General features: G+C 40.4%; 50 protein-coding genes. 26 read left to right on the top strand and 24 right to left on the bottom strand.

The window, feature by feature from the left end; translation table 11 throughout:
• Nucleotides 1-117: 117 nt before the first annotated feature.
• Both I6E78_RS16855 and I6E78_RS16850 read right to left on the bottom strand, forming a co-directional pair.
• Complete coding sequence (locus I6E78_RS16855; protein WP_197182949.1) at nucleotides 118-522, bottom strand: hypothetical protein; 405 nt, start codon at nucleotides 520-522, stop codon at nucleotides 118-120.
• 266 nt (nucleotides 523-788) lie between these two features.
• Nucleotides 789-1,097 carry a helix-turn-helix domain-containing protein gene (locus I6E78_RS16850; RefSeq protein ID WP_197182948.1) on the bottom strand — a complete coding sequence of 103 codons (309 nt, stop codon included), beginning with the start codon at nucleotides 1,095-1,097 and terminating at the stop codon, nucleotides 789-791.
• A gap of 195 nt (nucleotides 1,098-1,292) precedes the next feature.
• On the opposite strand from I6E78_RS16850, the gene I6E78_RS16845 reads away from it, so the two are divergent.
• Both I6E78_RS16845 and I6E78_RS16840 read left to right on the top strand, forming a co-directional pair.
• Nucleotides 1,293-1,841 carry a hypothetical protein gene (locus I6E78_RS16845; protein ID WP_197182947.1) on the top strand — a complete coding sequence of 183 codons (549 nt, stop codon included), beginning with the start codon at nucleotides 1,293-1,295 and terminating at the stop codon, nucleotides 1,839-1,841.
• On the top strand, nucleotides 1,835-3,214 hold the full coding sequence (locus I6E78_RS16840) for a DEAD/DEAH box helicase (protein WP_145238656.1): 1,380 nt from the start codon (nucleotides 1,835-1,837) through the stop codon (nucleotides 3,212-3,214). The genes I6E78_RS16845 and I6E78_RS16840 overlap by 7 nt, the downstream gene beginning before the upstream one ends.
• A 170-nt stretch (nucleotides 3,215-3,384) precedes the next feature.
• On the opposite strand, the gene I6E78_RS16835 is transcribed toward I6E78_RS16840, so the two are convergent.
• Nucleotides 3,385-3,738 carry a DUF3147 family protein gene (locus I6E78_RS16835; RefSeq protein WP_145238658.1) on the bottom strand — a complete coding sequence of 118 codons (354 nt, stop codon included), beginning with the start codon at nucleotides 3,736-3,738 and terminating at the stop codon, nucleotides 3,385-3,387.
• A 95-nt stretch (nucleotides 3,739-3,833) separates the two neighbouring features.
• Between I6E78_RS16835 and I6E78_RS16830 the strand changes: the two genes are divergently transcribed.
• From I6E78_RS16830 to I6E78_RS16795, 8 genes are all read left to right on the top strand, one after another.
• Nucleotides 3,834-4,217, top strand: coding sequence for a BlaI/MecI/CopY family transcriptional regulator (locus I6E78_RS16830; protein ID WP_145238661.1), 384 nt, complete (start codon nucleotides 3,834-3,836; stop codon nucleotides 4,215-4,217).
• A 380-nt stretch (nucleotides 4,218-4,597) separates the two neighbouring features.
• Nucleotides 4,598-5,194: a M56 family metallopeptidase gene (locus I6E78_RS18735; RefSeq protein WP_231618027.1), complete on the top strand. Its 597-nt coding sequence runs from the start codon at nucleotides 4,598-4,600 to the stop codon at nucleotides 5,192-5,194.
• A gap of 12 nt (nucleotides 5,195-5,206) precedes the next feature.
• Entirely contained in the window at nucleotides 5,207-6,487 is a 1,281-nt protein-coding gene (locus tag I6E78_RS16820; protein ID WP_145238667.1) for a TolC family protein, read from the top strand.
• Nucleotides 6,488-6,495: 8 nt separating this feature from the next.
• Nucleotides 6,496-7,737, top strand: coding sequence for an efflux RND transporter periplasmic adaptor subunit (locus tag I6E78_RS16815; RefSeq protein WP_145238670.1), 1,242 nt, complete (start codon nucleotides 6,496-6,498; stop codon nucleotides 7,735-7,737).
• A gap of 9 nt (nucleotides 7,738-7,746) precedes the next feature.
• Nucleotides 7,747-10,890, top strand: a complete 3,144-nt coding sequence (locus I6E78_RS16810; RefSeq protein ID WP_145238673.1) for an efflux RND transporter permease subunit — start codon at nucleotides 7,747-7,749, stop codon at nucleotides 10,888-10,890.
• A complete protein-coding gene (locus I6E78_RS16805) occupies nucleotides 10,880-11,575 on the top strand; it encodes a HupE/UreJ family protein (RefSeq protein ID WP_145238766.1) in 696 nt (231 codons plus the stop codon). Before I6E78_RS16810 ends, I6E78_RS16805 begins: the two co-directional genes overlap by 11 nt.
• A 13-nt stretch (nucleotides 11,576-11,588) precedes the next feature.
• Complete coding sequence (locus I6E78_RS16800; RefSeq protein WP_145238676.1) at nucleotides 11,589-12,119, top strand: hypothetical protein; 531 nt, start codon at nucleotides 11,589-11,591, stop codon at nucleotides 12,117-12,119.
• Between the two features lie 25 nt (nucleotides 12,120-12,144).
• Nucleotides 12,145-12,483 (top strand): DUF6488 family protein, encoded by a 339-nt coding sequence (locus I6E78_RS16795; protein ID WP_008467207.1) that lies wholly within the window; start codon nucleotides 12,145-12,147, stop codon nucleotides 12,481-12,483.
• A gap of 360 nt (nucleotides 12,484-12,843) precedes the next feature.
• Here I6E78_RS16795 and I6E78_RS16790 read toward each other — a convergent pair whose 3' ends face one another.
• From I6E78_RS16790 to gorA, 5 genes are all read right to left on the bottom strand, one after another.
• Nucleotides 12,844-13,266 (bottom strand): hypothetical protein, encoded by a 423-nt coding sequence (locus I6E78_RS16790; RefSeq protein ID WP_145238679.1) that lies wholly within the window; start codon nucleotides 13,264-13,266, stop codon nucleotides 12,844-12,846.
• Entirely contained in the window at nucleotides 13,263-15,350 is a 2,088-nt protein-coding gene (locus I6E78_RS16785; protein ID WP_197182945.1) for an integrase, read from the bottom strand. Before I6E78_RS16785 ends, I6E78_RS16790 begins: the two co-directional genes overlap by 4 nt.
• Before the next feature lie 9 nt (nucleotides 15,351-15,359).
• Nucleotides 15,360-17,063 (bottom strand): hypothetical protein, encoded by a 1,704-nt coding sequence (locus I6E78_RS16780; RefSeq protein WP_197182944.1) that lies wholly within the window; start codon nucleotides 17,061-17,063, stop codon nucleotides 15,360-15,362.
• Entirely contained in the window at nucleotides 17,060-18,286 is a 1,227-nt protein-coding gene (locus I6E78_RS16775) for a tyrosine-type recombinase/integrase (RefSeq protein ID WP_197182943.1), read from the bottom strand. The genes I6E78_RS16780 and I6E78_RS16775 overlap by 4 nt, the downstream gene beginning before the upstream one ends.
• Before the next feature lie 92 nt (nucleotides 18,287-18,378).
• Nucleotides 18,379-19,737, bottom strand: coding sequence for a glutathione-disulfide reductase (gene gorA, locus I6E78_RS16770; RefSeq protein WP_197182942.1), 1,359 nt, complete (start codon nucleotides 19,735-19,737; stop codon nucleotides 18,379-18,381).
• A 205-nt stretch (nucleotides 19,738-19,942) separates the two neighbouring features.
• Here gorA and prlC point away from each other — a divergent pair, with 205 nt between their 5' ends.
• Nucleotides 19,943-21,994 (top strand): oligopeptidase A, encoded by a 2,052-nt coding sequence (gene prlC, locus I6E78_RS16765; RefSeq protein ID WP_197182941.1) that lies wholly within the window; start codon nucleotides 19,943-19,945, stop codon nucleotides 21,992-21,994.
• A 208-nt stretch (nucleotides 21,995-22,202) separates the two neighbouring features.
• Entirely contained in the window at nucleotides 22,203-22,961 is a 759-nt protein-coding gene (locus I6E78_RS16760; RefSeq protein WP_197182940.1) for a class I SAM-dependent methyltransferase, read from the top strand.
• Nucleotides 22,962-23,160: 199 nt separating this feature from the next.
• Here the strand turns inward: I6E78_RS16760 and I6E78_RS16755 are convergent, their stop codons facing one another.
• The 4 genes from I6E78_RS16755 to gpmM form a co-directional block, all read right to left on the bottom strand.
• A complete protein-coding gene (locus I6E78_RS16755; protein ID WP_197182939.1) occupies nucleotides 23,161-23,901 on the bottom strand; it encodes a divergent polysaccharide deacetylase family protein in 741 nt (246 codons plus the stop codon).
• Nucleotides 23,902-23,971: 70 nt separating this feature from the next.
• Nucleotides 23,972-25,237 carry a S41 family peptidase gene (locus I6E78_RS16750; protein ID WP_197182938.1) on the bottom strand — a complete coding sequence of 422 codons (1,266 nt, stop codon included), beginning with the start codon at nucleotides 25,235-25,237 and terminating at the stop codon, nucleotides 23,972-23,974.
• A 68-nt stretch (nucleotides 25,238-25,305) separates the two neighbouring features.
• Nucleotides 25,306-26,448: a murein hydrolase activator EnvC family protein gene (locus I6E78_RS16745; RefSeq protein WP_197182937.1), complete on the bottom strand. Its 1,143-nt coding sequence runs from the start codon at nucleotides 26,446-26,448 to the stop codon at nucleotides 25,306-25,308.
• Between the two features lie 3 nt (nucleotides 26,449-26,451).
• On the bottom strand, nucleotides 26,452-27,996 hold the full coding sequence (gene gpmM / locus I6E78_RS16740; protein ID WP_089367686.1) for a 2,3-bisphosphoglycerate-independent phosphoglycerate mutase: 1,545 nt from the start codon (nucleotides 27,994-27,996) through the stop codon (nucleotides 26,452-26,454).
• 628 nt (nucleotides 27,997-28,624) lie between these two features.
• Between gpmM and I6E78_RS16735 the strand changes: the two genes are divergently transcribed.
• The 4 genes from I6E78_RS16735 to gpsA are packed head-to-tail and all read left to right on the top strand — an operon-like array spanning nucleotide 28,625 to nucleotide 30,885.
• Nucleotides 28,625-29,056 carry a rhodanese-like domain-containing protein gene (locus I6E78_RS16735; RefSeq protein ID WP_058372459.1) on the top strand — a complete coding sequence of 144 codons (432 nt, stop codon included), beginning with the start codon at nucleotides 28,625-28,627 and terminating at the stop codon, nucleotides 29,054-29,056.
• Between the two features lie 31 nt (nucleotides 29,057-29,087).
• Complete coding sequence (gene grxC / locus I6E78_RS16730; RefSeq protein ID WP_086996610.1) at nucleotides 29,088-29,345, top strand: glutaredoxin 3; 258 nt, start codon at nucleotides 29,088-29,090, stop codon at nucleotides 29,343-29,345.
• 40 nt (nucleotides 29,346-29,385) lie between these two features.
• On the top strand, nucleotides 29,386-29,874 hold the full coding sequence (gene secB, locus I6E78_RS16725; protein ID WP_011327080.1) for a protein-export chaperone SecB: 489 nt from the start codon (nucleotides 29,386-29,388) through the stop codon (nucleotides 29,872-29,874).
• Between the two features lie 3 nt (nucleotides 29,875-29,877).
• Nucleotides 29,878-30,885 (top strand): NAD(P)H-dependent glycerol-3-phosphate dehydrogenase, encoded by a 1,008-nt coding sequence (gene gpsA, locus I6E78_RS16720; protein ID WP_197182936.1) that lies wholly within the window; start codon nucleotides 29,878-29,880, stop codon nucleotides 30,883-30,885.
• Nucleotides 30,886-31,088: 203 nt separating this feature from the next.
• On the opposite strand, the gene trmL is transcribed toward gpsA, so the two are convergent.
• Complete coding sequence (trmL, locus tag I6E78_RS16715; RefSeq protein WP_197182935.1) at nucleotides 31,089-31,553, bottom strand: tRNA (uridine(34)/cytosine(34)/5-carboxymethylaminomethyluridine(34)-2'-O)-methyltransferase TrmL; 465 nt, start codon at nucleotides 31,551-31,553, stop codon at nucleotides 31,089-31,091.
• Between the two features lie 110 nt (nucleotides 31,554-31,663).
• On the opposite strand from trmL, the gene I6E78_RS16710 reads away from it, so the two are divergent.
• A complete protein-coding gene (locus tag I6E78_RS16710; protein ID WP_179807184.1) occupies nucleotides 31,664-32,581 on the top strand; it encodes a cation diffusion facilitator family transporter in 918 nt (305 codons plus the stop codon).
• 360 nt (nucleotides 32,582-32,941) lie between these two features.
• On the opposite strand, the gene I6E78_RS16705 is transcribed toward I6E78_RS16710, so the two are convergent.
• The 3 genes from I6E78_RS16705 to I6E78_RS16695 are packed head-to-tail and all read right to left on the bottom strand — an operon-like array spanning nucleotide 32,942 to nucleotide 35,960.
• On the bottom strand, nucleotides 32,942-33,874 hold the full coding sequence (locus tag I6E78_RS16705) for an alpha/beta fold hydrolase (RefSeq protein ID WP_197182934.1): 933 nt from the start codon (nucleotides 33,872-33,874) through the stop codon (nucleotides 32,942-32,944).
• Nucleotides 33,875-33,877: 3 nt separating this feature from the next.
• Entirely contained in the window at nucleotides 33,878-35,293 is a 1,416-nt protein-coding gene (locus I6E78_RS16700; RefSeq protein ID WP_197182933.1) for an ATP-binding protein, read from the bottom strand.
• Nucleotides 35,271-35,960 carry a response regulator transcription factor gene (locus I6E78_RS16695; RefSeq protein ID WP_197182932.1) on the bottom strand — a complete coding sequence of 230 codons (690 nt, stop codon included), beginning with the start codon at nucleotides 35,958-35,960 and terminating at the stop codon, nucleotides 35,271-35,273. Before I6E78_RS16695 ends, I6E78_RS16700 begins: the two co-directional genes overlap by 23 nt.
• Before the next feature lie 164 nt (nucleotides 35,961-36,124).
• On the opposite strand from I6E78_RS16695, the gene I6E78_RS16690 reads away from it, so the two are divergent.
• The gene (locus I6E78_RS16690; protein ID WP_086996570.1) at nucleotides 36,125-36,610 is read left to right on the top strand and encodes a Spy/CpxP family protein refolding chaperone; all 486 of its coding nucleotides are present in this window, start codon (nucleotides 36,125-36,127) and stop codon (nucleotides 36,608-36,610) included.
• A 236-nt stretch (nucleotides 36,611-36,846) separates the two neighbouring features.
• On the opposite strand, the gene yacG is transcribed toward I6E78_RS16690, so the two are convergent.
• The 7 genes from yacG to nadC all read right to left on the bottom strand — a co-directional run bounded on the left by yacG (nucleotide 36,847) and on the right by nadC (nucleotide 43,772).
• On the bottom strand, nucleotides 36,847-37,077 hold the full coding sequence (gene yacG, locus I6E78_RS16685; protein WP_011327088.1) for a DNA gyrase inhibitor YacG: 231 nt from the start codon (nucleotides 37,075-37,077) through the stop codon (nucleotides 36,847-36,849).
• 155 nt (nucleotides 37,078-37,232) lie between these two features.
• The gene (gene pilB, locus I6E78_RS16680) at nucleotides 37,233-38,906 is read right to left on the bottom strand and encodes a type IV-A pilus assembly ATPase PilB (RefSeq protein ID WP_197182931.1); all 1,674 of its coding nucleotides are present in this window, start codon (nucleotides 38,904-38,906) and stop codon (nucleotides 37,233-37,235) included.
• Nucleotides 38,907-39,026: 120 nt separating this feature from the next.
• Nucleotides 39,027-39,659 (bottom strand): dephospho-CoA kinase, encoded by a 633-nt coding sequence (gene coaE / locus I6E78_RS16675; RefSeq protein WP_197182930.1) that lies wholly within the window; start codon nucleotides 39,657-39,659, stop codon nucleotides 39,027-39,029.
• A gap of 1 nt (nucleotide 39,660) precedes the next feature.
• The gene (locus I6E78_RS16670) at nucleotides 39,661-40,569 is read right to left on the bottom strand and encodes a prepilin peptidase (RefSeq protein ID WP_197182950.1); all 909 of its coding nucleotides are present in this window, start codon (nucleotides 40,567-40,569) and stop codon (nucleotides 39,661-39,663) included.
• Nucleotides 40,570-40,716: 147 nt separating this feature from the next.
• A complete protein-coding gene (locus I6E78_RS16665; protein WP_197182929.1) occupies nucleotides 40,717-41,943 on the bottom strand; it encodes a type II secretion system F family protein in 1,227 nt (408 codons plus the stop codon).
• 69 nt (nucleotides 41,944-42,012) lie between these two features.
• Nucleotides 42,013-42,441, bottom strand: a complete 429-nt coding sequence (locus tag I6E78_RS18855; RefSeq protein WP_197182928.1) for a pilin — start codon at nucleotides 42,439-42,441, stop codon at nucleotides 42,013-42,015.
• A 479-nt stretch (nucleotides 42,442-42,920) separates the two neighbouring features.
• Nucleotides 42,921-43,772 carry a carboxylating nicotinate-nucleotide diphosphorylase gene (gene nadC, locus I6E78_RS16655; RefSeq protein ID WP_197182927.1) on the bottom strand — a complete coding sequence of 284 codons (852 nt, stop codon included), beginning with the start codon at nucleotides 43,770-43,772 and terminating at the stop codon, nucleotides 42,921-42,923.
• 557 nt (nucleotides 43,773-44,329) lie between these two features.
• On the opposite strand from nadC, the gene ampD reads away from it, so the two are divergent.
• From ampD to lpdA, 6 genes are all read left to right on the top strand, one after another.
• The gene (gene ampD, locus I6E78_RS16650) at nucleotides 44,330-44,884 is read left to right on the top strand and encodes a 1,6-anhydro-N-acetylmuramyl-L-alanine amidase AmpD (protein WP_197182926.1); all 555 of its coding nucleotides are present in this window, start codon (nucleotides 44,330-44,332) and stop codon (nucleotides 44,882-44,884) included.
• 13 nt (nucleotides 44,885-44,897) lie between these two features.
• Complete coding sequence (ampE, locus tag I6E78_RS16645; RefSeq protein ID WP_197182925.1) at nucleotides 44,898-45,749, top strand: beta-lactamase regulator AmpE; 852 nt, start codon at nucleotides 44,898-44,900, stop codon at nucleotides 45,747-45,749.
• A 706-nt stretch (nucleotides 45,750-46,455) separates the two neighbouring features.
• On the top strand, nucleotides 46,456-47,205 hold the full coding sequence (pdhR, locus tag I6E78_RS16640; protein WP_011327101.1) for a pyruvate dehydrogenase complex transcriptional repressor PdhR: 750 nt from the start codon (nucleotides 46,456-46,458) through the stop codon (nucleotides 47,203-47,205).
• A gap of 83 nt (nucleotides 47,206-47,288) precedes the next feature.
• A complete protein-coding gene (gene aceE / locus I6E78_RS16635; protein ID WP_197182924.1) occupies nucleotides 47,289-49,955 on the top strand; it encodes a pyruvate dehydrogenase (acetyl-transferring), homodimeric type in 2,667 nt (888 codons plus the stop codon).
• A gap of 10 nt (nucleotides 49,956-49,965) precedes the next feature.
• Complete coding sequence (gene aceF, locus I6E78_RS16630) at nucleotides 49,966-51,912, top strand: pyruvate dehydrogenase complex dihydrolipoyllysine-residue acetyltransferase (RefSeq protein WP_197182923.1); 1,947 nt, start codon at nucleotides 49,966-49,968, stop codon at nucleotides 51,910-51,912.
• A gap of 157 nt (nucleotides 51,913-52,069) precedes the next feature.
• Nucleotides 52,070-53,497, top strand: coding sequence for a dihydrolipoyl dehydrogenase (lpdA, locus tag I6E78_RS16625; RefSeq protein WP_192532804.1), 1,428 nt, complete (start codon nucleotides 52,070-52,072; stop codon nucleotides 53,495-53,497).
• Nucleotides 53,498-54,228: 731 nt separating this feature from the next.
• Here lpdA and I6E78_RS16620 read toward each other — a convergent pair.
• Nucleotides 54,229-54,681, bottom strand: coding sequence for an REP-associated tyrosine transposase (locus tag I6E78_RS16620; RefSeq protein WP_197182922.1), 453 nt, complete (start codon nucleotides 54,679-54,681; stop codon nucleotides 54,229-54,231).
• A gap of 223 nt (nucleotides 54,682-54,904) precedes the next feature.
• Between I6E78_RS16620 and I6E78_RS16615 the strand changes: the two genes are divergently transcribed.
• Nucleotides 54,905-55,579: a tRNA-uridine aminocarboxypropyltransferase gene (locus I6E78_RS16615; protein ID WP_197182921.1), complete on the top strand. Its 675-nt coding sequence runs from the start codon at nucleotides 54,905-54,907 to the stop codon at nucleotides 55,577-55,579.
• Nucleotides 55,580-55,914: 335 nt separating this feature from the next.
• The coding region (locus I6E78_RS16610) for a helix-turn-helix domain-containing protein (RefSeq protein ID WP_193039197.1) at nucleotides 55,915-56,044 on the top strand (130 nt) is incomplete at its 3' end.

Here is a 56,044-nt window from a genome sequence, read left to right as displayed (position 1 = left end):
TTGCTGAGAAGCTATTTATCGACTTGCAGAAAACAATATGTATCTGCAAGCCTAGCCCTTGAGTTATTATTCAAAAATCAGCTGCCTGATATATTCATTTCAGATGAGGCTGAATAGTTACCTTTTTTTTAACAGTGGCTCTAAAACTTTTGCCAGCCAGCGAGTTGAAGGCTTCCTATCTATTTGTAAATAGTTTTGAATCTGATTGCTAGATTTAATAGTGATATTATTAAAAAGTCGCCAATAAAAGTAAAAGGTAAACCACATTAATGCAATAAATAAGATTGGTAGTAACAGCTTTATACACAGTAAATGCGTATTGTTGATGTATAAAAAAGAATGCTCATTGGAGGCAAAGCCTAAGTAATATAAGCTTAAAGCTATGTATATAAAAGACAAAACCAATATAGACTTAGGGTTTACCCATTTTCCTCGCGTCAATCGAGTTGATAATAAGGCATTGTCGTGTTTATCTGAGTATTGAGCAGAGAATTGAATAGAAAGCGGAATACCAATAGCCACAAAACCTGCGATTATTGTGTATGTATGGCCGATAATAGAATGAAATTCTGATATAAAGTTTATTAGATAGGACAAACTAAGGCCTTGTTCATAAATTACTCCTTTAAATTACTAATTCTATTAAATTTTAATACTATGTATTAAAAGTTTATAAACTTTAAGTCGCAAACCTCAAATTTTTTGAGGAGCATCGATCTAAAAATCTGCGATGATCTGACCATTCGGATTCATTTTATTTATGTAACTATCCTTCTTTGTCTTATTGGTTAGTTTGATGAGCTTTTAAGCTTTTTGATTAATTCAAGCTTCTTATCTGTATCTAATTTTGATATTTCAATTGCTAGCTCTGCTGTTGTTTCATCTTCACAGAAAAAATAGTTCAATGGAACATTTAGTTCATCGGCGATCTTTTTTAGGGTTGCTAAGTCTGGAATGTGGCGGCCCTTTTCATAGTGGTTCATGCGACCACTCGCTGAGTTTTCATCCATACCGATAAGTATCCCCAGCTGCTTTTGAGTAATACCTGAATTAGCACGGGCCTGTTTGAGTCTAATTGGAATTGGATTTTGGAACACAGAAGCATCATTTTTCAGTCTCTAATAGCTTAGATTGTCTAAGTTTTACAATAGTTTGTACACTTAGGAATCCTAAGTCTGATTTTGGGTATGTTCTTAAAATCACTCTTAAACATAAAACTTAGTATTTCTAAGTTTTGCATTGTTCTATATACTTAGCAACCCTAAGTTTTCTTAATTGTTGTAGTATAAGAAATGCCCCACGTTATCAAATTAAACCAACACATTTATTCCCTTTTGATCGAAAAAGAGTGCAATGGCTTTACAATTGTCGAGCTCAGGGATGAGTTATTAACCGTAACTGATACATATCAAGATATAGATGAGGCACGTAAATTCATTTATAGACAAACGACAGCTCTTGAGCGGAAGGAACTCCTAAATTCAAAAGGAAGTGGCCGCCATAAAAAATATTTTAAAACTGAGCTGTTTAATAACGTTACGTTTGTGGCGAAACAGGTTGTAATTGAACAAGAAAAATCAATTAGCAGTAATACTGATAATCAAGCATCACCGCTTGTTGAAACCTTATTAAATGAAAAGAAACAGTTTGAGGCTGAGCTTGCAATTTTATTAGGGGAAGTTGATGAATATAAAGCTCTACAAAAGCGATTCCCTGAGCACCTTAGCTTGTTCTACTCTGCATTAGATGATGCTAAAAATAATTCAGCTAAGTTATTAGGAAAAGTTAACGCTTTAACTACTGTATTGGCCTCTTTGGATAATGGTGCACGGCAATGTTGAGAAGTTGGCAAAAAGAATGTGTTGAATTAGCGGTAAAGAAATACGCTGTTAGTGATAAGCACTTTCTATGTCAGGCTACTCCTGGTGCTGGTAAAACAATAATGGCAGCATCATTGGCCAAAACGTTATTTGATAAAAAAATGATAGACAGAGTGATCTGCTTTTCACCATCGGTTGAAGTGGCTAATAATATCAAAAGAACATTTGGAAAAATAATTGGGTGTTCGTTTGATGGCTCATTTACGGCTATAGGTGCCTCGATGACTTATCAAAGTTTATGCTCCATTCCTCAAAGTACCTGGGATGGGCTAAGTAAATACCGTACATTTTTTATTTTTGATGAAATACACCATTGCTCGTTCTCGCAAGATAAATCTAAAATCAATACGTGGGGTGAGAGAGTTGTTTTTCATTTACAGGATATTGCAACATATACACTTGCGCTATCAGGCACTCCTTGGCGCTCAGACGCTCTTCCTATTGCTTTAGTTAACTATTCTGACCCAGAAGGTGAGTTGATATGCGACTATCAATACAGCTTGAGTCAAGCTATTAGAGATAACGTGTGTAGGGAGCCAAAAATAGTCTTAGTTGATAGCAATAGTATTTCGGATGGTCACGAAACATATGGATCTATAGCTGAATTTGTTAAGCAAACTCACTCAACGTACCAAGAGGTGCTTAATAATGACTCTGCACTTAGATATTTATTGAAGTTAGCCGTATTAAAATTGTCGGAAATAAGAGCTTCAAACTCGGCTGCCGGCGGTCTAGTTGTCGCGTCTTCAGTTAAGCACGCTGAAATGATAAACAGTCTATTAATTGAAGAATTTAATCAAACGTCAACCATAGTTACTTACTTACACGATAATTCAACACAAAAGATCAACACATTTAAGTCATCTACTGAACAGTGGATAGTTAGTGTTGGTATGATTAGTGAAGGAACCGATATACCTAGGTTACAAGTTTGTTGTCATTTAAGTTCTATAAAAACAGAGTTGTACTTTAGGCAAGTTCTAGGGCGCATCCTTAGGTCTGGTAAAGGTAAAATTGAATTCGCTTGGTTATTCACATTTGCAGAAACAAGCTTAGTTGAGTTTGCTGAGCGTATTAATATTGATATACCAGATAGTTGCTCTTATGTTGAGATGGAATGTGAGACAATTTTGGTGAGAGAAGATATATTTAGACCTGTGACATCGGCAAAGATAAACAGGGATAATAAGTCAAAAGAGAGCCTTGATAAACTCGTTCTTGGGGGCCTAACTTCAGAACGCGGTATAGCTTATGATGAGCTGCTTTCAGGTTGTTCATTGAGCAGTATACAAATTAAATCACTTAGAACTCGAGTTATAGAAGCATTTTTATAGTTCCATAAATGAGTCATATTCTGTTTATATTATCTACTCTTAGTACATAAATAAGACCAGCATTTATTCGATTCTACTAAGTAATAGGAAATTTTTTAGAGATAAGTATCGAAGTTATTGCTTCTGCTACATCCTTAATTTCACCATATCATTAATTTCAGTAACAACTTTCAGGGTATTAAATTTATTCCAAATTTGTTAACGATGAATGCAAATATTCCAAAGAGAAAACAAGTTATTAAGGCGCTAAGGCCGAGTGACGGCCAAAAACCAAATCGATGCAGTAATGATGGAAATATTAAAAACATCGGTAAGGTAGGCACGACATACCAAAAGGTGTACCAAGCATGGTTCGCAATTTTCTCCATTGGTTGTTTTTCAACGTACAACCAAATCATTGCTAGAATAGTCACTAATGGAAGTGCCACAATTAAAGCGCCAAGTTTATCGCTGCGTTTTGCGAGCTCTGAAGCCGCCACTATAATTGCTGCAGTCACTAAGTATTTAAAAATTATCCAACCCATATTTTACTCTCTTTTATAAATAAAAAATAAAAACCGATTGCCAGTCGGTTTTTATTCTGCCACTATATCTTTACGTTGTTAAGAGGTATTTAACTATGCAGTTAGGTGAATTAGAAAAATTAGTACTTCAATACTTGTGGTCTTATAAAGAAGCTGATGCAAAGCATGTACACAGTCGTTTAGGTGAAACACGTGGTTGCTCCCTTAATACTATTCAAAGCACCCTTGAGAGACTTTATAAAAAAGGCCTTCTTAGCAGAGCTAAGCAGGGTCATGCTTATAATTACCGCACTAAAGTTGATCGTAACTCGCTTATAGCTACTTTAATAAATGATATTACGGCTGACTTTGTTGAAGAAGGTGAAAACAGTTTAATTGCTGCATTTTCTTCTACTTCGACTAACTTTAATGATACACAGTTAGATGAGCTCGAAAAGCTTATAGAGCAACAGCGAAAACTACGAAGCGGAAAAGTGTAACTATGATTGTTGGAAATTGGGCCTTTTTTTTAAATTTAACAAGTGCAGCGGTAACCGCTTTTATCTGTGTGGTCGTATTGATTTCTTTCTTTCACACATCGCTTTGTAAAAAACTCGCCGTTTTCCAACTTACTACACGTAAGTATATACTTTGGTTAACTATTAGCAGCCCTTGGTGGATCTCATTATTGTCTACGCTTGTCTTTTTTCTGGCGCAGCAAAATCCAATGTCTAATTGGTGGCAAGGAGTAGCTCACTGGCATCACCTTGAGGTTTTCTCTGTATATAGTTGGCATTCTGTATTGCTTATAACGACTGTTTGTTTGATGGTAAGCGCTAGCGTACATACATTTTTTAGCCTTAATAGGCATCGTACAGCAATGAGCAGCCTATTCGCTTTATCAAACACTCAACCTCACAGGGATTATCCAAACCAGTCCGTGTACGTTATTGAACATCACTTACCTGAGGCGTTTACTGTAGGTTTTTTCAATCCAAAAGTTTATATAACCAGTGGTTTAGAAGCACTCGATGAAAAAACAGTACAAATAGTGGTACAGCATGAATTAGCACATTTAAAAGCCCGAGATCCGCTTTTTAAAACTTTGTTTAGTTTATTTAGTTGGTGTTTTCCTTCGCCAACGCGCGCGGCGTTACAGCAATCTTATACGGCTTTAACTGAGCAAATTGCTGATGTCGGTGCCACACAGTATTTTGATGGTTTAGATGTGGCTCAAGCGCTTATTAATGTTGCTCGATTTCAACGACAACAACGTATCACTAATGACAATATTTTTACGAGTCATTTTAGTAATGAGCAAATAACTCAGCGTATACAAACATTGTTAACGCCAATTCCTACTACGCCTAAACCACTTTTAATTGTCACGTTGTTTAGCTTTATGGCTATCGCTTTATTCACACTGTCGACTGTCGATAGTGTTCATCACCTTATAGAAACTTTTTTCATCCACTAAGTAAGGATTAAAATGAAATTTTTCAGTCGTCATTTCACCCACAAAAAACCGATCGCCAGTCGGTTTTTTGTGGGCTTATTTATATCTTTCTCAGCACTACCATGTTTTGCAAGTTCTGAGACTTATCAAACATTAAACCTAAAGCAAGCAATCTCATTCACACTTGCTAACAACCCGCAACTACAGGGCTACTTTTACCGAGACAAAGCGCAGCAAGGTAAGATAAAACAAGCAAATATAGGCCAAAGAGCGCAAGTAGGCTTAATGGTTGAAGATGCTTTTGGGACAGGTGAGCATAGCGGTTTGCAAAATATGCAATCAACCTTAACTTTTTCTTGGCTGATGCAACAAGAGCAAATTGATAGTCGCGTAAAAGCAAGCCAGTCTGAACTTGAGCAGATACGTATAGAGAAACAAATTCTTGCACTTGATTTAGCTGCGATGACCGCGAAGCTATTTATTCAACTACTGGTGAAAGAAGAGGCGCTAAAGCTCAATAAAATGGCTGTAAGGCAAGCTAATGAGGTTATAAATGCAATTGATGAACGGGTTCGTATAGGTAAGTCATTATCAATTGATAAATACTTAGCCGAGGCTGAATTAATTAATCAAGAATTACTCCTCGAAGATCTTGAGCATGAAATAGCCAGTGGAAAATATCAGCTTTCTGCCTTGTGGGCAGAGCCTCGCACTGACTTTACACTTGCAGGTAACTTATTGCAGTTACCTAAAGTTGTAGATTTTCAGTCACAGTTCGAGCGCTTTAAAAATGCGCCCCGTTTGATGCAATTAGCAAGCAAAAAGCGTATTGCACAATCACACATTGAATTAGCTCTAATTGAAGCAAAACCACAATGGCAATTTACAACAGGCTTACGTCGTTATGAATCAACGGATGACTATGGGCTCGTAGCTGGTGTTTCTATTCCGTGGGGTGCATCTGACAGCAATGCAGGAACGGTCGCAAAGTTACGTGCCGAGCAGGATATATTAACAGCGCAAGCAAAGAGCTTAACTCAACAAGCCAATAGTCAGCTTTATGTTCTACTTCAAGAAATTAAACATTCCGGTCATGTTATCACTACCTCGAAAAACAAAATTATACCCACTCTTGAAACCGCGCTTACGCAAGCCAAGCAAGCATTCAACGTTGGAAAGTTGAACTACAACCAATGGAACAGCGTGCGTCAGGCGCAACTAACCGCGCAATCAGAACTACTTAGTGCTTATGAAAGCTTACATTTACAGCATATTGAAATTCAGCGTCTTACTGGCGCATCGATAGAACAATGAGACTATTTATGAAAACGACAAACTTGATTTCCTCAGTAACTGTTGCCGTGTTGCTCGGCCTCAGTGTTGGAGTACAATTACCTGCTACTGCAGTATCAGCGGCTACAACTGAACAAGCCGAGCCAGAAAAAGGGCCACATAATGGTCGCATGCTTCGTGAAGAAAGTTTTGCATTGGAGTTGGCGATATTCGAAACAGGCGTACCACCTGAATTTAGAGTGTGGTTAACGGATAATAAAGAACCCATTAACCCCGAAGATGTTGAATTAACAGTTACATTAACCCGATTAGGTAATGTGATTGATGATATTAAGTTTACTCCTCAAAGTGATTTTTTGCGTGGAAATATGGAAATTTACGAACCGCACTCTTTTATTGTCACAGTAAACGCTAACTACCAAGGCAAAACATATCGTTGGCAATACGATAACCTAGAGGGGCGAACAAAAATCGAACCCGCAGTGGCAGATGCCATGGCGATTGAAACCGCTATTGCGGGGTCTCAAGAGCTTCATCAAACTATCCCTGCTTATGGGCAGGTTTGGTTACCGCCGAGTGCGCACCGTACTATTTTTGCTCGTTTTGAAGGAGTAATCACAAACTTAAATGTAAAGCTCGGTGATAAAGTGAATAAAGGTCAGGTATTAATGACGATTGAAAGTAATGAAAGTTTAAAACCTTATGATATTAAATCGCCTATTTCTGGCTTTATCACACAACAAATAGCCAATTCAGGGGAACAAACAAATAGCCGTGAACTACTTACTATTAAAGATATAAACCAAACGATCGTCAAGTTAGCAGTTTACCCCAGCGATTACAGCAAAGTATCACTAGGCACACCTGTAATCATTGAGTCACATGACAACCTGCCTCCGATCGCTGGTAAAGTATCATTAATAGAGCCCGAAGTTAGAAGCGATCAAGCACGAATGGCATGGGTTACATTGCCACAACACCAGTCTGAACGTTTCCTTGAGGGAAGTTTTGTTAAAGCAAGTATTGAAACTGCTTCCTTTGACGTTCCTTTAGCGGTAAAGAAAATAGGTTTACAGAGCTTTCGTGATTTTACGGTCGTGTATGCAAAAGTAGGCGATGAATATGAAGTTCGAATGCTTGAGCTAGGTCGCTCAAATGCAACATGGGTAGAGGTACTAGGTGGACTGCCTGTTGGTACTGAGTATGTTACTGAAAATAGCTACATCATCAAAGCCGATATTGAAAAATCTGGCGCGTCCCACGACCACTAGGAGAGCGTAATGTTAGAATCGATTTTACGCTTTGCTATAAAGCGAAATATCCTCGTTCTTGTCATGGTATTAGCCATTGCGGGATTAGGCTTATGGAATTTTACTAAACTGCCTATTGATGCAGTACCTGATATAACTAATGTTCAGGTTATGATCAACACGGAAGCGCCTGGCTTCACGCCGTTAGAAGTTGAACAACGTGTTACTTTTCCCCTCGAAAACGCACTAGCTGGGCTACCAGGGCTTGTAAACACTCGTTCAGTGTCTCGTTATGGTTTATCGCAAGTTATTGCTATTTTTTCTGATGATACCGATGTTTACTTTGCTCGCCAGTTGGTTAATGAGCGGCTGTCTAGTGCACGTTCCGAGTTGCCGATAAACCTTTTACCTGAGCTTGGCCCTATTGCTACAGGGTTAGGTGAGATTTTTATGTTTACGGTTGATGCTGTTCCTGGTGCTAAGAATCCAGACGGTAGTGAGGTAACCCCTATTGATTTACGTACAGTACATGACTGGACAATTCGCCCACAATTAATGCGGGTGCCAGGAGTTGTTGAAGTAAATCCTATTGGTGGTTACGAACGAGAGATTCTCATTGCATTTAAACCGGAAAAACTACTAGCTTATAATCTAACATCAGCAGATGTTGTTGATGCTATTGGTCAAAATAACCAGAACCAAGGCACTGGGTTTATTGAAAAAAGCGGTGCGCAATGGCTAATTCGCGTTCCAGGTCAGGTTGCAGATTTAACTGAAATCACAAATTTACCTATCAAAACTATAAGCGGTAGCGCAGTGTTTATTAAAGATGTTGCCACTATAAGTGATGGTAAAGGATTACGTACTGGGGCTGCTACTCAAAATGGCCGCGAAGTGGTGATGAGTACAGTGTTCATGTTAATAGGTGAAAACAGTCGCACAGTAGCACAAGGAGTTGGTGAAAAGTTAAAAGAAATTAATGCCAGTTTACCTGAAGGCATTGTCGCACAAGCGGTGTATGATCGTACTAAACTTGTAGATAAAACACTGTCAACTGTTCAAACTAACCTCCTCGAAGGGGCCATTTTAGTAATTGTTGTACTATTTGTACTACTGGGTAATTTTAGAGCTGCATTTTTAACGGCCTTGGTTATCCCTTTTGCAATGTTAATGACAATAACAGGCATGGTACACACGCGAGTCAGTGCAAACTTGATGAGTTTAGGGGCATTAGATTTTGGTCTATTGGTTGATGGTACGATAATTATCGTCGAAAACTGCTTACGTCGCTTAAGTATGAGAGGTGATACGCCTCTTTCTTTAAAAGCACGTTTAAACATTGTTTTTACGGCAACACGAGAAGTTATTCGACCCGCTTTATTCGGTGTATTTATCATCACTGTTGTTTATTTACCTATCTTCGCGCTTGAAGGCGTTGAAGGAAAAATGTTCCATCCAATGGCATTAACTGTTGTGATCGCTTTGCTTTGTTCAATGGCGCTTTCAATCACATTTGTGCCTGCAATGGTAGCCTTATTATTTAAAAAGCCAATTAAAGAAAAACCTAATCGTATTATGCTGGGGTTGAGCCGTGTTTATCAACCAGTACTCGCATTAGCATTAAAAGGCCGCTGGGCTGTGGTACTAATAGCTTGTTTGCTTGTGACATTTTTTGGTTATCAAGCAACACGCTTAGGGAGCGAATTTGCACCGAACCTTGATGAAGGTGATATCGCCATGCACGCGCTTCGTATTCCAGGTACTTCCTTAAGTCAAGCGATTGAGCTACAAAAAGTCTTGGAAGAAAAAATTACGCAGATGCCTGAAGTAGAGCGCGTATTTTCAAAAATTGGCACCGCGGATGTAGCAACAGATGCAGTACCACCTAGCGTAGCTGATAATTTTATTATTCTAAAACCACGAGACCAGTGGCCAAACCCTAATAAACCCAAAGCTCAAATAGTAGAAGAGTTAGCTGCGCTAGTCGAGTCTATTCCAGGTAACAGATATGAGTTCTTACAGCCAATTCAAATGCGTTTTAATGAATTGCTGGCCGGCGTTCGTGCAGAGTTAGCGATTAAAGTATTTGGTGATGACTTTGAAACACTCGCTACGTTAGGAAAAGAAATTGAATCTGCGATTGCAAATGTTGATGGAGTAGCTGATTTAATGGTTGAGCAGACAACGGGGTTGCCAATGCTTGAAATTATGCCCAATATTGAAAAACTAACCCAGTTCGGTATAAGCAAAGCACAAATTCAGTCACAGTTAGCTACCGCATTAGGAGGAACTATCGCAGGTAAATATTATCAAGGCGATATTCGCTCTGATATTGTTGTTCGCTTAGACGAGACACAGAGAAATAATGTTGAAAAGTTGGGTTATTTACCTATTAGCCTACCTAGTGGAAGCTCTATCCCATTGCAAGAATTAGCTACCATCAAGCTAACTAATGGTGCAAATCAAATAAATCGTGAGAATGCCAAACGTCGTATTGTAGTAACCACCAATGTGAGGGGGCGAGACTTAGGAAGTTTTGTAGCTGAGATTCAGAAAGTGGTTAAAAGTAAGGTAGATATTCCTACTGGCTACTGGGTTGAATACGGTGGTACCTACCAAAAGCTACAATCAGCCTCTGAGCGTTTAACTATTGTAGTACCCGTGACACTATTAATGATTATAGGCTTGCTTATTTTAGCGTTAAATTCACTCAAAGATGCCGCTATTATTTTTACCGGTGTGCCTTTAGCGCTTACGGGCGGAATCGCAGCACTGCTGTTACGTGATATACCATTTTCAATATCTGCAGCGGTCGGTTTTATTGCTTTATCTGGCATTGCAATATTAAACGGCTTGGTGATGGTATCGTTCATTCGCGAATTACGCAGCTCAGGAATAGGGATTAATCAAGCGATAACAGAAGGAGCGTTAACACGTCTCCGTCCTGTTATAACCACTGCATTGGTTGCATCATTAGGGTTTATTCCTATGGCGCTTAATACAGGGATTGGTTCAGAAGTGCAGCGACCTTTAGCAACTGTGGTGATTGGCGGTATTATTTCAGCGACCTTACTAACGTTATTAGTGATCCCCGCACTGTATCGAATTTTACATAATGAAAAGGAGTCTATTTTGACTGAAAGTGAAACGTTGGAGCAACATGATGCCAACTAAAATAATAAACGTTAGCATAATGATTACGGTGCTTGTTTTGGCTTTTCTGAGCTTTGGGACAATGGCACATGGAGTTGATGACAGTACTCGCGCTTTTTTAGAGCAAAACCAAGGTGTGCAGTTTGTACCATTTATTTATATTGGGGCAAAACACATGATCACTGGTTACGACCATATATTGTTTTTAATCGGTGTGATCTTCTTTTTATATCGCAGTAAAGATGTATTGCTGTATGTCACTATGTTTACCATCGGACACAGTACCACCCTGTTATTGGGGGTACTGAGCGACATTCAAATAAATGCTTACGTGATCGATGCGATTATCGGTTTTTCGGTGATTTATAAAGGCTTTGATAATTTAGGTGGCTTTAAACGCTGCTTTAACTATCAGCCGAATACGCAATGGGCGGTATTAATTTTTGGTCTATTTCATGGTTTTGGACTAGCAACCAAGCTGCAAGAGTTTCAATTACCCGAAGATGGATTACTGACAAATCTGATTGCCTTTAATATTGGCGTGGAGCTTGGTCAATTTTTAGCGCTCGCGGTTATATTAATTGCTATTAATGCGTGGCGTAAACTACCGTCATTTCAACGTTTTTCAACATTTACCAACGGAGCATTGATAAGTGCCGGTTTAATGCTGGTCGGCTTTCAATTAACCGGTTATATAATCAATTAATTAAGAGAAGTATATGCAACATACAGTTAGTTCAAAAACACTTATAAAAGCCAGTATCACCGCTTTATTCGTCGCGATAATCGCCCTTGTGTTATTTATTCTGCCCGCAGAATATAACATTGATCCAACCGGAATAGGTAAGCAATTAGGCGTTACCAAAATAGCCCAAGCATCAGAGCAAAAATCAGTTAAAGCACCAGATTCACTGCAAATGGGCAGTGATGAGTTTCAAACAATTGAAGTTACCATCCCGGCAAATCGCGGAATTGAATATAAATTTGAGATGCAACAATATGAAAAAATGACCTACGAATGGATGACCGATGGCGATTCTTTATATTTTGATTTACACGGAGAGCCTGTAGGTGACACAACCGGTTACTTCGAAAGCTATGCAATTGCCAATTTAAACGAAATGAAGGGCAGCTTTACCGCCCCATTTGCGGGCTCGCATGGCTGGTATTGGAAAAACAACTCAGACAGCCCCGTGGCTATACAACTTTTAGTAAAAGGTCAATTTAAAGTGATTGGCTTAAAAAAGTAAACTTAAAATTTAACCGGAGAAAACAATGAATAAATTAATTTCAATCGTCTTAGTTTGTATTACGTTAATGAGTACTGGTGTTTTAGCACATAGTGATCATGCCCATGGCTACATTAATGATCAACAAGCGATTAGTATCGCAGCTAAATCAATAAAAAAATTGACCTTTAAAGACTATGGTTTTGAAGTTGGAAAATTAAATGATTCTTGGCAAGATATTTCTTCAGAAGCGTTTTCAGTCATAAGCAAGAACGGTGACTATTATGTTGTTCAAGCATCAAATAATAACGGTAGTGATCACGTTTATTTCAAAATAGCTAAAAATGGTCAGCTACTAGATGTAAAACCGAAGAACGATTTCTAAGCTTAAAGGTAAATTGGCACTGTGAGCTTTTACAGTGTCAATTTTCAATTTGTATTTTTGACACTAATTAAATTAGAAGGTAAGGCTTAGTAGGTAATAACTAAAATGGGTGTCGCATTTGTTTTTTATAAAATATTTTTGTATTAGCTGGTCTTTAAGCCGCTTTACTAATGAAAGTTGGCTCTTTTTCGAGAAAAGGAAGGCTTTAGTTGTACATAATATTGAAGAGGGCTTTTTATTCTCACCTAAGCGTCAGTACTTTTGTCGTTTTCTCATTATGAAATTTAAGCTTATGATATAAAAATATATAGCTGTAAGTTCAAGTCTAAACTAATACATGCTATAAATTGGTACATTCTGCTAGTTACTTCCCTTAAGCAGAAATAACTCAGATTCGAGGTCATTAATCTTTTTTAAGTGCTGGTGATTTGAAAGCGCTAGCGCATTGTGAGTAGAAGCCATTTGTGCCATTTGCTCTTTTAAGCCAGCTATTTCCGCTCGATATTTTTCCTTTAACCGCTTTTCGTTGGCAAGCTTTTCACGTAACTTAGTTACATCAGAGCTTTGTTGTGCTTGCTTTTTTGTAATGGCTTTTGATTTTAGTAGTTTGATTCTTTCAATGACATCTGTGTAATAGTAGGCTGAGCCATTACCAAGATTAGCTTCTTCCTCGACAGCAATGGCACTTAAACCTCGTTTGGCATCAATACGTACTGTATCGCCAGAAAGTATCCTGTCAATTGCGCTTAGAAGCTCTAACCTTGTATTCTCTGACTTACTCAAAGCTGTCTAATCTCAATTTCGGGTTTATATGGAGTGTAGCTTATTTCAAAGTAGTCCATAACCTTTTCAGCTGCACGTAATTGCGTAATAAAATGGCTTAGCTGCGATTGAGATAGTTTAGTATGCTGCTCCATTTCAGTTATAGTCTCAACAATCCATTGATGTCGTTTTTGCCAGGCTTGTGCTTTTTTTTCGTCTATAACAACGTTCTCGCAGTTAAAACAGTTGGTTGGTGATACGACTTTTTCCATTCTGCACTCATAACCAGCCATGCAGTATGAGTGAAGTGTACCAGCAATAGATATTCTACCAGCAGATACTTGAGCATATAGAGCATCCCAAGATGAGTATTTAACGGCGGTATTTTCTCTATCTTTAACAACATCTATACCTTTCTTACCATATAGCTTGTCATCTGAGTTATACCACTGATGCAGCAGTTGTGTAGTGACTTCTCTATCGACTTCTTGAAGTAAGTTATTTAGTTCTGAGTCTACTTTTACATGTTTTATTTTGGCTGCGACACCGCCTTCGGAGTACCACTGTGCCATTGGTAAATAAAGGTGTTTGTATTGCTGCTTAATTGCGACATCAGACAGTAAATTATAACGCTTGCCAAACACCGCAAAAGTTCGTCTGAGTTGATGGGTTGTAAAAGCCCAAGGCTTACCTATAACTATCTTTTGCTTGTAAGCGTGTATGTTTAGGTTTGGATTTAGAAGTTTAAACTCATCATAATCTTGCTCATTTACAATAGCACCAGCTTCTTCAACTAAGCGCTTATGATGCAAAGCAAAAGGTGGGCCTGTAAGTATGTTTGGTTTTCTGCTCTTGATCATTTGAACTAACCAAATACTTGATGCTCTCTCATTTTCAACTCTATCATCAGAGAGCATGAGCTGAGTTCTCATATTTTGCGTCAGTAAAGATGCTAGTTCTATTGCTTTTCCAGTTATTGGAGATGTCAACCATTCTGCTTTTTCCGGCACTGCGGGGGTCATTTTACTATGATAGGACTGTAGTGAATAAAACACTTGGTCTTTTAGTTTTAACTTCTTGAAACTATCAGGGTGTAAGCTATAAATCTCGCTTCTTCTCATACCTGAGAAGGCTCCACAAATTATAAAACAGCAAGTAAGAATGTGGGAGTATAACCAATTGAATCTTTGAACATCACTAGGAATTAACTTTTCTGAATCGGCGTTGGAAATATAGCTTTTAAGTATATTGGTAGAAGTTTGGGGTTTAGCCTTAGTTATCTCAGCTTTGTAGTGAGGGGAATCAGATGTTAACCAGTTCCATTGACCTGATTTTATCTTGTTATCTACAGCCGCTTTGCCAATTTCATAGTTTTCTTGCTGCTCGGTATGGATATCTAATAATGTATCTCGAATAGGATAGTAAGTATCTATATACTCGATAGCCTTTGTGTATATGAGTTGCATCAAGCGTGATGGTATAGCGTAATACTGCTCACTTTCTAGTTTGGTTGGGCAACCTAATTGACGGCCTAATTCTGTAATTGATGTCGTCAAAGGTAATGATAGTTTTATGGGGGTTTGGTCCTTAACCGCTTCGATCCAGTTTAATGCGAAAATAAGTTTTGAAGTATATGGCCCACTCATTTTAAGTGACTTTAAATATTCGCAAAACCTAGAAAACTGTATGGGATGGTTAAGGACACAAATCGAATCTGCTTTGATGGATTCTATGTATTTATATACTTGGGTTAAATTGATATTTCTCTCTAAAAATGTTGTGGTTTTTATCATTGCCCCTTGCCTTAAGGTGCCGACAGCAAATAAACCAAGGAATGCGAGTAACTTTTGTTCTTGTAATAGCGAAGTGGTTGTTAAATGTGTAAATGAAGCGCGTTTTTTAGAAACAATTTTTGCATCTACATAGTGTGTTAAATCCCATGTGTTATCGCCAAAGTAACTTATGGTTTTACCATTTTGGTCAATCATTACTGGGATTTTGTTTAAATTGTCCCAATCCTTATTTTCAAAATACTGTATTGCCTGTTCAACAAAAACAGTATTCTCTTTTATAACTTGTTCTGGTGCAGCAAGTAACGGTTTCATAGCATCTCCTTATAAAACCAAATTAAGCGTATCGGGCCAAAAAGGGTGACGGCCAATGGTATGTAGCTTCCGCTCAGCTTGCCTACGCACTTTTAAGTCGATACTAAAAAGCACTTGCTTTATTTTTCTTAGTACTCGATCAAAATTGTTTTTAAAGTGTGACATGTTGAGGTGATCTTCTTTGGCATCCTCTAACGCTTCATAAAAACTCAATAAACACCAAATATCATCAACTTCTTCAACCAGCACTTGATTTGGGCAGGAAAAGCAATTCAATAAGTCTGCACAAGCAAGGTGACTCATATCTACGCTATCGATAGAGGCCTTACGACGAAAACGATCACCAAGGTTGTCAAAAGGGTCTTTACATCCTGTACCTAAGGGCGTTTTTTGACCATTTCCAGATTTAGCATAACGGTTTACGAATTCATCATAGGGTAGTATTTCTAGATTCATTTGCTCAAGAGTTTGTTCTCGTGCTCTACTAATATCACCACATTTAATTGCATTTTCTAAGGTGTTAGCTGTGGCTTGAAGTTGGGCGTTATTTTCTGACTCGTTACCTCTGCTATAGTGCTTTCGAACTACATCAGGTGTATTATTGAGCAACATGGATGTTTCGAGTGAGTTTCCTGTGAGCGCTAAGTAATTAGATGCACCTGTAGCTCTAAAGCGTTTAGCTTCAGGCCTAAGTTGTTGACCATTGTCATCAGTCAAATCGAATATATTAATTAGCCAATTCATATTGGAACGAATATGCGTTGGGCACAAGGGCTTATTTATCCCGTTAAGACATTGATGAAGTAGTCTATTGGCATCTGGAAACAAAACGTGTGTAAGGGTGATCAGGTCATTAATAAAGTTTAGCGCATGCTTTGGAATGTCTGTGCTATGGTTATCGCCGAGCTCGATGGTAACAAATTTATTAGCTCTCTTCTTTAACGCTGTTTGCACAAACCATTTACCTTGCTGTCCCTTCTTTTGTGAAGCTTTGGGAATATCCATATCTCTTATCGTACTAGCGTTTGCCCATGTGTAATAGGCAAGTAAGAAATATGCAGCACAGTAACACTTGGTAATAGCACCACTTACAGGCACTTCGATTTTATTAAAAGAAAAGCTCGCGTATTGGTCGCTTCTCCTTGCTTGAATGTATTCTTTAGGTGAGGTTTGAATTTGCTTGGAAAGCTGAAAATATAGTTCTTTTAGTATTTTAATTAACTTTTTCAATTCAGATTCTGAGTATGCTTGAGTTGGATTTATTTGGCTGCGAAATAGTTTGAATTTAGAAAACCACTCATCAACAGGGTGATCTAGCATCTTCATTATTGTTCTTATACTACTTAACTCACCTTTTGCTGTGTTTGAACTTTTGCTGCCAATTCTAACGCTGTGAACTAGAGCTGTTTCAAATGCATTGATACCCTCTTTTGAATCTGGATTTACGGGAATACTGTCACAAATATTCACATACCGTGTAAATGTTCTAAAAAGGGTATTCATTGTTGTGTCAGTATACTCTGTATTAGTTTTGAATGCTTGATACCACTTAATAACTTGGTTATCTCGGCTAAGTAAAGTACCCCGGCGCATTTCAAAAAGTTTAGGCACTCCTTTGTATTTAAATCTTTGAAAGTCAGGGTATACAAATTGATCACCATAAATATTTAATTTAAGTTTAAGGTCGATATTTAAATTTGATTTGTTAATCACGAGAGATCCTCATGCTCATTGATAACTGACTCCATAACTTGATCTAAAAAGCAAACTGCACGTATCGATGCCTTGCTTCGGTTTATAAAGTTCAGGTATCGCCAAGTTGTTTTCTCATCTTTATGTCCCATCCACCCCATGATTAATGACATAGCATCGAATGGTGACAAGCCAACTTTTTCGTCTAAAAGGGACGCAAGGCGAAATGTACCGTAAGTTGCACGTAAATCATGAGTTCTATGCTGAAAGTGGGTATTTAGCTCATTGCGTATGTAATTACGAGTTAAACTAAAGTGACGCTGTATTGCATTGGTAGTATATGGTTTACCTCGATTGGTGATGAGTAATTCAGCAATAGGCTCATCGGCTTTTGCTTCTCTTTTTAGGCGACGTTCACTAATCAAGTAGCGATACATCCTGTTCATTAATAGTGTTGGAATTTCAATGGTTCTGACTGAGCCAAATTTAGTGAGTACACCGTTATGAGGTCCTATGCTAACTTGAATATGATATTTATTCGGGTCACATCTTTTCACTAGTTTAGCAGGGAAGGTACAGGCTTCTTCTATACGAAGGCCGCACATGAGTTGTAATAGTTGATGTATTTGGAACTCAATTGACTGTTCTTTGAGTGCTCGCGAATATAATTTTACTTCATCTTCTGTAAGAGGATTCAAGCTTTGTTCTGGTGTTCGCTTTGGCACTCGGATCCTCAAGTCTGAACTTCTAACAACATAATTACGATTGATATGCGCAAGCATCCCAGTCGTTTTGATGCTAACAAACTCTACTTCAAATGGTTTATTTTCCTTAGAGAAGTTAATTAACCTCTCGTAATATGCCCACTCGTAGAATTTAATTATATGGTTCATATATACAGCTGCTGTTGAACTATTAAGCTCACCGGCTTTCACTGAGGCCAAAAGATCTTGGTTTCGGAAAATATATGTGGGCTTATTTGATTTGATAGTTGGAAAGTCTTTCCAAGAGAGTTCATGGCTTTTTAAAAAGCGCCAATATCGACTTATGGCACGAACGTTTGAATTAATGTTTTTCGCGCGCTTAACGTTAACGAGGTGATTCATCCAAAGGTTTATTGGCATGACGTATTCACCATCTTCATAAAAGGTAGGAAAGCCTTTTAGCTGAATGCTTGATTTTGTTTTGCAAAAAGGAGTTTGGATCTCAGTTTTAAAATCATCTGATTGAACTATTGTGAGCATAAAAAGCTGACCAATAATTGTACGTTAATTGGTCAGCTTAGTTCGTTTTCCAGAGTTAGCAAATGTAAAGTTTCACTTTTCCAGAGAAAAATTTACATAGTAACAAACTCTTCTGAGCCAGTCGGGTGTATAGCAACCACAGCATCAAAGTCAGCTTTAGTTGCGCCCATTTTCATGGCGACAGCAAAACCTTGAATCATTTCGTCTACAGCAAAACCTATACCATGCAAGCCGACCACTTTTTCATCTGGACCTGCGCACACTAGCTTCATTTTACAAGGCTGGCGATGTTGCGTAACCGCGGTATACATAGCGGCAAAAGCTGATTGGTATACTTTTACGTTTTCTGCACCGTATTGCGATATAGCTTCTTGCTCTGTTAAGCCAATAGTACCAATGGGTGGGTGACTAAATACTACTGTAGGAACTAAGCTGTAATCCATTTTTAAATCATCTGGCAGTTCTTTATTAAATAAGCGCTCAGATAAAGTACGCCCAGCTTTAACTGCTACTGGGGTAAGCTCAATGCCGTTTTCGATAATGTCGCCCACAGCGTATACGTTTTCAGCTGTGGTATTTTGGTACTCGTCTACTTTAACAAAACCTTTGCTGTTAACTTCTACGCCTGCTGCAGCAATATTAATTGCATTTGTGGTTGGCTCGCGGCCAATAGCCCAAATTACTTGGTCTACGTTATGGCTTTTACCATTATCTAAATGCAAGGTTACTGAGCCGTCGTCTTCTTTAACCAATTTATGTGGTACAGATTCGGTATGCAGCGTAGGGCCTTCTTTTGCCATTACTTCAACTAGCGTATCGATTATATATGGGTCAAAGTTACGCAGTGGTGCGTGTTTACGCACAAATAAATGCGTGTCAGTGCCCAAGCTATGTAGTACGCCTGCAAGCTCTACAGCAATGTAACCTGCGCCAATAACAGCAACGCGTTTAGGTTGCTCTTTAAGCTCAAAAAAGCCATTAGAGTCAATGCCGTGCTCAGCACCTTCAATGTTTGGAATGCTTGGACGACCGCCAACAGCAATTAAAATATGATCAGCAGTATAATACTCACCATCTACTTCAACTGTTTTATTATCTACAAATTTAGCAAAACCTTTAATTACGGTAACGCCGTTGTTTGCAAGGCCATTATCGTAACCTTTATGGATTCGGCCAATGTAGGCTTCGCGGCTTTCTACTAATTTGCCCCAATCAAAACCTTTTACTTCAACATTAAAGCCGTAATCAGGCGCATATAAATTAATTGCTTCAGCAACTTGAGCACCATGCCACATTACTTTTTTAGGCACACACCCTACGTTTACACATGTGCCACCCATATGTTTTGCTTCAATAAGTGCTACTTTAGCGCCACGCATTGCCGCACGGTTCGCCGACGCAATACCGCCGCTACCACCGCCAATTGCAATATAATCAAAATGCTGAGCCATGTTTAATCCTCAAAGTTTATTTAACTGTATTGTGCCGATGATAGCATATGCTCAAGGCAAATCACTTAATCAGCATAGGTAAAATTACCATACACCCTGTATAAACGAAAAAGATCTTATTGCGATCAGCATAAGCTTAAATGCTCTTGTATTTAGTCACTTTGCCCCAACTTTAATGCTTATAATGCACAAATTTGAGAAAAATATGACCAATGCAAACACTAACCCATTAATTGGGCTTGAAGGCCTACCGCCATTTTCAAAAATAAAGCCAGAGCACGTAGTGCCAGCACTAAAGCACGGGATTGAGCAGTGCCGCCAAGCCATTGAAGATGTGCTTGCTAAAAAATCATACACTTGGAACGATTTAGTACTGCCACTAGAAGAAGCTGATGATAAATTATCACGGATGTTTTCGCCGGTATCGCATTTAAATTCGGTAATGAATAACGACGAACTACGTGAGCAATACGAGCAATGTTTGCCACTTATTTCTGAGTACTCAACTTTTGTAGGACAGCATCAAGGCTTGTTTGCAGCTTACAACGCGTTATATAACAGTGATGAATTTAAAATTCTCACTACTGCTCAGCAAAAGTCGATTACGAATGCACTACGCGATTTTAAATTATCGGGTATTGCACTAGAGCCCGCGCAGCAAAAACGTTATGGCGAAATTAGCGCGCGTTTATCAGAGCTTGCCTCTAAATTTGGCAACAATGTTATGGATGCCACATTGGCTTGGCATAAACACATTACCGATGAAAGTGAACTGGCTGGTTTACCAGAGTCGGCGTTGGCTTTAGCTGCCGATACCGCAAAAAGTAAAGAATTAGACGGCTGGGTATTTACGCTCGATTTTCCATCGTACTTACCTATTATGACCTACGCCGATAATCGCGAATTACGCGAAGAAACATACACAGCGTTTTCTACACGTGCGTCTGATCAAGGCCCTAATGCGGGTGAATTTGATAACTCAGCAATTATGAGCGAAGAGCTAGCGCTACGTCATGAACTAGCACAGCTGCTTGGCTTTAATAGCTACGCTGAAAAGTCACTTGCCACTAAAATGGCTGAGACGCCTGCACAAGTATTCTCATTTTTAGAAGACCTAGCGGCTAAATCAAAACCACAAGCAGAGCAAGAACTTGCAGAGCTACAAGCCTATGCAGAGCAAAAACACGGTATTACCGAACTAGCAGCGTGGGATTTTGGTTATTACGGCGAAAAGCTTAAGCAAGACAAATACGCCATTTCAGACGAAGTACTCCGCCCGTATTTTCCAGCTAATAAAGTATTAAGTGGTTTGTTTGAAACAGTTAACCGTTTATTTGGCATTAGCGTAAAAGAAGTCAGTGATTTTGACAGCTACCACAAAGATGTACGCTTTTTTGAAATATACGACAGCAGTAATACGTTACGTGGCCGTTTTTATCTCGACTTATATGCTCGCGATCATAAACGTGGTGGCGCATGGATGGACGACTGTATGGGGCGCAAAGTACGCGCTAGCGGCGAATTGCAAACACCAGTGGCGTATTTAGTTTGTAACTTTAACAAGGCAATAGGCGATAAACCGGCCTTGTTTACTCATAACGAAGTAACTACATTATTCCATGAATTTGGCCATGGTATTCATCATATGCTAACTCAGGTAGATGCAGCGCCTGTTGCAGGTATTAACGGCGTTGCATGGGATGCGGTAGAGCTACCAAGTCAGTTTTTAGAAAACTGGTGCTACGAAGAGCAAGCACTTAGCTTTATTTCAGGGCATTACGAAACCGGCGAGCCACTACCAAAAGAGCTACTAGATAAGTTACTAGCGGCTAAAAACTATAACTCGGGCATGCAAATGCTGCGTCAGTTAGAGTTTTCGTTATTCGACTTTAAAATACATAACGACTACGTAGCCGGTGAGCCATGTAATATTCAAGCTGTGCTTAACGACGTACGTAGCCGCACCTCGGTGATTAAAGCGCCAGAATTTAACCGCTTTCAGCATGGCTTTAGCCATATTTTTGCCGGTGGTTATAGCGCAGGTTATTACTCGTATAAATGGGCAGAAGTACTCTCTGCCGATGCTTATTCTAAATTTGAAGAAGAGGGCATTTTTAACCCAGAAACAGGGCGAGCATTTATGCAGCACATCCTAGAAAAAGGCGGCAGCGAAGAGCCAATGGAATTATTTAAAAACTTCCGTGGCCGCGAGCCAAATGTTGACGCACTTCTTCGCCACAGCGGTATTGCTGCCTAAAGTATAAAGTTAACTCTATATACTTTGAGTTACTCACCAATATATAGCGGTCAGTTTTCATTATGAAACTGACCGCTTTATTTTTTACAGTATCTGAACTTTAATTACTCTCAAATTCAAGACTATTGTTTTCCTTTCATTGCTAATTTAATGCTTTAAACTAAGGCGCTTGATATACTGAAAAAGTATTTTATCGTCGGAGTGTAGAGTGGTTATTAAGTGTGCCTTTAAAGAATGCCGTCCTTATTTAAATGAGTTAGAAACACGTTTTGGCTTAGCCCATTGGGCAGATCAAAGCAGTGGTTTTAGCCTGCATTACGACGATACAGGCCTGAGCTTATATAAAACCGATGAGCCTAAACTAGGCGCAATAAGCGTTGACTTTGTTACGGGCGCTGCAGCGCACAGACGAAAGTTTGGCGGCGGTAAAGGCCAAGCAATTGCTAAAGCAGTAGGCTTAAATAAAGGAGCGACTCCTATAGTCCTCGACGCTACAGCAGGGCTAGGGCGTGATGGTTTTGTATTAGCGTCGCTTGGTTGTAAAGTTATATTGCACGAACGCCACCCCGTAGTTGCAGCACTTTTATACGATGGCCTACAGCGCGCATACAACGACATTGAAATTGGTCCGTGGATGCAGCAAAACATGAGCCTCATATTTGGCTCAAGCCATACCTTACTTGCTCAATGCGAAAGCATGCCAGATGTAGTTTACTTAGATCCTATGTTTCCGCATCGCGAAAAATCAGCCTTAGTTAAAAAAGAAATGCGCGTATTTCAAGACTTAGTAGGCGCCGACACCGACGCCGACGATTTACTCGAATTTGCCTACCCACTTGCCAGTAAACGCGTGGTAGTAAAGCGCCCCGACTATGCCCCGTTTTTAAACGACAAAACCCCAAGCATGCAAATTAAAACGAAAAAAAACCGCTTCGACGTATATGTAAAAGCTGCGATGAACAAGTGAATTTCATTCTAATTCATTGTTAAGTATGTACTTTTTTTAGCTGAAACCATAGTTTGACATAATGTGGATATATCCTGGGATTAGCTACATTAGGACTAGGTCGAAATTAGCCACGGTCAGTGTTTAAGTTGTGCGTAGGCAGGGCTTTATGCCGCGCTTATTAAAGAGCTGGCTTTTACTAACCGCTGCAATTTACTCTTTAGTACTTCTCTGCCAGTTGTATATATTTACGCTCTACCAGCTTAGATACGGGTACTAATTCAAAACCTTGTTTGCTGAGCTGTGGTAAAACGTGGCGTAAAAATGCGATTGTTTCAGGGTAGGGGTGGGCAATTGCAATGGTAAACTTATGCTCAATAGCATGTTGTTTTAGCTCATCTAGGCGCAGTTGCAACTGTTCTGGTGTGGTTATGTTATCTAAAAAAATATGACGGCCAATATTTTCAACACCTAAAAAGTTAGCGGCATTTTGTGCCTGGCTTAATTCAGTGGTGCGGCTATCTAAAAAATATAAATGTCGCTTTTTAAGCACTTCCATTATCCACCGCATAGCTTGGCTTTGCTGGGTGAGCGCCGAACCCATGTGATTATTAACCCCTTTAACTTGCGGTAAACTGGCCAAAGCAGTGCCAAGTATTTGCTGTATCTGCTCTTTATTCATATTTAAAGTAAGTGCGCCTGGGCCAAGCTCCTTGCCGTTAAGCGCTTGCATGGGAATATGCAGTAATAACTCTTTATTTGTTTTACTGGCTAAAGTGGCAAAAGCTTGTGCATAAGGCGTATGAGGCAAAATTGAATACGACACTTGGCCGGGCAAAGTTAACAGTTCTAAATCTCTCTGGTGATAGCCTATGTCGTCTATTACTATCGCTATTTGCTTGGCTTTAGCATTGAGTGACACAAAACCAAGCATCAATATCAGCCCTATAATTACTTTCATCTTTATCGCTTTTTAATTTATAGTTTTTATTATTTTGAGAGCTTATTAACTTAACCTCAGTAAGGCTAAGTTATTGCAGGTTAAGTAACTGTTTAGCTTTTACTAATTGTAAATCAGCTGCCTTGCTGGCTAGTTGAGTTTGTTTACCTTTAGCTTGCTGGTTTTTGATTATAACGGCTTTATCACTTTGTGAAAGGGGTGTTTGATTAATCGCCACGTCGGGCGTAATACCAACACCCTCGATTGATTTCCCCAAAGGGGTAAAGTACTTAGCTGTAGTGAGTTTTAATGCAGTGCTGCCATCACCAAGTGGAATAAGCGATTGCACTGAGCCTTTACCAAAAGATTGGCTGCCAACAACCTTGGCGCGGTTATTATCTTTTAATGCAGCCGCTAAAATTTCGGCTGCTGATGCCGAGTTTTCATTAATAAGCACTACAATAGGAGCGCCTTTTAAAATGTCTCCGTGTTTGGCATAAAAAGCTTTATTTGCCTCGTTATAGCGCCCTTTGGTTGTAACAATAGTACCGTTTTGTAAAAACAGATCCGATACCGCAACAGCGCTTCTAAGTGTACCGCCGGGGTTGTCACGTAAATCAATAACTAGGCCTTTAAGTGGGTCCCCAAAGTGATTTTGCATGGCTGCTATTTGCAAAGCCACTTCATGTAAAGTGTGGTTAGAAAAACTATTGATAGCTAAATAACCGCTGCCTAAATCTAAGCGCTGACTAGTAACGCTTTCAAGCTTTATTTTACGGCGACTCACATTAAAATTAAGTGGTTGCGGTTGGTTATCACGCTTTATGGTTAAACTAATATTACTAAGTTTGCTTGCTGTTATTAGTTGAGCAACATGCTCTACGGAGCTGTTTTGTGTTGTTTGATTATTAACGCTAATGATAATGTCACCGGCCATAACCCCAGCACTTTTAGCAGGTGAGTTATTCACTACATTTACAATGGTTACACTGTTATTTATTTGTTTAACCTCAATACCTAAACCGGTATAGCGGCCATTAGTGTTATCAAATAAAGTATTTAATTCGTGTTCATCAAGGTATTTAGAATAGGGATCGAGCTGGGCATATAAATGCGCAAATTGTTGGTTGTTATAGCTAGTATGTGTGGTGTTTTGGAGTGCAAGATCTTCAACGTAGTAGGTATGAATATTAAATAGGATTTCGGTTATTTGTTGGTTTTTTAATTCTTTAATCGAACTAGAAAACACATTAGCTGAAAAGCTAATAAAAACAAATAGGGCAAGTAAATACAGGCTTAAGCTAAGCGTAAAGCCTGTATTTTTAAACCATTTTGCTACGGTGCTTTTTTTGTCCATCGGCTGCTCCAATGCGGCGCAGCGGTTAATTTATACCAATGGTATGTTTTAAATAAGATTGGTATTTGCTAAATGCGTTTGCACCATTTTTCAGGATTTACTGCACGCCCTTTATGGCGCATTTCAAAGTATAGACCAGAACTTGCTTGCCCGCCGCTTTGGCCAACTAGCGCTACAGTTTCGCCTTCTCTTACCATGTCGCCAACATCTTTCAATAAGGTTTGTGCATGGCCGTAAAGGCTCATAAAGCCCTCACCATGGTCAACTACAATTACCCAGCCGTAGCCTTTTAACCAATCGGCAAATACCACTTGGCCGTTATGAACACTGTTAATATTGCTGCCTTCTTTTGCGCCAATTAATACGCCTTTCCAGTCAATACCACCGTGTTTTCGTTGTCCAAAAGTGTGCTCTAACTTACCTCGGCTTGGCCAGTTAAGTTTGCCTTTGCTATTATTGAGGCCGAGTAATTCAACTTTTTTATTTTTTTCTTTCTCTAGCTCTTCAATAGTTGTGATCAGCGTTTGTTGGTTTTCTTTTAAATAGTTAATTGAGCTTTTAGTGTTATTTAGCTGTGCCTGTAAATTTTTTAAATTGGCTTGGCGTTCACTTTGGGCGTTAACTAATGCAGTTTGGCGTCTTTTTTGTTCATCATGCAGGTTTACTAGTTTTTGCTTTGTTTTAGCCAGTTCAGCCTGGTTTTTCGCTATTTGTAACTGCAGCGCTTTTAGCTCTTCGAGTTGTTCAATACGGGCTTTATTTAAATAATTATAATAGCTTAGGGTGCGCTCAAATTTAGCCGTGTCTTCTTGGTTGAGCAGCATTTTTGCATAATCATCGTCGCCACCGGCCATATAAGCACTTTTAAGTTGCGCAGCTAATGCGTGTTGAAACTGTGCATGTTGTTGTTCAAGCTGATCGGCTTTTTGTTGTTGCAGTTGTTGCTGTTGTTCGGTTTTTTTAACCGACTGCTCAGCCATATTTAAGGCTTTGGCGTTTTTAGCTATGTCGAGTTCGTGCTGTTGTAGATTTTTTTGTAGGTTGGCAATTTTTTTGCGTTGCGCGTTGTATTCAGATTGGCTTTGCTTTAGTGCCGTTTGTACTTCGCTGAGATCTTTTTTGGTACGATCTTCATTAGCGACTGCAGTTGCAGTCGCTAAAAAAGTCAGTATTAAAATTAGCTTAGTAACGCTATTAATACGTGTATGCATAGATTATTTCAACGTCATGATAGGTTTGCCTGTCATTTCAGTTGGCTGCTCCATGCCCATTAAGTGCAGCATAGTAGGCGCTACATCGCTAAGAGCTTTACCCTCAGAAGGTGTTGCATCGCGCCCAACGTAAATAAATGGCACCGGCTCGCTAGTATGTGCAGTATGGGCTTGGCCTGTTTTAAGGTTGGCCATTTGCTCAGCATTACCATGGTCGGCAGTAATAAGCGCTTCACCGCCATATTCGTTAAGTGCTGCTACTACGCGGCCAATACAGTGATCAACTGCTTCGCAGGCTTTAACTGCTGCTGCAAATACACCTGAGTGACCCACCATATCGCCGTTAGGGTAGTTACAAATAATAGCGTCGTATTTACCACTTTTAATTGCCGCAACGAGTTTGTCGGTAAGCATTTCTGAGTTCATTTCGGGCTGCAAATCGTAGGTTGCAACTTGTGGTGAAGGGATAAGCTCGCGGGTTTCACCGTTAAATTCGTCTTCGCGGCCACCACTAAAGAAAAACGTAACGTGGGCGTATTTTTCGGTTTCAGAAATACGTAGTTGAGTTTTACCGTGTTTTTCAAACCATTCGCCAAGTACGTTTACCAGTGGCGTCGGGCCAAATGCAACCGGGGCGTCTATATCTGCAGCGTATTCGGTCATCATTACAAAGGCGCTAAGGGCAGGTGACTTTTGTTTGGCAAAACCGTCAAAGTTAGGCTCAACAAATGCACGTGTAATTTCACGGGCGCGATCGGCTCTAAAGTTAGCAAATATAACCGTGTCGCCATCGTTAATTTGTACAGGCTCTGCGCCTGCAGGAGTAATGGTGCTTGCGGCTACAAACTCGTCGTTTTCGTCGCGCTCATAAGCTGCTTCAAGTGCGCTCACGCCAGTCGGGTAGCTAAAGTCGCCTTGTGCTAACGTAAGTAAGTTATAGGCTTTTTCTACGCGGTTCCAGCGGTTGTCTCTGTCCATTGCGTAATAACGGCCAATTAGCGATGCTAAGCGGCCACATTGTAGCTTTGCAAATACCGCTTCAATGCGCTCAATAGAAGCTTTAGCACTGCGTGGAGGTGTGTCGCGGCCATCTAAAAAGCCATGAAAGTACACCTCTTTTGCGCCGCGTTTTGCAGCAAGTTCAATACTTGCCACAATGTGATCTTCGTGACTGTGTACGCCGCCTGGGCTTAATAACCCCATAATGTGCACGGCTTTATCGGCACTTACGGCTTTATCTATGTTATCGACTAGTGCAGGAGTGGAGTCAAACTCGCCATCGTTTATCGCTTTTGTTATACGAGTAAAGTCTTGATAAACAACGCGTCCTGCGCCTAAATTAACGTGGCCAACTTCAGAGTTACCCATTTGACCATCAGGAAGGCCTACATCAAAACCCGAAGCTGAAATTAATGTGCGCGGGCGGGTGGCCCATAATTCGTCTAATACAGGGGTATTTGCAGCAAGAATCGCATTACTTTGCTCATCTTCGCGGTATCCCCAGCCATCTAAAATCATTAATACCAGTGGTTTTTTATGTTCTGACATAGTCACTCCTCAAGGTTAACGTTGCGATAAAACACGCTAACATTACCGCTAACATGCTGATGCTAAGCATACCGTGTTTTATAGCTAGGATCAGCAATCAAAACAAGATATTAAAACTTTTTAATATCTTGCTAAAAATTAACAGCAAGCTATTACTTTGTTCTTACTAAAAGCACCTCGTAAAAGCGTATTATGCTTTGCCTTAACTCGCATTTTTAGCTGATTTGGGTATACTTGCGCAGCTAATACCAATTTTATTAAAAACATGCACATTTTAGCGGATTAAATAGCTCACTAACTGCGTTAAAAATAACTCATATAGAACAACTATATATCATCATTTTTTACTTGTTATTGACCCATTATATTGACGCTTTAATAGCCCATTAATTTAATGCAATTGGTATAATACCAACTTTATTAAAGCGCTGTGTATGCGAGTAAGGTAAATTAGGTATATATTGTGTTTAAAATCTTTACAGAAGTGAGTACTCCTGTTTAAATTTTATGTTGTTTGTGAGTAGCTTACCTCTTGTTATACTTGCTTATAGAGTTAATGCAATTGGTATTGAACGAAAAAATAGCTAAAACATCACGTTTTAGGATGTAATTTTATAGTGGATGTCGAATGGATCAATATATTGAATTTATCACCAATCACCCAATCTTAAGTGCAGCTTGGGTGGGTATTGTGTTTCTTATTGTTAGTGGTTGGATCAAAAGTAAACTCTCAGCAGTGCGCCAAATAAACCCGCAGCAGTTAACACTGCTTATCAACCGTGAAGACGGTCAAGTTATTGATATGCGTGCGCAAAAAGAGTTTAACACCGGGCATATTGCCGGTGCTCAGCATTTAAGCCCTGAAAATGCGAAAAAATCTGACTTTTCAAGCCTTGAAAAGTATAAGAGCAAACCCATTATATTGGTATGTACTACAGGCATGACCGCTTCAGGAACTGCAACCGCTATGCATAAAGCGGGTTTTGAGCAGGTAAGTGTGTTATCTGGTGGTATGGGCGCGTGGCAATCTGCGAGCTTACCAACTACAACCGGTCGCTAATAAATATTAGTAGTCCGATAGAGGATATATTATGAGTAATGTTGTTTTATACACCAAAGCGTATTGCCCTTTTTGTCAACGTGCTCGTGCACTTTTAGACAGTAAAGGCGTGCAATACACAAACTTTGATATTGGTGTACAGCCTGAACTGCGTGATGAAATGATCGCCAAAGCAGGCGGCGCAAGCACGGTACCGCAAATCTTTATTAATGATGAGCATATAGGTGGCTGCGACGACATGATGGCAATAGAAGCACAAGGCCAGCTTGATAAAAAGCTAAACGCTTAAATTTTAACTAATTATAATAACGAACAGGTTAAGGATTACAATGAACGAAGAAACGCAAAACGCAGCAGCACAACAAGAAACTGGCGCACAATTTACTATTCAACGTATTTACACAAAAGACGTGTCGTTTGAAACGCCAAATTCTCCAGCTATTTTTCAAAAAGAATGGACACCAGAAGTTAAGTTAGACCTAGACACTCGCTCTAATAAGTTAGACGAAGGTGTATTTGAAGTGGTTTTAGCACTAACAGTGACTGCATCTATTGGCGAAGAAACGGCCTTTTTATGTGAAATTCAACAAGCAGGTATTTTTACTATTGCTGACGTTGAAGAAACACAACTTGCTCATATGCTTGGTGCATTTTGCCCTAACGTATTGTTTCCATATGCGCGTGAAGCAGTTTCTAACCTTGTTAACCGTGGTACTTTTCCACAGCTTAACCTTGCGCCAGTTAACTTTGACGCATTATTTGCACAATACATGCAACAACGCACAGCGCAAGCTGAGCAGGCATCAGTAGACGCATAAATTATGAGTACAGCAACTTCAGCTGTTACTGTATTAGGGGCGGGGTCTTATGGCACCGCCCTTGCTATTTGCTTAGCCCGAAATGGTCACCAAGTGACACTTTGGGGGCGCAATAGCGACGACGTTGCCACGCTTGCAGCTGAGCGAAAAAATCAACGTTACTTACCTGATATTCCTTTTCCCGACACTTTAACTCTTGAAGCCGACTTACAACGTGCTGCTGCAAGTAATGAAATAGTGTTAGTGGTTGTGCCTAGTCATGCATTTGGCGACACCTTAAAGCAAATTAAACCTGTTTTACAGCAAGGCGCAAAAGTTGCGTGGGCAACTAAAGGGTTAGAGCCAAATACCGGACGCTTATTACAAGAAGTTGCAGTACAAGAGCTTGGCGATGCAATTCCATTAGCGGTGCTTTCGGGGCCAACATTTGCTAAAGAAATGGCCATGGGATCACCTACTGCTATTTCGGTTTCATCCACCTCTACAGAGTTTGCACAACAGTTAGCTGATTTACTGCATTGCGGTCGCTCATTTAGAGTGTACAACAACGATGATTTTATTGGCATACAGCTAGGTGGTGCGGTTAAAAACGTTATTGCTATTGGTGCAGGCATTTCCGATGGCGTAGGTTTTGGCGCTAATGCACGCACGGCACTAATTACTCGCGGCCTTGCTGAACTAACACGCTTAGGCTGTGCTTTGGGCGCAAAACCCGAAACCTTTATGGGGATGGCAGGCCTTGGTGATTTAATTTTAACCTGTACAGATAATCAATCGCGTAATCGTCGTTTTGGTTTAGCGTTAGGCAAAGGCGAAAGCGTAGAAGCTGCAATAGAGTCTATAGGCCAAGTGGTCGAAGGCTTCAGAAACACCAAAGAAGTGTACTTATTAGCGCAGCGCAGCGGTGTAGAAATGCCAATCACCGAGCAAATCTATAAAGTGCTATACGAAAATAAAGACATGAAAGAAGCGGCTATGGCTTTATTAGGCCGAGAGCAGCGCTCAGAATAAAAGGGCAGCTTTCATAAAACTAGACTTTAGGTGTCAGATTTTAGGTAGACATTAGCCAAGCTCGGTGTGTGGGTTAAACCACAGACGGGCTTAATGTCGCGCAGGTTAAGCTTTAAACCCTGCGCGAGGTAAACTCCCACCTACAAGTTAGGCGCTTGGTTTATATCACTTACCTAAACCTTGCGCCTAAAACTATTTACTTCTTACTTCGCGCCCGGAAACCCAAGCTGGCGCCATGATTCATACACAAACACCGAAACCGCGTTAGATAAGTTCATACTGCGGCTATTGGCTTGCATCGGAATGCGTACCCGTTGCTCGTTTGGAAGCGATTGAATTAGCTCATCCGGAAGGCCGCGCGTTTCAGGGCCAAATACTAAACAGTCGCCGGCCTCGTATTGTGCCTGATGATGAAATCGGCTACCTTTAGTGGTGCAAGCGTATATTTTTTTAGGCTTGCATGCTTCTAGGTAAGCTTCAAACGAAGCATGGCGCTGTACATGGCTAAATTCATGATAATCAAGGCCGGCACGTTTTATTCGTTTGTCATCCCATGCAAAGCCAAGTGGCTCAATTAAATGTAGCGAATAGCCCGTATTTGCACATAAGCGAATAATATTACCCGTATTCGGTGGGATTTCAGGTTGGTATAAAACAATATCCAGCATAACGAGCCTTATAAAATAGTCAGTAATTTAACGATTTGCAGTATACACAGAAAGCGTGTAAAAAACTGATATACTCACTTTATTCAATACACTTATTAACGGATAAATACGTGCATAATCGCAGTTACGAATTTTGGGTAAAAACCTCTAGTTTAGTCACTATGGTCATGGTGAGCTTAATGATTGCAGCTAAAACCTGGGCATGGCTTGCCTCGGGTTCAGCGTCAATGCTGGGCTCATTAACCGATTCACTCATGGATATTACCGCCACAGCTATGAGTTTTTTAGTATTAGGTTATGCGCTGCGCCCCGCCGATGACGACCACCGTTTTGGTCACGGCAAAGCCGAAGCGCTTGCCGGGTTAGGGCAGGCCGCATTTATTGCAGGTTCTGGCTGTTTATTAGCGTTTCATAGTATAGAGCGCTTGTTTAATCCTTTAGAGCTCACTCATTCATTGTTAGGTGTATGGGTAAGTATTTTTGCCATTGCCTGTACGTTAGTGATTGTATTTGTACAAAATAAAGTAGTTAAACATACCGAATCTATTGCAATAAAGGCCGACTCAGTACATTACAAAGGAGATTTGATTTTAAATGCTGCGGTGCTACTGGCTATTTTACTCTCGTATTATGGTGTGTTGTACGCCGACCCTATTTTTGCAGTTGGCGTTGCCGGTTATCTACTTTATAACAGCTGGGATATAGCCCGAGATAGCGCAGATCACTTAATGGACAAAGAACTGCCAGATGAAGAAAAACAACGTATTTTAGATGTATCGAAAAGCCATATCGATGTGCGCGGTGTACACGGTGTGCGTACTCGTCAAGGTGGGAAAGTTAAGTTTATTCAATTACATTTAGAGCTAGATGATCACCTAAGTTTAATTCGCGCGCACAATGTAGCCGATGAAGTAGAGGCAATGATCACTAAAGAATTTGAGTCAGAAGTTGATATTCTAATTCACCTAGACCCTTTGTCTTCCGTGGAACTGAGTGACACTGAGGGAGCCGCAGTAACTGAAGCGTAAGCAAAGCTGGTATCTCAGGTTAAAACCAAGCAAACACCGGATTTAACCTGATACCTTTGCCGTAGACGTTAGTTTACCTCGCGCAGGGTTTTAAAAATTTAACAAGCGCGGCATAAAGCCCCACCTACGGTTTAACCCAAACACCGAGCTTGGCTAACTCCTACCAAAACCTGACGTCTAATACCTCAAATCTAAACCTTTGCCGTAGACGGGAGTTTACCTCGCGCAAGGTTTAAAACTTAACAAGCGCGGCATAAAGCCCCGCCTACGGTTTAACCCAAACACCGAGCTTGGCTAATTCCTACCAAAACCTGAAATCTGAAACCTACAACCTAATACCTCAAACCTGCTCTTCCACATCTATTCGCAAAACTGGTACAAACTTGTTAGCAGTGGCTGGCGTATTTCATCACGTTCAAATAATAGTTCGTGTTTAGCGCCGGCAAAGCTTTTTATTACTGCTTGGTTATGTCGGTTTGCCAGTTTATGTTGCGCGGTGTTATCTACTACTTCGTCGCGCTCTGCGCTGGCTATAAACAGTGGAATATTAATACTTAACTTATCAACCGATGCAATAAAGGTAAATGCGGCTTGTAGCCAGCCATAGGTTACGCCACCAAGCTGCAGCAGTGGGTCTTGATAGGTTTGCCTAAAAAATTTATAACGCACTTGGCTGCTAGTTAATGTATTTAAGGCAAACTCATCTGGGCTGTAATCGTTTTGCCCAAGGGCATAACTTTGTGAAAAACCGAAAAGCACAGCTGCGTTAGCAATTAGTTTTGCCAACGGTTTTGGGGTGTTTTTAGTGTGAATATCAAACATGGGTGCCGATAAAAACAATCCACTAAAACTATTTTCAAAGTGGGCTAAATAGTCAAAGGCAATTGCGCCGCCCATTGAGTGACCAAGTAGTATTTTTTTGCCTTGCCAGTGGTTATCAACAATTTGTTGATTAAATAAATGCAGGTCGTGGCGATAATCAGTAAAGCATTTTACATAGCCTTTATGCTTATTGGCTAACTGTCGGTAAGAGCGACCTTGGCCTTGATGATCAACAATAAACACGGCAAAATTATTAGTGTACAGCTCCCACAATAGCTCTTTGTATTTATCAAGCCCTTCAATACGCCCTGAGCTAATAACAATCGCGGTATGCGCATGCTCAGGTTTTGCATAGGCGTAAAATAACTGCCCGGCAAGGGTATTTAAATAGGCTTTAACTAGGGTGTTGTTATAAAAATCATTAATACTGGATTGATTATTAACAAGCTCGTTTTCACTACTGTAAAACATTCTCTACTCTTTTATTATTGGCAAAGTAACCATGGCACACAGGCCACCTTGTGGTTTATTTGATAAAACCAAGCTGCCGCCATGAGCAATAATGGCATTTTTAGCAATTGCTAAACCTAAACCCGTGCCACCACTCACTCGGTCACGCGCATCTGACTGCCTAAAAAACGGCTCACATAACTTACTAAGCTGGTTGTTTGGTACACCTGGGCCATCATCACATATTTCAATATAAATGGCATCACCGTGCTTTAGGGTAAGGCTAATAGTGTGCTGTGCATACTTAATCGCGTTGCGCAGTAAGTTTTCCAGTGCGCTGGCAATTAGCGCTTCATCGCAATATAGCGTTACCGCCGCCGAGCCACTTACCTGCAGTTGCTTGTTATGCTGTTTTGCTTCAAAAGTGGCATCGTTAAGTACATGCTCAACAATATCTTGCAGTGACTGCTTGTGTAGCGATAACGCTTGGCTATTTGCCTCCAAACGCGACACTTGTAATACATCGGCAATCATTTTATCGAGTTGATTGGCTTCTTTTTCTATACGCAGTAAGTACGATTGGCTGGCTTCGCTTGCTTGCATTTGCGCAAGGCCAGTCGCCATTTTTAAACGAGTAAGTGGCGAGCGTAGCTCGTGCGATATATCGGCCAATAAGCGTTTTTGCGCGCTAATTAATTGCGCTAATTGATCGGCCATACGGTTAAAGTCACGACCTAATATACCCAGCTCATCTTTACGATTAGCGGATATAGCAGCCCGGGCTGTTAAATCGCCGGCAGAGAGTTTAATAGCCGCTTTTTTTAAGCTGTTAATAGGCGCAATTAGGTTACGACTAAATAAAAAGCTTAAAATAAGTGAGGCGATAATCGCAATCGAAATTTTTATCCATTTAGGCATTAACATTAAGCGCACGAATAGCGGCGGCTGATGGTTTATATCTATTTCGTATAAATAAAAGTGGCCCTCAGGTACATTTATATTGATAGGGCCAAAGGCCTGAAAATGCTCGGTAAAAATCACCTGCGGCGGCATGTTTTTACTAAAATTAAGCAGGCTTAAATCAATATTGCTCGGCACTTCTTTACTGGTTATAAAGTCATCACTTTGCGCGGCACTTAAATACAATAACTTACGTTTTGACAATCGAGGGTGAGTAACAATATCGCTCAAGGTACGCTGATGCTTGGTAACTGCGCGTTCGATACTTTTAGCGGTATGCGCGAGGTTTTTTTTCATCGGCCCTTTTAATGGCTCATTACTGAGTACATCAATTAGCGCAATATGGCTTAAAAAAATAAGCGCAGCTATGGTACCTATAATAGTAAGCCAGAACCAAATAAACACTTTAAAAAACAAGTAGTGATGCGGTTGCTTTAGCCACGCAAAGTAGGGCGCTTTACTCGCCTTGAATAAAGACATAGCCCGCCCCTCTAATAGTTTTAATTAGCTCGCTAGGTAAGTGTTCAGCTATTTTTTTTCGAATGTTACTAACGTGCATATCAATAGAGCGATCAAACGAGGCTAAGCGTCTGCCAAGTACGTCTTCACTTATTTGCTCTTTACTAACCACCTCGCCAGCACGTTTGGCAAGTAATGCGAGTATTTCGTATTCGGTGCCGGTAAGGGTTAAGGTAGTTTGTTGAATTAATGCTTCGCGGGCGGCTAAATTAATAGTAACCCCGTTAACGACTAATTTATTGCTGCTAGTGGCATTCATGCTAGTAATATGTTCAATACGACGCGTAATTGCTTTAACTCGAGCAAGTAACTCACGGTGATTAAAAGGCTTAGGTATGTAATCATCTGCGCCAAGTTCAAGGCCAAAAATACGATCAAAATCTTCGCCTTTGGCGGTAAGCATAATTACCGGCGTAAGCTTGGTTTGCCTAAGTTGTTTAAGCACTTCAAAACCATCAAGGGTTGGCAGCATTACATCAAGTAGTATTAGTGCGTAGTCGTTCGTTTGCGCTAGTTTTAAGCCCTGCTCGCCGTCGTGTACGCTTTGCACGCTAAATCCTTGCGCGGTTAAATACTCGCTTAATAGCTCACACAAACCTGTGTCGTCATCAATCATTAATAGTTTCATTTTCAAACCCTTGGGTTGTGCCGTATGTACTGATTTTACCTGCTAAATAGTACAAAAGTGAATCTTTACATAACCTTTACACTGCTTTGCGTTACTTTGCATTGCAGCGGGTATAGTTACCTCAACAGATTAAAACAACCAATCCAATAGTAAAGGTAATGATTATGACTAAAGTAAATACACTTTCAAAACTAGTACTTATTTGTGGCTTAGCAACCGCTACTTTCGGTGCAACCAGTGTTATGGCCAAAGGCGATATGCATAAGCAAGGTCGCCACTCACAAGCGCACTTTTTACTATCGGAGCGCGGCGCTGATAAACTCGATTTAACACAAGAGCAGCAAACTAAATTAGAAGCTATATTTGCAGCACAAAAAACGCAAATGCAAGCACTTAAAGGCACCGACAAAGAAGCGCGCAAAGCACAGCGTACCGCTCACAAAGCTAAAATGGAAAGCTTGTTATCAGCTGCAACGTTTGACGAAAATGCAGCAAAAGAGCTACTAGCTCAACGCCACGAAAAAGGTGAAGAAATGGGTTTAATTAAATTAAAAACTCAACACCAAGTATGGCAAGTTTTAAATGCAGAGCAGCAAGAAAAGTTTGCAAAAATGCAAAAGCGTATGGGTAAGAAAAAACATTCAAAATAGCTTTTAGTTGGATAAGTTTTTGGCTAGATAAAATAAAACACCGAGTTCAATTTGAGCTCGGTGTTTTGCTTTGTATGTTGTTTAAGTAAAACAAGGTGTCAGGTTTTAGATAGAGACAAAGCCAAGCACGGTGTTTAAATTACCCGTAGGCGGGGCTTTATGCCGCGCTGGTTAAAATTTAAAAACGATTGCGCGAGGTAAACTCTCGCCTACAAACTCTAGGCAAAACCTACTTACTACTTAAAAAAGTCATCTTCGTTTTTTGCCATCATGGCTTCTATGTCTTCAATCATGTCTTGGCTAAAATCTTCAGCTGAGGTTATAGGGGCTGAAATTCTATTATTTTCAAACGACCATTCGCCTAAATCAATAAGCTGACAACGTTTTGAACAAAACGGGCGGTGTGGGCTTTGCTCTGACCATTCAACCTTACTTTTACAGGTTGGGCAGTTAACAATAGTTGGCATAGTAATCTCTCAATCTTGTTTTAAATAGTGCTGTCTAATAGCCAAACTCTAAGTCAGTTTAAATGCTTTTAGTATTGTATTGGCTTTTAGAGGGTCGTATCATTTTTCTGATACCTGATACCTGATACCTGATACCTGATACCTGATACCTGATATTAAAAACTCGTTACCCGGTTAATCTCAGCTAACGAGGTCATGCCGTCGGCGGCTTTACGAATGCCCGATAAACGCAGGTTATTAAATCCGGCTTTAAGCGACACTTCAGCTATTTCTAGTGAGTTACCACCGCGCATTATAATTTGTGCTATTTCTGGGGTAATTTTCATTACTTCGTAAATACCTACACGGCCTTTATAACCATCGGTACAGTTTTCGCAACCTTTAGGAGCATACAAAGTCATTTCACTAATTTGCTGCTGGCTAAAACCTTGGCGCAGTAGTTCTTCGCTAGGTAAATTTTCAGGCGTTTTACATTTAGGGCATAATCGGCGCGCTAGGCGCTGAGCTATAATTAAGCTAATTGAACTTGCTACGTTATATGCAGGTACGCCCATGTTTAATAAGCGGGTAATGGTTTCGGGCGCTGAGTTAGTATGCAGAGTCGAAAGTACTAAGTGACCTGTTTGCGCCGCTTTAATAGATATTTCAGCGGTTTCTAGGTCACGTATTTCACCTACCATTACTACATCGGGATCTTGGCGTAAAAATGCGCGTAGTGCGTTGGCAAAGGTCATATCGGCTTTAATATTAATTTGTACTTGGTTAACCCCTTCGAGGTTAATTTCTACCGGATCTTCGGCAGTACTAATATTACGCTCTGGCTGGTTTAATATATTTAAGCCAGTGTAAAGCGATACCGTTTTACCCGAGCCAGTAGGCCCAGTTACTAATATCATTCCTTGTGGTTGCTCAAGCGCATCCATATACAGCTTTTTTTGCTCGGGTTCGTAACCTAATACATCAATGCCAAGCATGGCGCTAGATGAATCAAGAATACGCATTACAATTTTTTCGCCCCATAAGGTAGGCATGGTGCTTACCCGGAAATCGACACTTTTACGCTCGGTTATTTTTAGCTTTATGCGGCCATCTTGTGGTTTACGTTTTTCGGCAATATCAAGGCGCGACATTACTTTAATACGCGCGGAAAGCTTAGTAGCTAAACTGTTTGGTGGGCTGGCTACTTCGTGCAAAATGCCATCAATTCTAAAGCGAATTCGGTATTTGTGCTCGTAGGGTTCAAAGTGTAAATCAGACGCACCTTTTTTAATCGCATCCATTAATATTTTATTGATGTAAACAATGATTGGTGCATCGTCTTTATCATCGTCTTTAGGAGTGTCTTTTTGTATATCGGCGTCTAGTTCGGCAAACTCTTTAAACTCGTCATCACTTAAATTTAAGCTGCCAGAGGCATCAAGCAATTGTTCTATTTTTTTATCGAGTTGAATGTAGTCAACCACTACCACTTCGCAAGACAAGCCGGTACTAAATTCAAAGTTTTCAAATGCGCCGTAATCGGTAGGATCAGAGGCGGCAATATACACTTTTCTGCCTTTTTGTACTAAAGGCAAAATATGATGTTTACGGATCAGTTTTTCTTTTACTAACTCAGGAGAAATAAGTGCAGTATTAAAGTCTTTTAAATCAAAAAAAGGCACCCTAAATAAATCAATGCATTGCGCCGCTAAATCTTTACTGTCAATTTTTCCACATTTAGCAATAAGCTCAGCAGTAGAGGCAAACTCTTGCTGTTTAGTTTTTACTATACCGGCATCAACACGGCCAAGGGTAATAAATTTTCTTAATAACGGTGAGTTAATATTCATTGCGCACCTGTATAAATCCTTCAATAGTTAGCAATTTATCAGAAAAAAGCAGGGATTACATTGCCCATCACAATCTAGGCTAATTTTAGCAATTAAAATAGCTGTTTTTATAATTTATGGCTATTTTAACGCCAATTTTAAATAGCCTTTATGCAAAGCTATTAAGTCGTGCTTAACTAAAGTTAGGCTGCGATCGTTATTTAAAATATCATCTGCTTGTTGTTGTTTTTGTTCTCGCGACATTTGCGCGGCAATAATACTATTTACTTGCTCTAAGCTTATGTTATCACGTTTAACCGTGCGCTCTATTTGCACGTTTTTTGGCACGTCTATAAGTAAAGTGCGGTTACAGTATTTATCAAGGCCGTTTTCAAAAAGTAGCGGGGCAACCAGTACCACATAAGGGCTGGTGGCGTTATTTAAATCGGTAATAATTTGCTGGCGAATAAGTGGATGTAATAGCGTATTTAACCAGTTTTTATGCACAGTATTGCTAAAAACTAGCTCGCGTAAAGCACTGCGGTTTAAATTGCCGTCGGCTAAGAGTATATCAGCACCAAAGTGTGCAACAATTGCCTTTAGTCCTTCGCTGCCTGGCTCAACTACTTGGCGCGCAATAATATCGGCATCAACAACGCAAATATCCAGCGCTTCAAGCATATTGCTTACAGCCGTTTTACCACAGCCTATACCGCCAGTTAAACCCAGCACCCAATTATTTATGTTTGTTACTTTAACAGTTTGTTCGCTCATATTAGTAACCAATTAAATTAAAGTAGCTAGTTTGCAATTGCTCGCCCCATAACATGGTGATCCAGCCTGCAATAGCAAGGTAGGGGCCAAACGGAATGGGGGTGGCTTTGTCTTTACCCTGAATAGTTAATAGCGCAATACCAATAATGGCGCCCACTACGCTCGAGAGCAAAATAATGGTTAATAGTGATTGCCAGCCAAGCAAAGCACCAAACACGGCAAGTAATTTAAAATCGCCATAGCCCATGCCTTCTTTACCGGTAAGTAATTTAAATAGCCAAAATACGCTCCACAAACTTAAATAGCCGCAAGCCGCACCAATAATGGCATCAGCTGGGGTAACGGTATAGCCCAGTACTGCAGCAATAAGCGCCAGCCATACAAGCGGAAGGGTAATTTGGTCGGGCAGTAGCATATGGTCAATATCAATAAAGGTAAGTGCCACTAAAGCCCAAGTAATTGCTATATAAAGTAAAGCCTGCTCGGTAGCGCCTAAGCTATACGCAACCACTAGGCTTAATAGTGCAGTTATTGCCTCTACTATAGGGTAGCGGGCCGATATAGGGTTACTACAACTGGCGCATTTGCCTTTTAAAAATAACCAGCTAATAACAGGAATGTTTTGCCACGCTTTAATTGCGGTTTTACATTTAGGGCAGGTAGAGTTGGGCTTTACTAAATTAAAAGTTGAGTTTAAACCTGAACTAAAAGGCTCGTTAGTGTTTGCTTTATTACTTTTCAGCTCGCTTTCTAGCAGCAAACGGCATTCGCCTTGCCATTCGCGTTGCATCATTAGTGGTAAACGGTAAATAACTACGTTTAAAAAACTGCCAACACACAAACTCACCAAGCCAATAGTGGTTAAATAAAACCACAATTGGCTTTGCATTACTTCTATAATACTTTGCATCATATTACCTGAAAATTGTTCTAAAAATTAAGTGAAATTATTATCACAAAGAGAAGTGAAAGAGAGTAAATGAGAAGACATTAATAGCTATACCTTAACAAAAAGGTAAGCTTCTCTTTTATTTCCTGTAAATGTTATTTTTGGCAATTAAATAACAGAGCCTAGTTGGAATATAGGTAAGTACATGGCAATAATTAAACCACCTACTAGCACGCCTAGTACTGCCATAATCATCGGCTCTAATAGGCTTGATAGTCCATCTACTGCATCATCAACTTCTTGCTCATAAATAGTCGCTACCTTACCTAGCATGCCATCGAGCGAGCCTGACTCTTCACCAATAGCCACCATTTGTATTACCATATCAGGGAATATTTTAGAGTTACGCATTGCCCAGTTCATTTGGTTACCTGAGCTAACTTCGGCTTTTATTTCTAAAATAGCATAACGATAAACCGCATTACCCGAGGCGCCTGCAGCAGAATCCAGCGCATCAACTAGCGGTACACCAGCCGCAAAAGTAGTCGAAAGCGTACGAGCGTAACGGGCAACAGCCGCTTTATTTAAAATTATGCCAATAACAGGTAGTTTTAATATGGCTCGGTCGGTAGCATCGCGCAGCTTTAAGCTTTTAAGGTGTGCCTCTTTAAACGCCCAACCGAATGCAACAATTACTATTAGCATCATCCACCAATATTCTTGCATAAACTCCGATATACCAATTACAAATAGAGTAAATGCAGGGAGTTCAGCACCAAAACCTGCAAAAATATCCTGAAACTGCGGTACTACAAATATTAGCAATATTGAGGTAACAATACCTGCTATAACCAATACAGAAATAGGGTAAAACATCGCTTTTTTAATTTTTGATTTAAGCGCTTCAGATTTTTCTTTATAAATAGCCACGCGGTCGAATATTTTATCTAAAGCACCAGATTGTTCACCCGATGCCACTAAATCACAATATAAATCATCAAAATAACGCGGGTGGCGTCGCAGGGCTTGCGATAACGGTTGGCCAGCCTTTACTTCATCAGCAATGGTTTCCATCAGTTTACTTACACTTTTATTGGATGAGCCCGAACCGATCATTTCAATGGCCTGTATTAAAGGAACGCCCGCCATTAACATAGTTGCAATTTGGCGGGTAACTAGAGCAATATCTTTAGGTGTTATTTTTTGGGTATTTTGAATACCGAAGAGTGGTTTTGCTTTACGCTTTACTTTTGAGGGAGTTATACCTTGTTTACGTAATTGGGCTTTGACTAAGGCGATACTTGTGCTGGCTAGTTCTCCCTCCAATTTTTTACCTCGAGCACTAACGCCTACCCATTGAAAAGTATCAAGGCCCTTATCTTGTTTTTTTGCCATATTAAAGCCTGTATTTAATAAAAAAGGGTAGCGAAAAGCTACCCTAGTCCCTTAGTGCTGTACTAGTAGCTATACAGTAGTACAATTTGAAGCGTATGTTTGAGCTACACTAGTTGTGCAAGCCCACTTACCTGTAGCAGCAGTGTAAGTGTAAGTTACTGACTTACCAACTAAGTTAGTATTAGCGTTATCAAAAGTATATACAAGAGAGTATGTCGCCGCATTAGCCACGTAGTCATCTGGTGCTGTAATATCACCGTAATTACCTGCCAAATTTAGTCCTAGAGCATCGCCGTCGAATGCAGTTCCTTGTGTAACGCGCTCTTGAACTGCAATTCTTGAACCACCAAGTAATGCGTGTGCTTCGGCGAACTGAGAGCGCGCAATATAATTTTGATATTGTGGTATGGCAATTGCAGCAAGAATACCTATTATTGCTACTACAATCATTAATTCAATTAGGGTGAAACCCTGTTGTTTTTGAGTCATTGTTTTCATGTTTCCTCTCCTAAAGGATAGATTTTTGTAACTTAAATCACTTAAGCGGCAAAATGCCTCACTTAATTTAACTGATTTACTTTACAGTTTTACTTAAAATTAATTTTATTACACTTTAGCTTTAGCTTTAGAGTATGAAACACAAAAGCCGAATGTGAATTAGTACTAACTATAAAAGTTTACTAAGAGCACTACACGTTGTAGCAACAAAGAGTATAGGCATAAAGTAAGTAGTTTAGTTGCTTTAGTTTTTAATTATGTCTTTAAAAACTAAAAGTACTAGTTATTTATGACTAACTTTTTAAATAAAATAGTACAACAGAATTAGTCTACCATTTTATTTTAGTGTTTAGCACGTATCTTCTTATAAAAAAGCGATTTTATTTAACAATTTGTTACAAAGTAAGCCTTTTGGGTTATTTAATGCTTTTTTACTTAACTTGTCAATTAATTAGCGGTATTAATTACCCATTATTGCTTTAAAATTGTTCAAATCGCATTGATAAATCGATTGATTGTAAGTTTTTTGTTAACGCTCCGCTTGATATAAAATCTATACCAGCTTGTGAGTAAGTTTTAAGCGTTTGTAGGGTCATATTGCCCGAAACTTCAAGTTTTGCGCGTTTGTTAGTAACTACTACAGCTTGCTTTATTTGCTCTACGTTAAAGTTGTCGAGCATTATAATATCGGCACCGGCATCTAGCGCTTGTTTTAGATCAACAAGTGATTCAACTTCTACTTCTATTGGTTTGTTTGGTTGGTTTTGTTTAGCTTGCGCCACGGCTTTGTTTATACCGCCACACGCTGCTATGTGATTTTCTTTTATTAAAAACGCGTCGTATAAACCAATACGGTGGTTTGCACCGCCGCCACATTTAACGGCGTACTTTTGTAAAATGCGTAAACCAGGTATGGTTTTACGGGTATCGAGTAGTTGGGTTTTTGTACCCGCAAGTTCTTTTACATAATGAGCTGTGGTAGTAGCCGTGCCCGAAAGTGTTTGTACAAAGTTAAGTGCTGTACGCTCGGCAGTTAAAATAGCGCGAGCCGAGCCTGTTGCTGTAAATAAAGTACTGTTAGCTGTAACTGCATCGCCATCGTTTACTAGTACATTTACTACAACGCTTGGATCTACTTGCTTAAATACTTCAATAATTAGGTCTTTACCACAAAATATGCAGTCTTCACGGGTAATTACTTTAGCGTTTGCTTGCTCGTTTTCAGGAATAAGTTGCGCGGTAATGTCGCCATTTTCAGCACTTTGGTAATTTAAATCTTCACCAAGTGCAAGAGTAACTAGTTGACTAACTAAAGTGTGTGGAATAGGCATAAAAAAGCTCGTAACAGTAAATAAATTAAGCAAATTTTACTATGTTTGAATTGCAATAACCAGCTTTGTGGTAAAGGCAGGTGTCAGGTTTTAGGGAAGAGCAGGTTTCAGGTGTCAGGTGTCAGGTTTTAGGGAAGAGCAGGTTTCAGGTATCAGGTATCAGGTTTTAGGTAGAGATAAGCTCGATGTTTAAATTACCTGTAGGCGAGGGATTTGCCACCGCGCCGCACGTAGTGCGAAAAACATATTCACAAAGAGGCTAAGAGGGCGCTGCGCTTTAGAGTAGTAAAAATAAATTAGTTGTTTAAGTGGCTTCTCATTTACTCTCATTGTCTTCTCTTTGTGAAAAGGGTCGGTTTTAGATAAAGACCAAACCAAGCTCGGTGTTTAGGTTATGTGTAGGCGGGGCTTTATGCCGCGCTGGTTAAAATTAAAAAGCTGTGCGAGGTAAATTCCCGGCTACAAATTCGGTGGTTGGTAAGCTTTTATTGCTGCGTCTATCATTTTTAAATTAAATCCTTTAGCATCGATGTTATGTCGATCTTTTGATTTAAATTATGAACATAGATTTAAATGGGGTGGTAAATTGTGCTGTGCAGCGTGGTTGTTCGCATTTTGATGAGCGCCCGAGTGATACAGACGTTTCTTTATTGGTAATTCACAATATATCCTTGCCGGCGGGGCAGTTTGGCACGCCTTATGTTGATGATTTATTTATGGGTACGCTTAATTGTGAAGCGCATAGCAGCTTTAGCGATTTACACGGTGTGCGGGTGTCGGCACATTGCTTTATTAAACGCAGCGGTGAGCTAGTGCAGTACGTGCCATTTACTAAGCGAGCATGGCATGCTGGTGCGTCTGAATTTAATGGGCAAACTAACTGCAATAACTTTAGCATTGGCATTGAGCTTGAGGGAACCGACACCACCGCTTATACTTTAGCGCAATACACTAGTTTAAAAACACTAAGTAAAGCCATAATGCAACGCTATCCAAATATAACAACAGAGCGAATTGTAGGGCATTGCGATATAGCACCAGGGCGAAAAACAGACCCCGGTAGTAGCTTTAACTGGCATTTATTTTTAACTATGCTTAAACAATCAGGCTAAGTGAGTAACAACAATGATTTTGGTTTCGATAATAATTGCATTAATACTTGAGCGCTTAGGTGCTCGTTCAGCCCATTGGCAAATTAGCTACTACGCAGACGGTTATGTAAATCGCTCGGCAAACCTGCTCACTAATAAAGGCGTATTTGGCTCGGGTGTTGGCTTTTTAGTGTGGCTACTTTTACCTGTACTGGCTATTGGTTGTTTATATTTGCTGTCTGACTTTGTGCTGTGGCAACTTATTTTTAATGTAACAATATTATTAGTCTGCTTTGGTTGTGCTAAACAGCGTGCTTTATATAAGTCGTACTTAAATGCTTTAACCCGAGATGATAAAACCGCAGCGACCTTATATGCACTGCAAATAGGGCAAAATCGCACCGAAGAAGAACAAGACGGCGAAACTGTTGGGCAAACCCTGGCATGGGTTAACTTTAGATTTTACTGCGCGGTGATTTTTTGGTTTGTAATATTAGGCGTAGCCGGTGCGGTTTTATATGCACTCGTACGCACATTCGCCGATTTAGTAACGCAAGATGAAGACGAAATAATAGCAAAGCATTCTAAAATGCTACACAGATTATTATTTTGGCTTGACTGGTTACCAGCGCGTATTACCAGCTTTGGTTATTTAGTAATAGGTAACTTTAATAAAGGCACTAGTTGCTGGTTACGCTACGCGCTTGATTTTTCAAGCCCTAACCGCAAAGTGGTTACTTACACCGCCTTAGCCGCAGAGCAAGTAGAAAAACGCTACTACGACTGCGCGTACGAAGCCACTTGTATGATTAAACTGGTAAAACGTAATGTATTGTTTTATTTAGTACTGATTGCATTATTAACCCTGTTTGGTGGGCTGGATTAAAGGGCAGGCTTTAGGCGTCAGGTTTTAGGAAGAGATAAAGCCAAGCTCGGTGTTTGAGGTTATACGTAGGCGAGGGGCTTGCCACCGCGCACGTAGTGCGAATGTTTTAAGTAATTATAATTTTTGTTAAAAATATCGCGCCAGCAAGCTTGGCACTACAAATTCCAGACAAAAGATAAAACTAAGCACGGTGTGTGGATTGTGTAAGTGCGGTTTTACACTTCTCTTTTCAAACAAAGATACTATTTCACAAAGAGAAGGCAATGAGAGTAAATGAGGAAACATTAAAAAAGTTAACATTTTAAGCTATTACTTTTCACTGCTCTAAAGCGCAGCGCTCTCTTAGCCTCTTTGTGAATAAACGGGCTTTCATTAAAGTTACACTGCGGACTACGGGGTGTTTACTTATTTTTGACTGCTAACACCTAAACTCTCCGTTATCACTTTTACCCTCCCTGGTCTGACCAATTTATTTTCGTCTCATTTACCTTTCTTTATTTATACTATTTTGTGTATTCTTTAAACTTTGCGCTGAATGCGTTACGCTGGCTAAGTGTCCTTAAAGCTACTGTAAATTGACAGCAATTAGGCTTTTTGTTACCGTATGTCAAAATTTGGTATGACCAATTTACCTTTTGGCTAAATTGTTCAGTTCAAAGCCTGGTTTTAAGGGCTTTTGGTATTTATACAACGCGGACGTTGACTGATGTCTTTAAAGATTAAAGCTGCAAAATTATCGGATGTGATTTTACAACAACTTGAGAACATGATTCTTGAGGGTTCGTTGGCACCAGGCGAAAAACTGCCACCGGAGCGTGAGTTAGCTAAGCAATTTGAAGTGTCGCGGCCATCACTGCGCGAAGCGATTCAAAAGCTTGAAGCTAAAGGTTTAGTAACCAGACGCCAAGGCGGCGGTACGTATGTAAAAAATCAGCTCGAAGAAGGGCTTACTGATCCGCTGTTTGATTTGATCAGTAAACATCCTGAGTCGCAGTTTGATTTACTTGAATTTCGCCATGCATTAGAAGGAATTGCTGCGTATTACGCTGCACTGCGTGGCACCAATAACGATTTTATTAAAGTAAAACAAAGCTTTGATCAAATTGCTTTGGTACAAGACGATTTACAACAAAAAGCGAAAGCAATAAATGCTTTTCATTTTTGTATTGCAGAGGCGTCACATAACATTGTTTTACTACATTTAGTGAGAGGCATGCAGGCATTGCTTGAGCAAAATGTATTGCAAAATTTAACCGTGTTATTAACAAAATCAGATATCAGTAACCAATTAGGCCACCACCGTGGCTTGCTAATGGATGCTGTTATTGAAGGTAAGCCCGAAGAAGCACGCTTAGCTAGTAATGCGCATTTAGCATATATAGAAGAAGCATTACTGGAAGCGGGTAAAGAACATTCGCGAATTGAACGCAGTTTAAGACGCACTAAACAAAATTAAGCAAATACATCCTTACTCAAAATTAGTAAGTGGGATGTGTTAAATACACAACATTCGTATTTTAAACATAAGGAAACCTCCATATGTCTGAAGTCAATAAAATTGACGTAGACGCGCTAGAAACACAAGAGTGGTTACAAGCTCTTGAATCGGTTGTGCGCGAAGAAGGTGTTGAACGAGCTCAGTTTTTACTTGAGCAAGTGTTAGAGCAAGCCCGTTTAGATGGCGTAGATATGCCAACGGGTATTACCACTAACTACGTCAATACAATTCCGGTAGAGCAAGAACCTGCTTACCCGGGAGATGTAAATATTGAACGCCGTATTCGTTCAATAATTCGTTGGAACGCGATAATGATTGTATTGCGTGCATCGAAAAAAGATCTCGATTTAGGCGGCCATATGGCGTCTTACCAATCGTCTGCGGCATTTTATGAAGTGTGTTTTAACCACTTTTTTAAAGCACCAAACGATGTAGACGGCGGCGACTTAGTTTATTACCAGGGGCATATTTCTCCGGGTATTTATGCACGCGCATTTGTTGAAGGGCGTTTATCGGCATCGCAGCTAGATAACTTCCGTCAAGAAGTAGGTGGCGAAGGCTTACCGTCGTACCCGCATCCTAAATTAATGCCTGAATTTTGGCAGTTTCCTACGGTTTCTATGGGCCTTGGTCCTATTTCGTCTATTTACCAAGCACGCTTTTTAAAATACCTAGACGGCCGTGGCTTAAAAGACACTAAAAACCAACGTGTATATGCGTTTTTAGGTGATGGTGAAATGGATGAGCCAGAATCACGTGGCGCTATTTCATTTGCTGCACGCGAAAAACTAGACAACCTATGTTACTTAGTTAACTGTAACTTACAGCGCCTAGATGGCCCAGTTATGGGTAACGGTAAAATTATTCAAGAGCTAGAGGGCCTATTTAAAGGCGCTGGCTGGAACGTAATTAAGCTAGTGTGGGGCAGCGGTTGGGATATATTACTGGCTAAAGATAAAACCGGTAAGTTATTACAACTAATGAACGAAACGGTTGACGGCGATTACCAAACGTATAAAGCAAAAAATGGCGCGTATGTACGTGAACATTTCTTTGGTCGTTACCCTGAAACAGCTGCACTTGTTGCTGATATGACAGATGACGAAATTTTTGCGCTTAAGCGTGGTGGTCATGAGCCATCTAAATTATTTGCTGCATTTAAAAAAGCAGAAGAAACCAAAGGTCGTCCTACTGTTATTCTTGCTAAAACCGTTAAAGGTTACGGCATGGGTGAAGCGGCTGAAGGTAAAAACATTGCGCACCAAGTTAAAAAAATGGACATGTCGCATGTTGCACACCTACGCTCACGCCTAGGCCTTGACGATTTAATATCTGAAGAGCAACTATCCGAACTGCCTTATTTAACGCTTGAAGAAGGCACTCCTGAGCACACTTACTTACACGCTCGTCGTGAAGAGCTTAAAGGTTATACACCTAAGCGTATTGCACGCTTTAGCGAAAAGTTAACAGTGCCAGAAGTAGAAGCGTTTAACCCGCTACTTGAAGAGCAAAAACGTGATATTTCTACCACTATGGGTTTTGTTCGTGCACTTAATATTTTATTAAAAGACAAAGGCATTGGTAAAAACATAGTACCTATTATTGCCGACGAAGCACGTACCTTTGGTATGGAAGGTTTGTTCCGCCAAATTGGTATTTATAACCCGCATGGCCAAAACTACACACCTCAAGATCGCGATATTGTTTCTTACTATAAAGAAGCTACATCGGGTCAAGTACTGCAAGAAGGTATTAACGAGTTAGGTGCAATGTCGTCATGGGTTGCTGCAGCAACATCTTACAGCACCAACGATTTACCCATGATCCCATTTTACATTTACTACTCTATGTTTGGTTTCCAACGCGTTGGCGACATGGCATGGATGGCAGGGGATCAGCAAGCACGTGGTTTCTTATTAGGTGCAACAGCAGGGCGTACTACGCTTAACGGCGAAGGCTTACAACACGAAGATGGCCACAGCCATATTCTTGCCAGCACAGTACCTAACTGTATTTCTTACGATCCAACGTATGCATACGAAGTAGCGGTTATCATTCAAGATGGTATTCGTCGTATGTATGGTGACGATCAAGAAAACATTTACTACTACTTAACGTTAATGAACGAAAACTACCATCAGCCAGCTATGCCAGAAGGCGCTGAAGAAGGTATTCGTAAAGGTATTTACAAGCTAGAAAGCTACGCAGGCAAAAAAGCCAACGTACAGCTATTAAGCTCGGGTACTATTATGACTGAAGTACGTAAAGCAGCTAAAGTATTGAGCGAAGACTACGGTGTTGCGTCTGACGTATTCTCGGTAACGTCTTTTAACGAGCTAACGCGCGATGGCCAAGATGTTGAGCGTTTTAACATGCTTAACCCTGAAGGCGAGCAAAAAACTGCGTATATCACTAGCGTATTAAACGATTCAGTAACGGTTGCAGCAACCGATTACATGAAAAACTACGCAGAGCAAGCGCGTTCGTTTATTCCTAGCAATAACTATAAAGTGTTAGGCACCGATGGTTACGGCCGCTCTGATAGCCGCGAAAACCTTCGTCGTCACTTTGAAGTTAACGCAGACTACGTTGTAGTTGCTACGTTATCTGAACTTGCTAAACGTGGTGAAGTTGAAAAGTCGGTAGTTATTGAAGCACTTAAAAAGTTCAATATCGACACCAACAAACTTAACCCACTGTACGCATAAGAGGTTTGCAATGAGTATTGAAATTAAAGTACCCGATATCGGTGGTGATGAAGTAGAAGTAACCGAAATCTTAGTAGCCGTTGGCGACGTTGTTGAAGTTGACCAAGCATTACTAACCGTTGAAGGCGACAAAGCATCAATGGAAGTACCGGCCGACACAGCTGGCACAGTAAAAGAGATTAAAGTAAGCGTTGGCGACAACGTAGCTACTGGCTCTTTAGTGTTTATCTTTGAAGGCGAGAGTGAAGGCGAAAGTGCAGACAAAAGCGACAGTGCAGCAGAGCAAAAAGCGCCTGCAACTGACGCTAAACCAGCACCAGCGGCTTCTGGCTCTGCAGCACAAGACGTAACCTTGCCAGATATTGGCGATGACGAAGTTGAAGTAACTGAAATTTTAGTAGCCGTTGGCGACAGCGTTAGCGAAGATCAGTCTATTTTAAGCGTTGAAGGCGACAAAGCATCAATGGAAGTGCCTGCGCCGTTTGCTGGCACAGTTAAAGAAATTAAAGTAGCGACTGGCGATACAGTAAAAACCGGTTCATTGGTATTTGTATTTGAAGTAGCGGATAGTGAGTCTGCAGCACCAGCTGCTGAGTCAACACCAGCCGAAACTAAAGCAGCACCGGCAGCCGAGCAAAGCTCAGCATCAAGCACAAAAGAAGTTAACGTGCCTGATATTGGTGGCGACGAAGTTGAAGTGACCGAAATTTTAGTAGCCGTTGGCGACAGCGTTACTGAAGATCAATCGCTACTAAACGTTGAAGGCGACAAAGCGGCAATGGAGCTTCCGGCACCGTTTGCAGGCACAGTTAAAGAAATTAAAGTAGCTACGGGCGACAAAGTATCGACCGGCTCGTTAATTTTTGTTTTTGAAGTTGCTGGTGGCGCACCTGCTGCAGCAGCTAAGCCTGAAGCCGAAAAATCAGCACCTGCTGCTAAAAGCGAAAAGCCAGCACCAAAAGCCGAAACAGCGACGCAATCTGCTCCAGCAGCTAGCAACGAAAGCTTTGCTGATAACAGCGCGTATGCACATGCATCGCCTGTGGTACGCCGCTTAGCACGTGAGTTTGGTATAAACCTAGCTAACGTAAAAGGCTCTGGTCGTAAAAACCGCGTAGTAAAAGACGACGTGCAAAACTATGTTAAAAACTTAGTTAAGCAAGTTGAATCTGGTCAATTGTCGGCAGGTAAAGGCAACGCAGGCGGCAGTGAGCTTGGGCTTATTCCATGGCCTAAAGTTGATTTTGCTAAGTTTGGTGAAATTGAAGAGAAAAAACTATCGCGTATTCAAAAGCTATCGGGTAAAAACTTACACCGTAACTGGGTGCAAATCCCACATGTTACTCAGTTCGACGAAGCCGATATAACCAGCCTTGAAGAATTCCGTAAAGAGCAAAATGCCCTTAACGAGAAGAAAAAGCTAGGTGTTAAAATTACGCCATTAGTATTTGTAATGAAAGCCGCAGCAAAAGCGTTGGCCGAATTTCCAACTATTAACTCGTCACTGTCTAACGACGGCGAAAGCTTAATTCTTAAAAAGTACATTAATATTGGTGTAGCGGTTGATACGCCAAATGGTTTAGTAGTACCTGTGTTTAAAGATGTTGATAAAAAAGGCATTATTGAACTATCGCGCGAGCTAATGGAAGTATCAGCTAAAGCACGCGACGGTAAGCTTACCTCGGCAGATATGCAAGGTGGCTGTTTTACTATTTCAAGCTTAGGCGGTATTGGCGGTACGGCATTTACGCCGATTGTTAACGCGCCAGAAGTGGCTATTTTAGGTGTGTCTAAATCTGAAATGAAGCCAAAATGGAATGGTAAAGAGTTTGAACCAAAACTTATGGTGCCATTGTCAATGTCGTACGACCATAGAGTGATTGACGGTGCGCTAGCAGCACGCTTTACTGTTACACTGGCAAGCTACATGAGCGATATTCGTCAATTAGTGATGTAATTGCTAAAAATGTATGAAATCAAATCCCAGCCAGTTGTTTTTTGCTGGGATTTTTACCATTTGCAATGATACAATCTTTGCACAGAATTTCTGCCTCGCAGAAGCATGGCAGTTAAACCTTGGGGCTGTGTCCCGTTCAAATAATTAAGGTAATAGCATGAGCAACGAATTAAAAACTCAAGTTGTTGTACTAGGCGGTGGTCCTGGTGGTTACTCTGCGGCTTTCCGTGCTGCTGACTTGGGCTTAGAAGTTACACTAGTTGAGTCTCGCGATACACTAGGCGGTGTATGTCTAAATGTGGGTTGTATCCCTTCAAAAGCGCTTTTACACGTAGCTAAAGTAATTGATGACGCAGCGGCAATGGCCGAGCATGGCGTTACTTTTGGCGCACCACAAATTGACTTAGACAAAATCCGTTCATGGAAAGACTCTGTTATTGGCCAACTTACTGGTGGCTTAACTAGCATGTCGAAAATGCGTAAAGTTAAAGTTGTATACGGTTACGGTAAATTTACTGGCAGCAACACCATTGCTGTTGAAGGCGCCGACGGTACAACAACAATTACGTTCGACAACGCAATTATTGCTGCAGGTTCTAAACCAGTTAGCTTACCTTTCATCCCAGAAGATGATCGCGTAATTGACTCAACTGGCGCACTAGAGCTTAAAGATATCCCTGAAAAGCTACTTGTACTTGGTGGTGGTATTATTGGCCTTGAAATGGGCACAGTATACCGTGCACTAGGTTCAGCAATCGACGTAGTTGAGTTTGCTGATCAACTAGTACCTGCTGCTGATAAAGACATTGTTAAAATTTACCAAAAGTACGTAAGCGACAAATTTAATGTAATGCTTTCTACTAAAGTAACGGGCATTGACGCAAAAGACGATGGCCTATATGTAACGTTTGAAGGTAAAAACGCACCAGCAGAACCAGTACGTTACGACAAAGTACTTGTAGCAGTTGGCCGTACACCAAACGGTAAGTTACTTGATGCAGATAAAGCAGGCGTTAACGTTGATGATCGCGGCTTTATTAATGTTGATAAGCAGCTTAAAACAAACGTTGAGCACATTTTTGCAGTGGGCGACATTGTTGGCCAACCTATGCTTGCGCATAAAGCAGTTCACGAAGCACACGTTGCAGCTGAAGTTATTTCTGGTCAAAAACATTACTTTGATCCTAAATGTATTCCTTCAATTGCCTACACAGATCCAGAAATGGCGTGGGTTGGTGTAACTGAAAAAGAAGCAAAAGAGCAAGGCCTTAGCATTGAAACTGCGGTATTCCCGTGGGCTGCATCAGGTCGTGCAATTGCATCTGCACGTACTGAAGGTTCTACTAAGCTTATTTTTGATAAAGAAAGTGGCCGTGTAATCGGTGGCGCTATGGTTGGTATTAACGCAGGCGAAATGCTGGGCGAAATTGGCCTAGCAGTAGAAATGGGCGCAGATGGCGAAGACTTAGCACTTACCATTCATGCTCACCCAACATTGAACGAATCAATCGGCCTAGCAGCTGAAATTTACGAAGGTTCAATCACTGACTTACCAAATAAAAAAGCAGTTAAAAAGAAAAAGTAATTTCTTTTAGTTAATTGTTTAAAAACCCAAGCCCAGCTTGGGTTTTTTTATGGGCGAAAAAGCAGGTTTTAGGTATTAGGTATTAGGTATTAGGTATTAGGTATTAGGTATTAGGTATTAGGTATTAGGCAGAGATCAAACCAAGCTCAGTGTTTAGGCCGTCCGTAGGCGGGGCTTTATGCCGCGCTTGTTTAAGGTTTCAGGTTTAAGGTTCAAAAAATATCGCGCGAGGTAAACTCCCGCCTACGGGGTTGGGTATTTTTTGTAGGCGGGGCTTTATGCCGCGCTTGTTAAAATTAAAAAAACATTGCGCGAGGTAAACTCCCGCCTACAGGTGGGTGTTTGTTGTAGGCGGGGCTTTACGCCGCGCTTGTTTAAGGTTCAAAAAACATTGCGCGAGGTAAACTCCCGCCTACAGGTGGGTGTTTGTTGTAGGCGGGGCTTTACGCCGCGCTTGTTTAAGGTTCAAAAAACATTGCGCGAGGTAAACTCCCGCCCACGGGATTGGGTATTTTTTGTAGGCGGGGCTTTATGCCGCGCTTGTTAAAATTAAAAAACATTGCGCGAGGTAAACTCCCGCCCACGGGTTGGGTGTTTGTTGTAGGCGGGGCTTTACGCCGCGCTTGTTTAAGGTTCAAAAAACATTGCGCGAGGTAAACTCCCGCCCACGGGGGGGGTTGTAGGCGGGGCTTTATGCCGCGCTTGTTAAAATTAAAAAACATTGCGCGAGTTCAAGTAATATAAATACAATCCCAATGAGGATAAAAAGCAACACTCTTAACTAAAGATGCTCTAAGGGGATTTGCTACTATATAACGAGCACAATTAGTTAAGTCGCTTTCATCCCTAATTAAATGGTCATAAAAATCAGGTTGCCACAGCTTTTGTATTAAAAATTGCTCCCTTGCTTGTTTTGTACAGCGACCTTTGAATGTACGAATCAAGCAGCTAAGAGAAGAGCTCATTTTTAATTGAAATAACCAATGTATATGATCGGGCATAAACACAAAGGCAATCGTTTTAGATGCGTCTTGTTCCTCCAGAATTCTCATTTCATTTATTAATAATCTATTTAAATAAAGATCAGTAAATAAGCATTGTCTGTCATATGTAACTAGAGTTACGTTGTAATAGTGATTAGCTAAAGATACACGCCCTTTACGAAGTAGCTGTGAATTTTTCATTTAAAATAATCATTAGAAAAGTCATAATTTAAAAGTAGCAGTGATTTTTAAATTTGCCTAAGGTAAAGCTTTATGCCGCGCTTGTTAAAATTAAAAAAACATTGCGCGAGGTAAACTCCCCCCTACGGGTTGTATCACCTTGTTAATACCTAAAGCCCTTACATATCTATTTTCATTAAATATAGCTACAATGCGCGCCTAATTTATTTAAGGTAAACCCCCAGTGAAAAATGCCGTTTTAGCATTACGTGCCCAACAAATAAGCGAATCGCGCCGTGAGTTTAACGCTCGAGGCGCTAAAATGACACGTTGCCAGCAATGCTTACTTGCAGAGCTTTACTGTATTTGCGAAGGGGTTATACAGGCCGATTGCGACGCAGCTGTTTGTTTACTTATGTATCATAATGAAAGCTTTAAACCTTCAAATACTGGGCGCTTAATCGCTGAAATAATACCTGAAAACTATGCATTTAGATGGGACAGAACCGATCCTGACGCCAAATTATTAGCATTAATAAACGATCCGCAATATCAACCTATGGTGGTATTTCCTGCTGAAGATGTAGAGCCGGGCAGAGCGGTAACAGAAGTAAATATAATAGCCGGTAAAAAACCGCTATTTATATTTTTAGACGGCACCTGGCGTGAAGCTAAAAAAATGATCCGCAAAAGTCCGTATTTAGATAACCTTCCGGTATTATCGATCACTGCCGACAAACTCTCAGACTACCGCTTACGTGTTGCTCCCCATGCGCATCAACTTGGTACTGCAGAAGTGGCTATTATGGTATTAGCGTTAGCGGGAGAGAAGGATGCAGCCTCTAAATTAGAACAGCACTTTATAAAATTCCGCGACGCGTACTTATTAGGTAAACGTAATAAAGGTAGGCCAGAGTAAAAGGGCTGGTTTTAGGTGCTAGGTATCAGGTATCAGGTTTCAGGCAGAGATAAAGCCAAAATTGGTGTTTAAGTTGCCCGTAAGTGGGGGGTTATGCCGCGCTTGTTAAAATAAAAAAACTGCGCGAGGTAATCTCCTGTCTATGAATGAGGATCAATCTATATCACTTAGCGAGAATTTAAAGCTAGGACCTAATACCTAACGCTTTTAATATTTTTATAATTTATCATTTGAGCCGAAAAACTCCGTCCTTTAGGCCGGGGATGTAAGGTTTTAGCGCAACGCGCTAACAATAGAGCTTGAATCTTACAAAAACATTTTGTATCTTGTAAGGCATGAAAGAAATAGCGGTTAAACAACGGTTCTACCCAACACCTGAGCAAGTAACCTTACTTGAACAGACGTTTGGCTGTACGCGTTTTGTTTACAACTCTATTCTTCGTTGGCGTACTGATGCTTACTACA

Origin of the sequence: Pseudoalteromonas sp. NZS127 (assembly GCF_015864805.1) — a bacterium.
Lineage (GTDB): Bacteria > Pseudomonadota > Gammaproteobacteria > Enterobacterales > Alteromonadaceae > Pseudoalteromonas > Pseudoalteromonas nigrifaciens.
The sequence above is the reverse complement of the archived record's forward strand: the minus strand, read 5'-3'. Positions and strand labels throughout refer to the sequence as shown.

Bases quoted from the DNA above. Each gene is read 5' to 3' on its own strand.
- gpmM (WP_089367686.1), bottom strand. From the start codon at position 27,996: ATGTCAGAACATAAAAAACCACTGGTATTAATGATTTTAGATGGCTGG.
- yacG (WP_011327088.1), bottom strand. From the start codon at position 37,077: ATGCCAACTATTGTTAACTGCCCAACCTGTAAAAGTAAGGTTGAATGG.
- I6E78_RS18735 (WP_231618027.1), top strand. From the start codon at position 4,598: ATGAGCAGCCTATTCGCTTTATCAAACACTCAACCTCACAGGGATTAT.
- ampD (WP_197182926.1), top strand. From the start codon at position 44,330: ATGAACATAGATTTAAATGGGGTGGTAAATTGTGCTGTGCAGCGTGGT.
- I6E78_RS16745 (WP_197182937.1), bottom strand. From the start codon at position 26,448: ATGCATACACGTATTAATAGCGTTACTAAGCTAATTTTAATACTGACT.
- I6E78_RS16795 (WP_008467207.1), top strand. From the start codon at position 12,145: ATGAATAAATTAATTTCAATCGTCTTAGTTTGTATTACGTTAATGAGT.
- coaE (WP_197182930.1), bottom strand. From the start codon at position 39,659: ATGAGCGAACAAACTGTTAAAGTAACAAACATAAATAATTGGGTGCTG.
- lpdA (WP_192532804.1), top strand. From the start codon at position 52,070: ATGAGCAACGAATTAAAAACTCAAGTTGTTGTACTAGGCGGTGGTCCT.
- I6E78_RS16820 (WP_145238667.1), top strand. From the start codon at position 5,207: ATGAAATTTTTCAGTCGTCATTTCACCCACAAAAAACCGATCGCCAGT.
- I6E78_RS16815 (WP_145238670.1), top strand. From the start codon at position 6,496: ATGAAAACGACAAACTTGATTTCCTCAGTAACTGTTGCCGTGTTGCTC.
- I6E78_RS16835 (WP_145238658.1), bottom strand. From the start codon at position 3,738: ATGGGTTGGATAATTTTTAAATACTTAGTGACTGCAGCAATTATAGTG.
- I6E78_RS16665 (WP_197182929.1), bottom strand. From the start codon at position 41,943: ATGGCAAAAAAACAAGATAAGGGCCTTGATACTTTTCAATGGGTAGGC.
- nadC (WP_197182927.1), bottom strand. From the start codon at position 43,772: ATGCCTATTCCACACACTTTAGTTAGTCAACTAGTTACTCTTGCACTT.
- I6E78_RS16830 (WP_145238661.1), top strand. From the start codon at position 3,834: ATGCAGTTAGGTGAATTAGAAAAATTAGTACTTCAATACTTGTGGTCT.
- gpsA (WP_197182936.1), top strand. From the start codon at position 29,878: ATGAGTACAGCAACTTCAGCTGTTACTGTATTAGGGGCGGGGTCTTAT.
- I6E78_RS16840 (WP_145238656.1), top strand. From the start codon at position 1,835: ATGTTGAGAAGTTGGCAAAAAGAATGTGTTGAATTAGCGGTAAAGAAA.
- aceE (WP_197182924.1), top strand. From the start codon at position 47,289: ATGTCTGAAGTCAATAAAATTGACGTAGACGCGCTAGAAACACAAGAG.
- I6E78_RS16690 (WP_086996570.1), top strand. From the start codon at position 36,125: ATGACTAAAGTAAATACACTTTCAAAACTAGTACTTATTTGTGGCTTA.
- I6E78_RS16805 (WP_145238766.1), top strand. From the start codon at position 10,880: ATGCCAACTAAAATAATAAACGTTAGCATAATGATTACGGTGCTTGTT.
- I6E78_RS16735 (WP_058372459.1), top strand. From the start codon at position 28,625: ATGGATCAATATATTGAATTTATCACCAATCACCCAATCTTAAGTGCA.
- I6E78_RS18855 (WP_197182928.1), bottom strand. From the start codon at position 42,441: ATGAAAACAATGACTCAAAAACAACAGGGTTTCACCCTAATTGAATTA.
- I6E78_RS16800 (WP_145238676.1), top strand. From the start codon at position 11,589: ATGCAACATACAGTTAGTTCAAAAACACTTATAAAAGCCAGTATCACC.
- trmL (WP_197182935.1), bottom strand. From the start codon at position 31,553: ATGCTGGATATTGTTTTATACCAACCTGAAATCCCACCGAATACGGGT.
- I6E78_RS16620 (WP_197182922.1), bottom strand. From the start codon at position 54,681: ATGAAAAATTCACAGCTACTTCGTAAAGGGCGTGTATCTTTAGCTAAT.
- gorA (WP_197182942.1), bottom strand. From the start codon at position 19,737: ATGGCTCAGCATTTTGATTATATTGCAATTGGCGGTGGTAGCGGCGGT.
- prlC (WP_197182941.1), top strand. From the start codon at position 19,943: ATGACCAATGCAAACACTAACCCATTAATTGGGCTTGAAGGCCTACCG.
- I6E78_RS16755 (WP_197182939.1), bottom strand. From the start codon at position 23,901: ATGAAAGTAATTATAGGGCTGATATTGATGCTTGGTTTTGTGTCACTC.
- I6E78_RS16695 (WP_197182932.1), bottom strand. From the start codon at position 35,960: ATGAAACTATTAATGATTGATGACGACACAGGTTTGTGTGAGCTATTA.
- I6E78_RS16705 (WP_197182934.1), bottom strand. From the start codon at position 33,874: ATGTTTTACAGTAGTGAAAACGAGCTTGTTAATAATCAATCCAGTATT.
- aceF (WP_197182923.1), top strand. From the start codon at position 49,966: ATGAGTATTGAAATTAAAGTACCCGATATCGGTGGTGATGAAGTAGAA.
- I6E78_RS16845 (WP_197182947.1), top strand. From the start codon at position 1,293: ATGCCCCACGTTATCAAATTAAACCAACACATTTATTCCCTTTTGATC.
- I6E78_RS16775 (WP_197182943.1), bottom strand. From the start codon at position 18,286: ATGCTCACAATAGTTCAATCAGATGATTTTAAAACTGAGATCCAAACT.
- I6E78_RS16700 (WP_197182933.1), bottom strand. From the start codon at position 35,293: ATGTCTTTATTCAAGGCGAGTAAAGCGCCCTACTTTGCGTGGCTAAAG.
- grxC (WP_086996610.1), top strand. From the start codon at position 29,088: ATGAGTAATGTTGTTTTATACACCAAAGCGTATTGCCCTTTTTGTCAA.
- pdhR (WP_011327101.1), top strand. From the start codon at position 46,456: ATGTCTTTAAAGATTAAAGCTGCAAAATTATCGGATGTGATTTTACAA.
- pilB (WP_197182931.1), bottom strand. From the start codon at position 38,906: ATGAATATTAACTCACCGTTATTAAGAAAATTTATTACCCTTGGCCGT.
- I6E78_RS16785 (WP_197182945.1), bottom strand. From the start codon at position 15,350: ATGAAACCGTTACTTGCTGCACCAGAACAAGTTATAAAAGAGAATACT.
- I6E78_RS16750 (WP_197182938.1), bottom strand. From the start codon at position 25,237: ATGGACAAAAAAAGCACCGTAGCAAAATGGTTTAAAAATACAGGCTTT.
- I6E78_RS16670 (WP_197182950.1), bottom strand. From the start codon at position 40,569: ATGCAAAGTATTATAGAAGTAATGCAAAGCCAATTGTGGTTTTATTTA.
- I6E78_RS16810 (WP_145238673.1), top strand. From the start codon at position 7,747: ATGTTAGAATCGATTTTACGCTTTGCTATAAAGCGAAATATCCTCGTT.
- ampE (WP_197182925.1), top strand. From the start codon at position 44,898: ATGATTTTGGTTTCGATAATAATTGCATTAATACTTGAGCGCTTAGGT.
- secB (WP_011327080.1), top strand. From the start codon at position 29,386: ATGAACGAAGAAACGCAAAACGCAGCAGCACAACAAGAAACTGGCGCA.